The sequence below is a fragment of the Modestobacter sp. Leaf380 genome (assembly GCF_001424485.1).
Taxonomy (GTDB): Bacteria; Actinomycetota; Actinomycetes; order Mycobacteriales; family Geodermatophilaceae; genus Klenkia.
Genome location: NZ_LMQC01000010.1, coordinates 1 through 57,450, shown reverse-complemented (window position 1 = coordinate 57,450; position 57,450 = coordinate 1). Strand labels below are relative to the sequence as shown.

At 74.0% G+C, this 57,450-nt stretch carries 50 protein-coding genes and 2 pseudogenes (1 of these 52 only partly in view); 26 read left to right on the top strand and 26 right to left on the bottom strand.

What is annotated here, in order from left to right; all coding sequences use genetic code 11:
- Nucleotides 1-1,363, bottom strand: partial view of an NAD(P)/FAD-dependent oxidoreductase gene (locus ASG41_RS07665; RefSeq protein WP_082556693.1) — the 5' portion only. The gene continues 92 nt to the left of window position 1, outside the view; only the first 1,363 of its 1,455 coding nucleotides appear in the window; it begins with the start codon at nt 1,361-1,363; the stop codon falls past the left edge of the window.
- Between the two features lie 208 nt (nt 1,364-1,571).
- Between ASG41_RS07665 and ASG41_RS25415 the strand changes: the two are divergent.
- Nucleotides 1,572-2,192, top strand: a pseudogene (locus ASG41_RS25415) (GAF and ANTAR domain-containing protein); the annotation flags it as partial.
- Between the two features lie 156 nt (nt 2,193-2,348).
- Here the strand turns inward: ASG41_RS25415 and ASG41_RS07655 are convergent.
- Together ASG41_RS07655 and ASG41_RS07650 are read right to left on the bottom strand one after the other, a co-directional pair.
- Entirely contained in the window at nt 2,349-2,780 is a 432-nt protein-coding gene (locus ASG41_RS07655; RefSeq protein ID WP_056292228.1) for a hypothetical protein, read from the bottom strand.
- 114 nt (nt 2,781-2,894) lie between these two features.
- On the bottom strand, nt 2,895-4,664 hold the full coding sequence (locus tag ASG41_RS07650; protein WP_235564616.1) for a DEAD/DEAH box helicase: 1,770 nt from the start codon (nt 4,662-4,664) through the stop codon (nt 2,895-2,897).
- A gap of 302 nt (nt 4,665-4,966) precedes the next feature.
- On the opposite strand from ASG41_RS07650, the gene ASG41_RS07645 reads away from it, so the two are divergent.
- Nucleotides 4,967-6,481, top strand: a complete 1,515-nt coding sequence (locus ASG41_RS07645; protein ID WP_235564614.1) for an MFS transporter — start codon at nt 4,967-4,969, stop codon at nt 6,479-6,481.
- 42 nt (nt 6,482-6,523) lie between these two features.
- Here the strand turns inward: ASG41_RS07645 and ASG41_RS07640 are convergent, their stop codons facing one another.
- A complete protein-coding gene (locus ASG41_RS07640; protein WP_056292225.1) occupies nt 6,524-7,492 on the bottom strand; it encodes a GlxA family transcriptional regulator in 969 nt (322 codons plus the stop codon).
- A 72-nt stretch (nt 7,493-7,564) separates the two neighbouring features.
- Here ASG41_RS07640 and ASG41_RS07635 point away from each other — a divergent pair, with 72 nt between their 5' ends.
- On the top strand, nt 7,565-8,893 hold the full coding sequence (locus ASG41_RS07635) for an MFS transporter (protein WP_235564613.1): 1,329 nt from the start codon (nt 7,565-7,567) through the stop codon (nt 8,891-8,893).
- Nucleotides 8,894-8,897: 4 nt separating this feature from the next.
- On the opposite strand, the gene ASG41_RS07630 is transcribed toward ASG41_RS07635, so the two are convergent.
- Nucleotides 8,898-9,386 (bottom strand): DinB family protein, encoded by a 489-nt coding sequence (locus tag ASG41_RS07630; protein WP_056292219.1) that lies wholly within the window; start codon nt 9,384-9,386, stop codon nt 8,898-8,900.
- 52 nt (nt 9,387-9,438) lie between these two features.
- Nucleotides 9,439-10,161 (bottom strand): SDR family oxidoreductase, encoded by a 723-nt coding sequence (locus ASG41_RS07625; RefSeq protein ID WP_056292215.1) that lies wholly within the window; start codon nt 10,159-10,161, stop codon nt 9,439-9,441.
- Between the two features lie 88 nt (nt 10,162-10,249).
- On the opposite strand from ASG41_RS07625, the gene ASG41_RS25210 reads away from it, so the two are divergent.
- On the top strand, nt 10,250-11,086 hold the full coding sequence (locus tag ASG41_RS25210) for a LysR family transcriptional regulator (protein ID WP_056292251.1): 837 nt from the start codon (nt 10,250-10,252) through the stop codon (nt 11,084-11,086).
- A gap of 111 nt (nt 11,087-11,197) precedes the next feature.
- Here the strand turns inward: ASG41_RS25210 and ASG41_RS07615 are convergent, their stop codons facing one another.
- The 3 genes from ASG41_RS07615 to ASG41_RS07605 all read right to left on the bottom strand — a co-directional run bounded on the left by ASG41_RS07615 (nt 11,198) and on the right by ASG41_RS07605 (nt 14,691).
- Nucleotides 11,198-12,817: a GMC family oxidoreductase gene (locus tag ASG41_RS07615; protein ID WP_056292213.1), complete on the bottom strand. Its 1,620-nt coding sequence runs from the start codon at nt 12,815-12,817 to the stop codon at nt 11,198-11,200.
- Nucleotides 12,814-14,319, bottom strand: a complete 1,506-nt coding sequence (locus ASG41_RS07610; protein WP_056292210.1) for an aldehyde dehydrogenase family protein — start codon at nt 14,317-14,319, stop codon at nt 12,814-12,816. Before ASG41_RS07610 ends, ASG41_RS07615 begins: the two co-directional genes overlap by 4 nt.
- 75 nt (nt 14,320-14,394) lie before the next feature.
- Nucleotides 14,395-14,691 carry a hypothetical protein gene (locus ASG41_RS07605; protein WP_056292206.1) on the bottom strand — a complete coding sequence of 99 codons (297 nt, stop codon included), beginning with the start codon at nt 14,689-14,691 and terminating at the stop codon, nt 14,395-14,397.
- A 61-nt stretch (nt 14,692-14,752) separates the two neighbouring features.
- Between ASG41_RS07605 and ASG41_RS07600 the strand changes: the two genes are divergently transcribed.
- The 9 genes from ASG41_RS07600 (at nt 14,753) to ASG41_RS07560 (ending at nt 24,626) form a co-directional block, all read left to right on the top strand.
- The gene (locus tag ASG41_RS07600) at nt 14,753-15,877 is read left to right on the top strand and encodes a 5-methyltetrahydropteroyltriglutamate--homocysteine S-methyltransferase (protein WP_056292203.1); all 1,125 of its coding nucleotides are present in this window, start codon (nt 14,753-14,755) and stop codon (nt 15,875-15,877) included.
- A 160-nt stretch (nt 15,878-16,037) separates the two neighbouring features.
- Nucleotides 16,038-16,412 carry an STAS domain-containing protein gene (locus tag ASG41_RS07595; protein WP_235564611.1) on the top strand — a complete coding sequence of 125 codons (375 nt, stop codon included), beginning with the start codon at nt 16,038-16,040 and terminating at the stop codon, nt 16,410-16,412.
- Between the two features lie 16 nt (nt 16,413-16,428).
- The gene (locus tag ASG41_RS07590; RefSeq protein ID WP_056292194.1) at nt 16,429-17,355 is read left to right on the top strand and encodes an alpha/beta hydrolase; all 927 of its coding nucleotides are present in this window, start codon (nt 16,429-16,431) and stop codon (nt 17,353-17,355) included.
- 207 nt (nt 17,356-17,562) lie between these two features.
- Complete coding sequence (locus ASG41_RS07585) at nt 17,563-18,348, top strand: ABC transporter ATP-binding protein (protein WP_056292190.1); 786 nt, start codon at nt 17,563-17,565, stop codon at nt 18,346-18,348.
- Nucleotides 18,345-19,187, top strand: coding sequence for an ABC transporter ATP-binding protein (locus tag ASG41_RS07580; RefSeq protein ID WP_056292189.1), 843 nt, complete (start codon nt 18,345-18,347; stop codon nt 19,185-19,187). The genes ASG41_RS07585 and ASG41_RS07580 overlap by 4 nt, the downstream gene beginning before the upstream one ends.
- Nucleotides 19,184-21,064, top strand: coding sequence for a long-chain fatty acid--CoA ligase (locus tag ASG41_RS07575; RefSeq protein WP_056292186.1), 1,881 nt, complete (start codon nt 19,184-19,186; stop codon nt 21,062-21,064). Before ASG41_RS07580 ends, ASG41_RS07575 begins: the two co-directional genes overlap by 4 nt.
- Nucleotides 21,061-21,948, top strand: coding sequence for a branched-chain amino acid ABC transporter permease (locus tag ASG41_RS07570; protein WP_056292182.1), 888 nt, complete (start codon nt 21,061-21,063; stop codon nt 21,946-21,948). The genes ASG41_RS07575 and ASG41_RS07570 overlap by 4 nt, the downstream gene beginning before the upstream one ends.
- Before the next feature lie 37 nt (nt 21,949-21,985).
- A complete protein-coding gene (locus ASG41_RS07565) occupies nt 21,986-23,164 on the top strand; it encodes a branched-chain amino acid ABC transporter permease (protein ID WP_200938780.1) in 1,179 nt (392 codons plus the stop codon).
- A 139-nt stretch (nt 23,165-23,303) separates the two neighbouring features.
- Nucleotides 23,304-24,626: an ABC transporter substrate-binding protein gene (locus ASG41_RS07560; protein WP_056292170.1), complete on the top strand. Its 1,323-nt coding sequence runs from the start codon at nt 23,304-23,306 to the stop codon at nt 24,624-24,626.
- Nucleotides 24,627-24,901: 275 nt separating this feature from the next.
- Here the strand turns inward: ASG41_RS07560 and ASG41_RS07555 are convergent, their stop codons facing one another.
- Together ASG41_RS07555 and ASG41_RS07550 are read right to left on the bottom strand one after the other, a co-directional pair.
- On the bottom strand, nt 24,902-25,792 hold the full coding sequence (locus ASG41_RS07555) for a DUF1206 domain-containing protein (protein ID WP_235564608.1): 891 nt from the start codon (nt 25,790-25,792) through the stop codon (nt 24,902-24,904).
- Nucleotides 25,789-26,616 (bottom strand): DUF1206 domain-containing protein, encoded by an 828-nt coding sequence (locus ASG41_RS07550; RefSeq protein ID WP_056292167.1) that lies wholly within the window; start codon nt 26,614-26,616, stop codon nt 25,789-25,791. The genes ASG41_RS07555 and ASG41_RS07550 overlap by 4 nt, the downstream gene beginning before the upstream one ends.
- A gap of 142 nt (nt 26,617-26,758) precedes the next feature.
- Between ASG41_RS07550 and ASG41_RS07545 the strand changes: the two genes are divergently transcribed.
- Entirely contained in the window at nt 26,759-27,118 is a 360-nt protein-coding gene (locus ASG41_RS07545) for a hypothetical protein (RefSeq protein WP_157519173.1), read from the top strand.
- Between the two features lie 24 nt (nt 27,119-27,142).
- On the opposite strand, the gene ASG41_RS25205 is transcribed toward ASG41_RS07545, so the two are convergent.
- Entirely contained in the window at nt 27,143-27,907 is a 765-nt protein-coding gene (locus ASG41_RS25205) for an SseB family protein (protein WP_157519171.1), read from the bottom strand.
- Between the two features lie 53 nt (nt 27,908-27,960).
- Between ASG41_RS25205 and ASG41_RS07535 the strand changes: the two genes are divergently transcribed.
- Nucleotides 27,961-28,614 carry a hypothetical protein gene (locus ASG41_RS07535; protein WP_056292159.1) on the top strand — a complete coding sequence of 218 codons (654 nt, stop codon included), beginning with the start codon at nt 27,961-27,963 and terminating at the stop codon, nt 28,612-28,614.
- A 29-nt stretch (nt 28,615-28,643) separates the two neighbouring features.
- Here ASG41_RS07535 and ASG41_RS07530 read toward each other — a convergent pair whose 3' ends face one another.
- The 4 genes from ASG41_RS07530 to ASG41_RS07515 form a co-directional block, all read right to left on the bottom strand.
- A complete protein-coding gene (locus ASG41_RS07530) occupies nt 28,644-29,831 on the bottom strand; it encodes a hypothetical protein (protein WP_056292157.1) in 1,188 nt (395 codons plus the stop codon).
- A gap of 293 nt (nt 29,832-30,124) precedes the next feature.
- Nucleotides 30,125-30,505, bottom strand: coding sequence for a hypothetical protein (locus ASG41_RS07525; RefSeq protein ID WP_056292154.1), 381 nt, complete (start codon nt 30,503-30,505; stop codon nt 30,125-30,127).
- A complete protein-coding gene (locus ASG41_RS07520; RefSeq protein ID WP_056292150.1) occupies nt 30,502-32,406 on the bottom strand; it encodes a primary-amine oxidase in 1,905 nt (634 codons plus the stop codon). Before ASG41_RS07520 ends, ASG41_RS07525 begins: the two co-directional genes overlap by 4 nt.
- Before the next feature lie 11 nt (nt 32,407-32,417).
- Nucleotides 32,418-33,899, bottom strand: a complete 1,482-nt coding sequence (locus ASG41_RS07515) for an APC family permease (RefSeq protein WP_056292147.1) — start codon at nt 33,897-33,899, stop codon at nt 32,418-32,420.
- A 235-nt stretch (nt 33,900-34,134) separates the two neighbouring features.
- On the opposite strand from ASG41_RS07515, the gene ASG41_RS07510 reads away from it, so the two are divergent.
- Both ASG41_RS07510 and ASG41_RS07505 read left to right on the top strand, forming a co-directional pair.
- Nucleotides 34,135-35,592 carry an APC family permease gene (locus ASG41_RS07510; RefSeq protein WP_056292144.1) on the top strand — a complete coding sequence of 486 codons (1,458 nt, stop codon included), beginning with the start codon at nt 34,135-34,137 and terminating at the stop codon, nt 35,590-35,592.
- Nucleotides 35,589-36,338 carry an IclR family transcriptional regulator gene (locus tag ASG41_RS07505; protein WP_056292141.1) on the top strand — a complete coding sequence of 250 codons (750 nt, stop codon included), beginning with the start codon at nt 35,589-35,591 and terminating at the stop codon, nt 36,336-36,338. Before ASG41_RS07510 ends, ASG41_RS07505 begins: the two co-directional genes overlap by 4 nt.
- A 3-nt stretch (nt 36,339-36,341) precedes the next feature.
- Here the strand turns inward: ASG41_RS07505 and ASG41_RS07500 are convergent, their stop codons facing one another.
- The 5 genes from ASG41_RS07500 to ASG41_RS07480 form a co-directional block, all read right to left on the bottom strand.
- Nucleotides 36,342-37,373 (bottom strand): glutathione S-transferase family protein, encoded by a 1,032-nt coding sequence (locus ASG41_RS07500; protein ID WP_056292138.1) that lies wholly within the window; start codon nt 37,371-37,373, stop codon nt 36,342-36,344.
- 54 nt (nt 37,374-37,427) lie between these two features.
- Entirely contained in the window at nt 37,428-38,387 is a 960-nt protein-coding gene (locus tag ASG41_RS07495; protein WP_056292135.1) for an SDR family NAD(P)-dependent oxidoreductase, read from the bottom strand.
- Nucleotides 38,388-38,391: 4 nt separating this feature from the next.
- Nucleotides 38,392-39,090, bottom strand: a complete 699-nt coding sequence (locus ASG41_RS07490) for a DUF6308 family protein (protein WP_056292131.1) — start codon at nt 39,088-39,090, stop codon at nt 38,392-38,394.
- A gap of 16 nt (nt 39,091-39,106) precedes the next feature.
- Nucleotides 39,107-39,922, bottom strand: a complete 816-nt coding sequence (locus ASG41_RS07485; protein ID WP_056292128.1) for a formate/nitrite transporter family protein — start codon at nt 39,920-39,922, stop codon at nt 39,107-39,109.
- An 81-nt stretch (nt 39,923-40,003) separates the two neighbouring features.
- Nucleotides 40,004-40,318, bottom strand: a complete 315-nt coding sequence (locus ASG41_RS07480) for an EthD family reductase (protein WP_056292125.1) — start codon at nt 40,316-40,318, stop codon at nt 40,004-40,006.
- A gap of 94 nt (nt 40,319-40,412) precedes the next feature.
- Between ASG41_RS07480 and ASG41_RS07475 the strand changes: the two genes are divergently transcribed.
- From ASG41_RS07475 to ASG41_RS07455, 5 genes are all read left to right on the top strand, one after another.
- A complete protein-coding gene (locus ASG41_RS07475) occupies nt 40,413-41,930 on the top strand; it encodes an acetolactate synthase large subunit (protein ID WP_056292121.1) in 1,518 nt (505 codons plus the stop codon).
- A gap of 75 nt (nt 41,931-42,005) precedes the next feature.
- A complete protein-coding gene (locus tag ASG41_RS07470) occupies nt 42,006-43,319 on the top strand; it encodes a cytochrome P450 (RefSeq protein WP_056292114.1) in 1,314 nt (437 codons plus the stop codon).
- Nucleotides 43,320-43,341: 22 nt separating this feature from the next.
- Nucleotides 43,342-44,502, top strand: a complete 1,161-nt coding sequence (locus ASG41_RS07465) for an acyl-CoA dehydrogenase family protein (RefSeq protein WP_056292111.1) — start codon at nt 43,342-43,344, stop codon at nt 44,500-44,502.
- Nucleotides 44,499-45,527, top strand: a complete 1,029-nt coding sequence (locus ASG41_RS07460) for an acyl-CoA dehydrogenase family protein (RefSeq protein WP_056292108.1) — start codon at nt 44,499-44,501, stop codon at nt 45,525-45,527. Before ASG41_RS07465 ends, ASG41_RS07460 begins: the two co-directional genes overlap by 4 nt.
- 97 nt (nt 45,528-45,624) lie before the next feature.
- On the top strand, nt 45,625-46,872 hold the full coding sequence (locus ASG41_RS07455; protein WP_056292105.1) for an alpha-amylase family glycosyl hydrolase: 1,248 nt from the start codon (nt 45,625-45,627) through the stop codon (nt 46,870-46,872).
- Here ASG41_RS07455 and ASG41_RS24205 read toward each other — a convergent pair.
- Nucleotides 46,862-48,163 carry a DUF2185 domain-containing protein gene (locus ASG41_RS24205; protein WP_056292103.1) on the bottom strand — a complete coding sequence of 434 codons (1,302 nt, stop codon included), beginning with the start codon at nt 48,161-48,163 and terminating at the stop codon, nt 46,862-46,864. The two genes, ASG41_RS07455 and ASG41_RS24205, sit on opposite strands and share 11 nt — an antisense overlap.
- Before the next feature lie 105 nt (nt 48,164-48,268).
- Between ASG41_RS24205 and ASG41_RS07445 the strand changes: the two genes are divergently transcribed.
- Nucleotides 48,269-49,795: a class I adenylate-forming enzyme family protein gene (locus tag ASG41_RS07445; RefSeq protein WP_056292100.1), complete on the top strand. Its 1,527-nt coding sequence runs from the start codon at nt 48,269-48,271 to the stop codon at nt 49,793-49,795.
- 57 nt (nt 49,796-49,852) lie between these two features.
- On the opposite strand, the gene ASG41_RS07440 is transcribed toward ASG41_RS07445, so the two are convergent.
- Nucleotides 49,853-50,671 carry a hypothetical protein gene (locus tag ASG41_RS07440; RefSeq protein ID WP_056292096.1) on the bottom strand — a complete coding sequence of 273 codons (819 nt, stop codon included), beginning with the start codon at nt 50,669-50,671 and terminating at the stop codon, nt 49,853-49,855.
- 119 nt (nt 50,672-50,790) lie between these two features.
- Between ASG41_RS07440 and ASG41_RS07435 the strand changes: the two genes are divergently transcribed.
- Complete coding sequence (locus ASG41_RS07435; RefSeq protein ID WP_200938779.1) at nt 50,791-51,183, top strand: VOC family protein; 393 nt, start codon at nt 50,791-50,793, stop codon at nt 51,181-51,183.
- Nucleotides 51,184-51,243: 60 nt separating this feature from the next.
- Here ASG41_RS07435 and ASG41_RS25410 read toward each other — a convergent pair.
- Nucleotides 51,244-51,390: pseudogene (locus tag ASG41_RS25410) on the bottom strand (endonuclease); the annotation flags it as partial.
- A 15-nt stretch (nt 51,391-51,405) separates the two neighbouring features.
- On the opposite strand from ASG41_RS25410, the gene ASG41_RS07430 reads away from it, so the two are divergent.
- Complete coding sequence (locus ASG41_RS07430; RefSeq protein WP_082556694.1) at nt 51,406-52,812, top strand: recombinase family protein; 1,407 nt, start codon at nt 51,406-51,408, stop codon at nt 52,810-52,812.
- Between the two features lie 1,058 nt (nt 52,813-53,870).
- Here ASG41_RS07430 and ASG41_RS23505 read toward each other — a convergent pair.
- Both ASG41_RS23505 and ASG41_RS07420 read right to left on the bottom strand, forming a co-directional pair.
- Nucleotides 53,871-54,962: a hypothetical protein gene (locus tag ASG41_RS23505; RefSeq protein ID WP_157519167.1), complete on the bottom strand. Its 1,092-nt coding sequence runs from the start codon at nt 54,960-54,962 to the stop codon at nt 53,871-53,873.
- A 55-nt stretch (nt 54,963-55,017) separates the two neighbouring features.
- Nucleotides 55,018-56,106 carry a DUF222 domain-containing protein gene (locus ASG41_RS07420; RefSeq protein ID WP_157519165.1) on the bottom strand — a complete coding sequence of 363 codons (1,089 nt, stop codon included), beginning with the start codon at nt 56,104-56,106 and terminating at the stop codon, nt 55,018-55,020.
- Nucleotides 56,107-56,477: 371 nt separating this feature from the next.
- On the opposite strand from ASG41_RS07420, the gene ASG41_RS07415 reads away from it, so the two are divergent.
- Complete coding sequence (locus ASG41_RS07415; RefSeq protein ID WP_056292081.1) at nt 56,478-57,350, top strand: NmrA family NAD(P)-binding protein; 873 nt, start codon at nt 56,478-56,480, stop codon at nt 57,348-57,350.
- The last annotated feature ends 100 nt before the right edge of the window (nt 57,351-57,450 follow it).

The following is a 57,450-nucleotide window of genomic DNA, read 5'->3' as shown; positions in this document are numbered from 1 at the left end:
GGGACACCTCGAAGTCCGGGCCGAGCTTCTCCAGCGCGAGCCGGCCGTAGACCTGCTGCTGGGTGGCCACCCGCTGCGCGCGGCCCTTGCCCAGGAAGGACACGATCCAGCTGAAGGTGGTCACCACGCGGCTCTTGAAGCCCACGATGTAGACCAGGTGGACCAGCAGCCACATCGCCCAGGCCAGGAAGCCGGTGACGTTGAACTTCCCGAGGTCGGCGACCGCGTGGTACCGGCTGATGGTGGCCATCGAGCCCTTGTCGAAGTACTGGAACTTCTCCTTGCCCTTCTTGCCCGAGACCGTGGCGGCGATCCGGTCGGCGGCGAAGCGCCCACCCTGGATGGCGACCTGGGCGACGCCGGGCAGCTTGTCCAGGCTCATCATGTCCCCGACCACGAAGACCTCGGGGTGACCCGGGATGGTCAGGTCGGGCTGGACCTCGACCCGGCCGGCCCGGTCGATCGTGACGTCGGACTGCTGGGCCAGCAGCGCACCCAGCGGCGAGGCCTGCACGCCGGCGGCCCAGATCTTGGTGGCCGCCACGATCCGGCGGGTGGCGCCCGAGGTGGTGTCCTTGACGTCCAGGCCGTTGGCGTCCAGGCCGGTGACCATCGCGCCCAGCTGGACCTCGACGCCGATCTCGTTGAGCTGCCGGTGCGCGTTCTTCTGCAGCTTCTCCTTGAACGGCGGCAGCACGACAGGTGCGGCGTCGAGCAGGATGACCCGGGCGGTCTTCGGGTCGATGTTGCGGAAGTTCTTCTTCAGCGTGCGGCGGGCGAGCTCGGCGATCTGGCCGGCCATCTCCACCCCGGTCGGGCCGGCGCCGACGACGACGAAGGTCAGCAGCCGGTCGATCTCGGCCGGGTCGGTGGCGACCTCGGCCATCTCGAAGGCGCCCAGGATGCGGCCGCGCAGCTCGAGGGCGTCGTCGACGCTCTTCATGCCGGGGGCGTACTGGGAGAACTGGCTGTTGCCGAAGTAGGACTGCCCGGCACCGGCGGCCACGATGAGGTGGTCGTAGGGGTGCTCGGTCTCCCGGCCCAGGAGCCAGGAGGTGATCGTCCTGGCCGACAGGTCGATGTCGACGACCTCGCCGAGGACGACCTTGGCGTTGGCCTGGTTCTTCAGGATGTCCCGGGTGGGCGGGGCGATCTCGCCCTCGGACAGGATCCCGGTGGCCACCTGGTAGAGCAGCGGCTGGAAGAGGTGGTGGCCGGTCTTGGCCACGAGGGTGACGTCGACGTCGGCCTTGCGGAGCCGCTGGGCGGCGAAGAGCCCGCCGAATCCGGAACCGATGATGACGACCCGCGGTCGGTGGCCGGTGGTCTGGTTCGTGGGCACAGCAGCTCCGGATGTCGTCATGATGTCTCCATCGTCCCACGCCGCGCGTGGCGGCACGGGACGTGTGCGACCTGCGCGTCCACCGTGCGTGCGACGTTGCGCACAGCCTGCCCCGCCGCGGTGTGTCGCGCCACCGTCCGCTCTGGTTCCGCCGGTCGTCTAGATTCTCCCCCAGTGACTTCGGGCCACCTCGAGACAGCGGGGCGGGTTCGTGCGTGTGGAGGACTGCATGACCGGCGGGGAGCCCGTCGTCGACGGGTCGGTGGACTTCGGGGACATCCTGGACTCCGCCAGCGACAGCGCGGACTTCCTGCAGCAGCTGCTGCAGAGGGCCGTGGAGACCACGCCCGGGGCCGAGGCCTGCGGGTTGAGCCTGGAGAGAGCCGGCCGGGGCGAGACGATCGCCTACAGCGGTGAACTGGCACGTGTCGGTGACGAGCGGCAGTACGAGCTCGACGCCGGCCCGTGCCTGGAGTCCCTCCGCACGGGGGGCATGGTGAGCGTCGCGGACATGGCGACCGAGACCCGGTGGGCGCCCTACCCGGAGCGGGCGGTGCAGGCCGGCATCCGGTCGACGCTCTCGCTGCCGCTGCAGATCGGCAGCACCGCCCGCGGGGCGCTGAACCTGTACGCGACCCGGCCGCGGGCGTTCACCGAGGCCGACGCCTCGGCCGCCCAGGCCTGGGCAGCGCAGGCCACCGGCGCGTTGTCGGTGGCGCTGCGGATGAGCGACCACGACGCCGAGGTCGACCACCTGCAGAAGGCGCTGGTCAGCCGGCAGGTGATCGGGCAGGCCGTGGGCATGCTGATGGAGCGCGCCCGGTGCAGCTCGGACACCGCCCTGATGGCGCTCAAGCGGCAGAGCCAGGAGAGCAACGAGAAGCTGCGCGACCTGGCCCAGCGGCTGGTCGACGCCCACGAGCGTTCGCTGGCCTCCGCCGAGCGACGCCGGGGGACCTGGACCATCGGCCCCGGGTGCTGCGGTGCTGTGGTGGGTGCTGCGGCGCTACTTCGCGCGGCGGTCCAGCACGGCCTGGGTCAGCAGGCCCAGGCCGATGCCGAACATCCAGACGTCCTTGGAGACCGGCAGCCCGTCCTGGGTGGGGGCGACCGACGTGCCCGGCTTGGTCATCCCCGGGGTGCGCAGGTAGAGCCCGAGCAGGCCGCCGGAGAAGGCGGTCAGCGCGGCGCCGGCGACGGCGGTGGGCACGAACGGGGTGAGCAGCGCGGCGCCGATGGCGATCTCCGCCGTCGACAGGGCCTTGGCGAAGGTGGCCGGGGCGACCTTGGACAGGAACGGGTAGGTGCCCGTCGCGAAGCCGTGCAGGCCGGCCGCGGTGCCCTCGTCGGCGTTCCGCTTCCCGAGACCGGAGTTGAGGATGAACGCCCCGGTCGCGATGCGGGGGGCGATCTCGGCGGGGGTGATGGGCAGGCGCATGGGACCTCGTTCAGCAGTGGTGGATCGTCGGGTCCGAGTCTCCCGCACCCCGCAGCACACCGCCCCACGGACCGGAGCGGTCCGCGGGGCGGTGTGGGTGGTGCGGTGCGTGCGTCAGCGGCTCGCGCGACGCGAGCGCCCGGCGGGCTGCTGCCCGGCGCGGGCGGCGAGCTCGGCGCGGGTCCGGGCCGGACCCGAGGAGCGGCCCTGGCCGCCGCCGGAACCCGAGCCGCCGGAGCGCCCGCCGGAGCGGGCACCGGTCGCGCCGCCACCGGCCGGGCTGCGACGTCGGCCGCCGTTGCCGCCACCGCCGCCGCCCTGGGGCTGCTCGACGACGGGCGCCGGCTCCACGTAGGGCGCAGCCGGGCCGGTCAGCGCGACGATCTCGCGGGCGCCGGGCTTGACCGCGGTCACCTCGGGGGTGATCCCGGCCTGGCGGGCCAGCAGCCGGACCTCGCCGGCCTGGTCGGGCGTGGCGATGGTGACGACGGTGCCGCCGGCGCCGGCCCGGGCGGTGCGCCCGGAGCGGTGCAGGTAGGCCTTGTGCTCGGCCGGCGGGTCGACGTGCACGACGATGGCGACGTCGTCCACGTGGATGCCGCGGGCGGCGATGTCGGTCGCGCACAGCACCCGGGTCGAGCCGTTGGTGAAGGCCTCGAGGTTGCGCTCGCGGGCGTTCTGGCTCAGGTTGCCGTGCAGGTCGACGGCGGGCACACCGCCGGCGGTGAGCTGCTTGGCCAGCTTCTTGGCCTGGTGCTTGGTCCGGGTGAAGAGCACCACCCGGTCCAGCCCGGAGGCCAGCTCCTTGACGACCTGGTTCTTGTCCAGGGTGTCGACCCGGAACACGTGGTGGGTCATGGTGGAGACCGGGGCGACGGCGGGGTCGACCGAGTGCGTCTTCGGGTGGTCCAGGTACCGCTTGACCAGGACGTCGACGCCGTTGTCCAGGGTGGCCGAGAACAGCAGTCGCTGACCGACCTTCGGGGTGCGGTCCATCAGGCGCTTGACGCCGGGCAGGAAGCCCAGGTCGGCCATGTGGTCGGCCTCGTCGAGGATGGTGACCTCGATGGCGGACAGGTCGCAGTGCCCCTGCTTGATGAGGTCCTCGAGCCGGCCGGGGCAGGCGATGAGCACGTCGATGCCGCCCATGAGGGCCTGCACCTGGGGGTTCTGGCCGACGCCGCCGAAGACGGTGGTGGTCTTCATGCCCAGGGCACGGGCCAGCGGGTCGACGACGGCCGAGACCTGGTTGGCCAGCTCGCGGGTCGGCACCAGGATCAGGGCGCGCGGCTTGCGCGGCTGGCGCTTCGCGGTGGAGCCGGCGAGCCGGGCCACCAGCGGGATGGAGAAGGCCAGCGTCTTGCCCGAGCCGGTGCGCCCGCGCCCCAGCACGTCCTTGCCGGCCAGCGTGTCGGGCAGCGTGGCGACCTGGATCGGGAACGGCGAGGCGATCCCGCTGGCGGTCAGCACCTCGACCAGCGGGGCGGGGACGCCGAGGGCGGCGAACGTGGTGTCGGTGGGCAGCACGGTGGCGTCGGCGCCGGCGGGCACCGTCTCCACCCGCGGCTGGACGACCGGCTGCTGGGCGCGCGGGTTGGCCACCGGCGCCTCGGCCGGCGGCGTGGTCGCGGCCTGCGTGCCGGCGCCCTGCTCGGCGGGGGCCGAGCCAGAGGCGTTCCCGCGACCCCGGCCGCCGCGACGGCGACGGCCGGTGCCCGGCTCGCCCTGCACCTCGGGCCGGTGCGGCTCGTGGGTGGTCACCAGCGGCTGCGGCCGGGGGGCCGAGGGGGCGCGGAAGGCGGGGGTGGTGCGGCCGTCGGCGGTGCCGGCGGGGCGGGTGGCGCGGCGGCGGGGGCGCTCGCCTGCGGGCTGTTCTGCGTTCACGTCGGGGGTCCTCACCGTGTGGTGGCCACCGTCCGTCGCCAGGGCGGGGCCCGCGGTGGTCACACCTGGGGCCGCACCGTCCGGTCGGACGTCGGGTCGCCGGCGCGCCTCGGTGGCGCAGCCTGTCGCGCCGACGTCGAGTCCACCTGCTCTCGGATGAGCGGGGGGCAACGCCGGTGATCACCACTCTGCCACGCCCGGGACGCCGGACGGCCCGGTGCGGGGCGAGTCGGTGGTCACACCCGAACCGCCCGAGTCGTCCGCACCGCCGTCGCGGCGTAGAACGGCGGGGTGAGTGCAGCGTGAGCGCGTCCCCCCAGCAGCAGGACCGCCAGGACCCGCCCTACGAACCGGACCCCCGGCGGTGGAAGGCGCTCTCGGTCACCCTGGTCGTCGGGTTCATGACCCTGCTCGACGTCAGCATCGTCTCCGTCGCGCTGCCCTCCATGCAGGACGCCCTGGGGACGACGGCGTCGGGCGTGCAGTGGGTGGTGTCGGGTTACGCGCTGACCTTCGGGTTGGTGCTCGTGCCGGCCGGGCGGCTGGGCGACGCGTTCGGACGACGCCGGATCTTCCTGGTCGCCCTGGTGGTCTTCGTGCTCTCCAGTGCCGCCGCCGGTGCCGCGCCCAGCGTGCTGCTGCTGGTGGTGGCGCGGCTGGTGCAGGGCGTGGCCGCCGGCTTCCTGGCCCCGCAGAACTCGGCGTTCATCCAGCAGCTGTTCCGCGGGCCCGAGCGCGGCAAGGCGTTCGGGCTCTTCGGTGCCACCGTCGGTGTCTCCACGGCGATCGGCCCGGTCGTCGGCGGGCTGCTGATCGGGCTGTTCGGGGAGGACCTGGGCTGGCGGGCGATCTTCTTCGTCAACGTGCCCATCGGCGTCGTCGCGTTCGTGCTGGCCACCCGGCTGCTGCCCAAGGCGGAGCCCGCCGGGACCAGCACCGACATCGACGTCGTCGGGGTGCTGCTGCTCGGTGTCGGCGCGACGTTCGTGCTGCTGCCGCTGGTGCAGGCCGAGTCCGGCGGCATCGCCCGGCTCTGGTGGCTCTTCCTGCTGGGTGCGGTCGCGCTGGCCGCGTTCGCCGTCTGGGAGCGGCGGGTGGTCGCCCGTGGCCGGGAGCCGGTCTTCGACGTCCGGCTGCTGACCGAGACCCGCGGCTACGCCTCCGGGGTCGCCGTCGGCACCGTGTACTTCATCGGGTTCAGCGGGATCTGGCTGGTGTTCGCGCTGTTCTTCCAGACCGGTCTGGGCTGGACGCCCCTGCAGTCCGGGCTGGCGGTGGTGCCCTTCGCGATCGGCGCGGCCGGGTCCGCGGCACTGGCCGGGCGGCTGGTCAGCCGGTTCGGTCGGCTGCTGACCGTCATCGGGCTCAGCGTCGTCTCCACCGGACTGGCCGCCACCGCGGTCGTCGTCTGGCTGGTGCCCACCGAGATCCTGGGCTGGGTCGTGGTGCCCACCCTCTTCCTGGCCGGGCTGGGCGGCGGCTTCGTGATCAGCCCGAACATCACGCTCACCCTGCGCGACGTGCCGGTGCGGATGGCCGGGGCGGCCGGCGGTGGGCTGCAGACCATGCAGCGCTTCGGCGCCGCGCTGGGCTCGGCGGTGCTGCCCGGGCTGTTCTACGTGGTGCTGTCCGGCTCGGGGGAGTACCCGGTCGCGGCCGGCGTCGCCCTGGGGACGGCGGTGCTCGGGGCGCTGGCCGCCCTGGTCATCGCGGTGCTGGACTGGCGCCGGGACCGGCCCTCCCTGCAGCAGCAGGAGCAGCAGGAGCAGGCCGACCGGCGCGAGGACGAGCACGCGCACGGCCACCACGTGCACTGACCACGTCCAGCGACCACGTCCACGGACGACGTGCACCGACCCTCACCTGCCCGTGGCGACGCTCCCGCGGAACGTGCGCCGGTAGGCCAGCGGGGCGACGCCGATCGCGGCGTGCAGGTGCTGGCGCAGCGAGGTGGCGGTGCCGAAGCCGGCCTGCTCGGCGACCCGGTCCACGCTGGCGTCGGTGGTCTCCAGCAGGTGCCGGGCCAGGTCGACCCGCTGCTGGGTCAGCCACCGCGACGGGCTCAGCCCGGTCTCCTCGCGGAAGCGGCGGGTGAAGGTCCGCACGCTCATCGCCGCGTGCCCGGCGAGCTGGTCCAGGGTGAGGGGCTGGTCCAGCCGCCGGGTGGCCCATGCCCGGGTGGTCGCGGTCCCAGGGCCGGTGGGCTCGGGGACCGGCCGGTCGACGAACTGGGACTGCCCGCCGTCCCGCCAGGGGGAGACCACCCGCCGCCTCGCCACCCGGGTGGCCACGGCGCTGCCGTGGTCCCGGCGGACGACGTGCAGCAGCAGGTCGATGCCGGCGGCGTTGCCGGCGCTGGTGAGGACGTCGCCGTCGTCGACGTAGAGCACGTCGGGGTCCAGCCGGACCCGCGGGTACAGCGCGGCGAAGCGCTCGGCGTGCATCCAGTGCGTGGTCGCCGGGCGCCCGTCGAGGCGGCCCGCGGCGGCCAGCACGAAGGCCCCGGTGCAGATCGACACGAGCCGGGCGGGCCCGTGCAGTGCGGCGGTGAGCTCCTCCGGCAGCCCCTCGCCGCGCATCGCCGGCCCGCCGGCCACCCCGGGGACGACGACGGTGTCCGCGCCGCCCAGCAGCGAGAGGTCGCCGTCGGGGAGCACCCGGTACCCCGCGCTCGTGGTGACCGGGCCGCCGTCGACCGTGGCGGTGACGACGTCGTAGAGCGCGGCCTCGTGCTCGTCGCGGGCGCCGGCCAGGAAGGCGTGCGGGAGGCCCAGCTCGAAGGCCACGGTGTTCTCCAGGGCCAGCACGACGACCCGGTGGACGGACATGGCCGGATCCTTGCACGTGTTGGCTGTCCGGCCACTGGTCGTGCGGCGTCCCCGGCCGTCATGCTCTCCGCCGTGACCACGCAGGAGACCGCCCCGCAGCAGCGTGCCCGCCGGGTCCACCCCGCCTGGTGGGTGGCCGCGGTGACCTTCCTGGCCCTGGTGGGCGCCGCCGCGTTCCGGGCCGTGCCCGGCGTGCTGATCGAGCCGCTGCAGGCCGAGTTCGGCTGGTCGACCTCGACCATCTCGGCCGCCGTCGGGCTGAACATGGCCCTCTACGGGCTCACCGCGCCCTTCGCCGCCGCGCTGATGGAGCGCTTCGGCATCCGCCGGGTCGTCGTGGCCGCGCTGCTGGTGGTGGCCATCGGGTCGGGGCTGACGGTCTTCATGACCTCTGCGTGGCAGCTGGTCGTGTGCTGGGGACTGCTGGTGGGGCTGGGCACCGGGTCGATGGCGATGTCGCTGGTGGCCACGGTGACCGGACGCTGGTTCGTGCAGCGGCGCGGCCTGGTCTCCGGCGTCCTGACCGCGGGCGGGGCCGCCGGGCAACTGGTCTTCCTGCCGATCGTGGCGCAGGTCAGCCAGGCGTACGGCTGGCGCCCGGCAGCGCTCGGGACGACGGCCGCCGCCCTCGTCGTCACCCCGTTCGTGGCCTGGCTGCTGCGCGACCGGCCCAGCGACGTCGGCGCCGTGCCCTACGGCGGGACCGCCGCCGACGAGCCGCCCCGGGTCACCGGCAACGCCGCGAGGACGGCGCTGGCCGGGCTGGCGCTGGCCGCACGGACCCGGGTGTTCTGGTTGCTGGCCGCGGGCTTCGCCATCTGCGGGGCCACCACCAACGGCCTGGTCCAGCCGCACTTCATCCCCGCCGCGCACGACCACGGCATGCCGGTGACCACGGCGGCGTCCCTGCTGGCGCTGGTCGGGCTCTTCGACATCGCTGGCACCATCGCCTCGGGCTGGCTCACCGACCGGGTGGACCCCCGGTTGCTGCTGGTCGCCTACTACGGCCTGCGCGGGCTGTCGTTGTCCCTGCTGCCGCCGCTGTTCGGGTCGGACCTGCAGGCCTCGATGATCGCGTTCATCGTCTTCTACGGCCTGGACTGGGTGGCCACCGTGCCGCCGACCCTGGCGCTGTGCCGGCAGCACTTCGGGGCCCGGGCCCCCGTCGTCTTCGGGTGGGTGTTCGCCTCCCACCAGGTCGGCGCGGCGATCGCCGCCTACTCCGCGGGCGTGGTCCGCGACGTCACCGGCACCTACGACGCCGCCTGGTACGGCGCCGCGCTGCTCTGCGTCGTCGCCGCGGGCCTGTCCTTCGCCATCGCGAAGAGCCGGACCCCCGCGCCTGCCCCGGCGCCCGACCCCGAGCTGGCCGCCGCGGAGGACGCCGTCACCCGCGGGTGAGGCCTCAGCCCATCGTCCGCCGACCGTCGATCGACTCGCGCAGCACGTCGGCGTGCCCGGCGTGCTGCGCGGTCTCCCCGACCAGGTGCAGGAGCACCCGCCGCACCGAGCGGCCGGCCCCGGGCGGGAACCACGGCGCCTCGGGCAGGGGGTGCTCGGCGTCCAGGTCCAGCGTCGCGGCGAGGGAGTCGGTGTGCTCGGCCACCTCGGCGTACCGGGCCAGCACGTCGGCCAGGGCCTCGCCGTCGGCGAGGTCCCACTGGTCCTCGCGGTCGTCGGTGGTGTCGGCCATCCCCGCCGCGCCGTCGGTCGTGAAGCGGGCCCAGCCCGCCTCGGTCCAGGACGTGTGCTTGACGATCCCGGCCAGGCAGAGCGCGCTGGCCGTCGGCCGCAGGCTCGCCTGCTCGTCGGTCAGGCCCTCGACGGTGCGCACCAGGAACCAGCGGTGGGTCTGCAGCGACTCGATCAGGTCGGCGCGTTCACGGGTGGTCATCGACGGTCCCTCCCCAGCTCGGTGCCGCGACCGTAGGACACCAGCGGTGTGCTCACCAGGGGATCGGGCCGTCGTCGTCGGAGTACGTGCCGGTCGGTCCGCCGTCGGGGAGGGTGGCCAACCGGATGGGCGTGCGCGCACCCTCCTCGGGGGTCCGGGTGCCGCGGAAGCCGTTGAGGTCGGTGGCCACGAAGCCGGGGCAGCCCGCGTTGACCAGGACGCCGGCGCCGGCCAGCTCCTTGGCGTACTGCACGGTGATCGCGTTCAGGTAGGTCTTGGACGGGGAGTAGGCCGCCGACAGCGGGCCGGTCGTGCCGTCGTCGGCGCTCTGCCGGGTCAGCGACCCGACCCCGCTGGACACGTTCACGATCCGTGGGGACGGCGAGCGGCGCAGCATCGGCAGCACCGCGTTGGTCAGCCGGACGACACCCCAGACGTTGACCTCCACGGCGGCCCGGACGGCGTCCATGTCGACCTCGCTGGGGGTCTGCACCCCGCCGCCGGTGACGCCGGCGTTGTTCACCAGCACGTCCAGCCCGCCCCGCTCGGTCAGCAGCGCGGCCGCGGCCGCGACGCTCGCGTCGTCGGTGACGTCCAGCGGGACGCCGAACGCATCCACCCCGGCCTCCCGCAGCCGTGCCACCGCGGCCTCGCGGCGCTCGTCGTCCCGGGCACCGATGCCGACGGCCCAGCCCAGCCGGCCCAGCCCCGCGGCGATCTCGTAGCCGATGCCCTTGTTCGCGCCGGTGACCAGCGCGGTCGTCTGTGTGCTCACGGGCTCCAGCGTCGTCCCGTCCCGGCCGGGGGGCCAGGACCGGTCCGGTGCCCACCGATGCCCTGTGGGTATCGGTACCGTCGAGGACGTGGAGACCCGGGAGCTGCGGTACTTCGTCGCGGTCGCGGAGGAGCTGCACTTCGGCCGTGCCGCCCAGCGGCTCGGGATGGCGCAGCCGCCGCTGTCCCGGGCGATCGCCCAGCTGGAGCGCAGGCTGGGCGGCGCGCTGCTGGAGCGCACCAGCCGGGTGGTCGCGCTGACCCCGGCGGGCGCGGTGTTGCTGAGGGAGGGCCGAGCCGCCCTGGCCGCCGTCGAGGCCGCCGAGCGTCGCACCCGGCGGGCCGCCCCCGGCCGGGCCGAGGTCGTGCTCGCGGTCAAGGCCGGGGCGTCGGCCGAGCTGCTGGCCGAGCTGCTGGACGCGCACGCCGCCGAACCCGACGCCGTTCCGGTCGAGGTGCTGCTGGTCGGCGTCGGCGAGCAGGGCGCGGTGCTGCGTGACGGTCGGGCCGACGTCGCCCTGCTGCACCGCCCCTACGACGACCTGACCGGCCTCGACGTGGAGGAGCTGGGCACCGAGGGGCAGGTCGCCGTCCTGCCGGCCGGGCACGCGCTGGCCGGGCGCACCGACGTGGTCCTGGCCGACCTCGCGGACCTGCCCGGGCTGCCCGCCCCGCGCTGGTCCGGGCCGGCCGGGCGCCCCGACGGGTCCGGCCCCGAGGTCCGCGACCACGCCCAGCTGCTGCAACTGGTCGCGCTGGGCCGCACCTTCGCGGTGTTCCCGGAGTCGGTGCGCTCGCAGCTGGGGGAGGGCCTGACCACCGTGCCCGTGCTCGACGCCGAGCCGGTGACGACGGTGGTCGCCTGGCCCCCGCACAGCCGGTCGCTCGCCGTCGCCGGGCTGGTGCGCACCGCCCTGCGGCTCTGACCCGTCGGCCGCCCCCTCGGCGGCATAGGAAGCTCCACACCCCCCGCGGGGGCGATGAGGGGGTGTAGAGCTTCCTATGCCCCGGGCAAGGGGCGCAGTGTGCGGCGACCCTCAGCGGGTCGTGGCCGCGCTCCGGGCGCCCAGGGACGCCGCCACCAGGTCCGCGCCGCGCTCGGCGACCATGATCGTCGGGGCGTTGGTGTTGCCGCGGACCAGCGTCGGCATCACCGAGGCGTCGACGACGCGGAGCCCGGCGACGCCGCGCACCCGCAGCTCGGGGTCCACGACGGCGTCCTCGTCGGTGCCCATCCGGGCCGAGCCGACCGGGTGGTACAGCGACTCGAGGGTCTCCCGCACCCTCTGCCGCAGCGCGGCGCGGGTGGAGACGGTGCCGCCCGGTGACCACTCGTCGGCCAGCACCCGCGCCAGGGGTCCGACGGCGGCGATCTCCCGGGCCTTCTCCACCCCGGTGACGAGCGCCTCGAGGTCGCTGTCCTCGGTGAGGTAACCCGCGTCGATGGCCGGTGCCCAGGTCGGGTCGGCCGAGCGCAGGGTCACCGACCCGCGGGAGGCCACCCGGACCAGCACCGCGCAGGCGGTGAAGGCGTCCACGTCGGGGTCGACGAGGGCCTGCTGCCAGTACTTCACGGGCAGGAAGTGGTACTGCAGGTCGGGCTCGGCGAGGCCGTCCTGGGAGCGGGTGAACAGCCCGGCCTCGGCCAGGTTGGAGGTCAGCGGGCCGCGGCGGGCGGCGAACCACTGCGCGTACCCGGCGGGGGACTCGCCGCGGAACAGCGACTTCCCGCTCCGGACGTGCCAGATGGTCGGCACCAGCGGGTGGTCCTGCAGGCCCTGGCCGACCCCGGGCAGGTCGTGCCGCACCTCGACGCCGACGGCGCGCAGGTGCTCGGCGGGCCCGATGCCCGAGAGCATCAGCAGCTGCGGGGAGTTGATCGCGCCGCCGGAGAGCACCACCTCTTCGGCGTGCACCTGGTGCACGGACCCGCCGGAGCGGTACTCGACGCCGGTGGCTCGCAGGTCACCGTCGGCACCCTCCAGCACCACCCGGGTGGCCTGGGCGCCGGTGCGGACGGTGAGGTTCGGCCGGCCCAGCGCGGGGCGCAGGTAGGCGTCGGCTGTCGACCAGCGCCGGCCGCGCTTCTGGGTGAGCTGGTAGAGCCCGGCGCCCTCCTGTGCGGCGCCGTTGAAGTCGGTGTTGCGCGGGTACCCGGCGGCCACCGCGGACTCCACGACGGCGCGGCTCCACGGGTGCGGGCTGCGCGGGTCCTCCACGCGCAGCGGTCCGCCGACGCCGTGGAAGGCGTCGGCGCCGCGGGCGTTGTCCTCCATCCGGCGGAAGACCGGCAGCACCTCGTCGTAGGACCAGCGGGGGTCCCCGGTCAGCTGCGCCCACTCGTCGTAGTCCGCCGCGGCACCGCGGACGTAGATCATCGCGTTGATCGAGCTGGACCCGCCCAGCAGCTTGCCGCGCGGCCAGAACACCGACCGGCCGGCCGCAGCGGGCTGCGGCTCGGTGCTGTAGTTCCAGTCCCGCCGGGTGCGGAAGGTCTTGTAGAGCGCGGCCGGCACCTGCACCTCGAGGACGTCGTCGGACCCGCCGGCCTCCAGCAGCAGCACCTGCAGCGACGGGTCCTCGCTCAGCCGCCCGGCCAGCGCGCAGCCGGCCGAGCCGGCACCCACGACGACGACGTCGAACCGGTCCTCGCTCACCGGTGGCGTCCGTGCACCAGGCCCATGACCCGGGCCAGGGCGTCGGCGGCCGACGCGGGCCGGCCGAAGCTCATCAGCGCCACCGGCAACGGGAAGCGCTGTCGGGTGATCGCCTTGGCCCGGGTGAACTCGCGCAGCCCGTCCTCCCCGTGGATCCGGCCGAAGCCGCTCTCGCCGACGCCGCCGAAGGGCAGCGCGGGCACCGAGGCGAACGTGATCACCGAGTTGACCGACGTCATGCCGCTGCGCATCCGCCGGGCCAGGTCCATCCCGCGCTCCGCGGAGCCGCTGAACACCGAGCCGCCCAGGCCCAGCGAGGTGCCGTTGGCCAGCCGCAGCGCCTCCTCGGCGTCGGCGACCCGGGTGATCGTGATCGTCGGGCCGAAGGTCTCCTCCTGCACCGCGGACGAGGACTCCGGCACGTCCAGCAGCACGGTGGGGGAGACGTAGCCGCCGTCGACGGTGCCGCCGACGACCGCCCGCCCACCGGTGGCCGCGGCCTCGTCCAGGTGGCGCTGTACGACGTCGGTCTGCGCGGGCATCGTCATCGGGCCGTAGGAGGCGCCGTCGTCGGCGCCGGGGCGCAGGCCCTGCACCTGGGTCGTCACGGCGGCGACGAAGGAGTCGTAGACCGCCGACGTCGCGTAGACCCGCTCGATGCCGATGCAGGTCTGCCCGGCGTTGCTCATCGCGCCCCACACGGCCGCGTCGGCCGCAGCGGTCACGTCGGCGTCGTCGTCGACGATCATGGCGTCCTTGCCGCCGCACTCCATGAGCACCGGGGTGAGCGTCTCGGCGCAGGTGGCCATCACCTTCCGGCCGGTCGCCGCGGACCCGGTGAAGGCGATCTTGCCGACCCGGGCGCGGCACAGCGCGGTGCCGGTGGCGCCGAGCCCGGTGACCACCTGGAAGGCGTCCGCGGCATCCGGGACGGCGGCCGACCAGGCCTGCGCGAGCCACGCGCCGATGGCGGGGGTGAACTCGCTGGGCTTGAAGACCACGGCGTTGCCGGCGGCCAGCGCGTAGGCGATCGAGCCCATCGGGGTGAAGACCGGGTAGTTCCACGGCCCGATGACCCCGACGACGCCCAGCGGCTGGTACTCCAACGTCGCCTGGTGGTTGGCCGCGAGCAGGCCGGGGGCGACCGACCGGGGACCCAGGGTCTTCCTCGCGTGCGCCGCGGCCCAGGCCAGGTGGTCGACGGCGAGGGTGATCTCCAGGATCGCGTCGGCGTGCGGCTTGCCGTTCTCCCGGTGCACCAGGTCGGCGAGCTCGTGCATCCGGCGCGCGAGGTAGCCGCGGTAGGCGGCCAGCCGCTGCTTGCGCCCGGCGAAGCCGAGGGCGGCCCACCGCTCGGCAGCCACCCGGGCCCGCGCGACGACGGCGTCGACGTCCTCGGCGGTGTGCACCGGGAACTGCCCGATGCGGGCGCCGGTGGCGGGGGAGGTGGACTCGAAGGTGTCGGTGGCGGCGCTGCCGACCGGCGACTCGACCAGGGTCATGCCGCGGGAGACTACGCCGGTTGTTACCGGCGGGTAACCCGATCTGTCGTCGCAGGCTGCGGTGTCGCAGCTGGGTCAGGCGCCCTTGCGGGCCGCCCGCGCCGCCTTGCGCTCCATCGCCGCCCGGTACCGGGCCCGCTCCTTCTCCCGCTTGCCCGAGTTGGCCTGCCGGGCCTCGGCCCGGCGGCGGGCGCGCACCAGTTCCCGCTCCTCGTAGGAGGAGGCGTCCCCCCAGGTGCTGGCGACGTGGCCGATGGTCACCAGGATGCCGCCGAAGACCAGCACCGCGGCGCCCAGGATCGGGTCCAGCAGGAAGGCCCCGACGGTGAGGACGACCCAGGTGACGGCGCCGGTCAGCACGCGCTTGCTCATGCCCTCGAGTATCCGCGCTCCCCGGCGGGCACGTCGGCGGGGACTGCGTGACGATCAGGACATGACCAGCCCGACCGACGGCCCCCCGTTCCGCGCCGACCACGTCGGCAGCCTGCTGCGCCCGGCCTCGCTGCTCACCGCGCGGGCCCGGTTCGCCGACGGTGAGCTGGACGCCGACGGCCTGCGCGCCGCCGAGGACGAGGCCGTCGACGAGGTGGTGCGCATGCAGGCCGACGTCGGCCTGCAGACCGCCACGGACGGGGAGTTCCGCCGCGCGTCGTGGCACATGGACTTCATCTACCGGATCAGTGGGATCACGAAGGTCACCGAGAACATCACGGTGCACTTCCAGAACGCCGACGGGTCCCTGGACTACACGCCGGCCGGGCTGCGGGTCGAGGGTCCGCTGTCGATCGACGAGCCGGTCTTCGCCGACGACTTCGCCCACCTGCAGGGCGCGGTGCAGCCCGCCCAGACGGCGAAGCTGACGATCCCCTCGCCCTCGATGGTCCACTACCGGGGCGGTGCCGCGGCGATCGACCCGGCCGTCTACCCCGACGAGGACGCCTTCTGGGACGCGCTGTCGGGTGCCTACCGCCAGCAGGTCGCCGGCATCGCCGCGCAGGGCTGCCGGTACCTGCAGCTCGACGACACCTCGCTGGCCTACCTCAACGACCCGGCGCAGCGGGCCGAGCTGGCCGGTCAGGGCCGGGACGCCGAGCACCAGCACGAGCGCTACATCGCCCAGATCAACGCCGCGCTGCGGGACCGGCCCGAGGGGCTGACGGTCACCACCCACATGTGCCGGGGCAACTTCCGGTCCAGCTGGGTCGCCGAGGGCGGCTACGACTTCGTCGCCGAGGCGCTGTTCGGCGGGCTGGAGGTCGACGGCTTCTTCCTGGAGTTCGACGACGCCCGCTCCGGCGGGTTCGAGCCGCTGCGCTTCGTCCCCCCGGGCAAGCGGGTGGTGCTGGGCCTGGTGACCACCAAGCGCCCGGAGCTGGAGCGCAAGGACGACCTCAAGCGGCGCATCGACGAGGCCGCCCGGTACGTCCCGATCGAGCAGCTGGCGCTGTCCCCGCAGTGCGGGTTCTCCTCCACGGTGGAGGGCAACGCGCTGACCCACGACGACCAGCGGGCCAAGCTGGAGCTGGTGGTGGAGACCGCGGCGGAGGTCTGGGGCTGATCTGCCGTCGCCGGGGGTGACGGTGCGCGCACTGCTGGACACCGGGTCGTGAGGGGCCCTACGGTCCTGTCCAACGGTTGAGTCGCCAGCCGTCGTCGGGTAGTCCCCGCGGACCGGGTCGGACGACCCGGGGCTCCGCGTGAGTGGAAGCAGTGACCTCATGACGGCTGTACCTGGCCCCCGGACCGTCCCCGGACCCGTCGTCGGTGCGACGACCGCCATGCGTGTCGACGTCGAGGGTGCCGGCGAGGACCTGGTGGTCGTCGTCTCCGGCGAGGTCGACTCGATGACCGCGCCGGGGCTGCGCGAGAGCCTGGCCGAGGTGCTCGCCCGGCCGGGTGCCGTCCGGGTCGTGGTCGACCTGGCGGCGGTGACGTTCCTGGACTCCGCGGGCCTGTGCGCGCTGGCCGCCGCGCACCGCGACGTCCGGTCGACCGGACGGACCCTGCTGCTGCGCGCGGGGGACAATCGGGCGGTGCTGCGCCCGCTGCAGATCACCGGTCTGTGGGACGTGCTGGGCCACACCGCGGACTGACCGACAGGATGCGGGGGTGACCACCCCGCTGCCCCCGCACCTGCACGCCCTCGCCGACCGGCTCGGCCCGCTGCTGGTCCCCTCGGCACGCGAGGTCGGCCTGGACGCCGCGCGCGCCCGGTTCGCCGAGGTGCTCGCCCTCGGCACGGCCGGCGCCCCCGCGGTGACGACGACGGCGCTGGACCTCGGGGACGGGCCGGCCGCCACGCTGACCCGACCGGCGCAGCGGGACGGCGCGACGGTCGTGTTCTGCCACGGCGGCGGCTGGACGGTGGGCACGGTCGCCGAGTACGCCGGGCTGGTCGCCCGGCTCGCGGTGGGGCTGTCCGCCGACGTGGTGGCCGTGGAGTTCCGGCGGGCCCCGGAGCACCCGTTCCCGGCCGCCGTCGACGACGTCGTGGCTGCTGTCCGGTGGGCCTTGGCGCACGCCGGTGAGCTGGGCGGGGACGCCGGACGGGTCGTGGTGGCCGGTGACAGCGGCGGGGGCAACCTGGCCGCCGTCGCCTGCCAGCTGCTCCGGGACGCCGGGGGACCGCAGCCGGCCGCGCAGCTGCTGCTCTACCCCTCGGTGGGGGCCGGCGCCGACTGGCCCTCGGTCGCCGAGTGGGGCTCCTCGCCGTTCCTGGCACTGGCCGACATGGGCTTCTACAGCCGTTCCTACGTGCCGCGCGGCACCGCGCTCACCGACCCGCGGATCAGCCCGCTGGAGGGCGACCTGGCCGGGCTGCCCCCGGCGCTGGTGGTGACCGCCGCCGTCGACGCGCTGCGCGACTCCGGGCGCGCCTACGCCGAGGGGCTCGCGGCCGCGGGGGGCGCGGTCACCGCACTGGAGCTGCCCGGCGTCCCGCACGGGTTCGCGCACCTGACGGCGCTGGACCCGGCCTGCGCCGCCGCCCTGGAGACGGCGCTGGCGGCCGCACGCGAGCTGCCCGGGGTCCGCTGAGCGACTGCACGTGCTCCACCCGAGACGGCCCCGTGCCGTCACTCCGTCGTGGATAACGGGCGCATAACGAAACACCCCTCCGGATGCCGAACGGCGCGTCGGGTCTTCCGCTCTGTCACAGGTGGCACTTAGTGTCCTGCCTCACGCCGGCCCCGTGAGTCACCTCACAGCGTCGGTGCGTGCACCTCCATCGACGAAGGGCGGCACGTGCTCGCAGTCAGCAACCTCGAGGTCGTCTACGACGACGTCGTGCTGGTGCTCCGGGGGGTGAGCCTCGAGGTCCCGGAGGGACAGGTCGTGGGCCTCCTGGGCGCCAACGGCGCCGGTAAGACGACCCTGCTCCGGGCCCTGTCCGGCCTCCTGGACATCCACCACGGCTCCGTCACCCGCGGGCAGGTGACCCTGGACGGCGAGCGGATCGACCACCTCGACCCCCAGCAGGTCGTCGCCCGCGGGGTCAGCCAGGTGCTCGAGGGCCGCCGGGTCTTCGGGGAGTTCTCCGTCGAGGAGAACCTCCGGGTCGGCGCCCACACCAAGCCCAAGGACCGCGCGGCCAACCTGGAGCGCGTCTACACGCTCTTCCCCCGACTGCTCGAGCGCCGCACCCAGGCTGCCGGCTACCTCTCCGGCGGTGAGCAGCAGATGCTCGCCATGGGCCGCGCGCTGATGAGCAACCCGCGCTACCTGCTGCTGGACGAGCCCAGCCTGGGCCTCGCGCCGCAGCTGGTGGCCAACATCCGCGACTTGATCACCACGATCAACGAGCAGGGCACCACGGTGCTGCTGGTCGAGCAGAACGCCTCGATGGCGCTGTCGATCTCCGAGCACGGCTACGTGCTGGAGAACGGCCGCGTGGTGATGGACAAGCCGGCCGCCGAGCTGCTCGACGACGACGACATCAAGGAGTTCTACCTCGGCCTGGGTGCCGAGGGCGCAGAACGCAGCTTCCGCGACGTGAAGCACTACCGGCGCCGGAAGCGGTGGCTCTCATGACGCACGCGACCACCGAGAACGTGCTGGAGGTCTCCGACGTCACCCTGCGGTTCAAGGGCGTCACGGCGATCAACGGGGTCTCCTTCACCGTCGGCCAGCAGGAGCTCTTCGCCGTCATCGGTCCCAACGGCGCCGGCAAGACCTCGATCTTCAACGTGCTCTCGGGCGTCTACCGCCCGCAGGAGGGCAGCGTGCGCTTCCGCGGCGAGGACGTGCTGGGGCAGCGCCCGCACGTGCTGGCCGGCAAGGGCCTGGCGCGCACGTTCCAGAACATCGAGCTCTTCGAGAACCTGACCGTCGTCGACAACCTCATGCTCGGCCGGGCCCACCAGGTCTCCTACGGCGTCTTCAGCGCCGCGGCCTGGTTCGGCAAGGCCCGCCGCAGCGAGCTGCGCGACCGGGCCGCCGTCGAGGACATCGTCGACTTCCTGGAGCTCGCGCCCTACCGGCGGATGCCCGTGGGCCTGCTGCCCTACGGCGTGCAGAAGCGGGTGGAGCTGGGCCGCGCGCTGGCCATGGAGCCCACCCTGCTGCTGCTCGACGAGCCGGTGGCCGGGATGAACCTGGAGGAGACCGAGGACATGGCCCGGTTCATCCTCGACATCCGCGACGAGCTGGCCATCTCGATGGTCATGGTCGAGCACGACATGGGCCTGGTCATGGACCTGGCCGACCGGATCATGGTCGTCGACTTCGGCGTCCCGATCACCACCGGCGTCCCCGCCGAGGTCCAGCGCAACCCCGACGTGGTCAAGGCCTACCTGGGCGAGGACCACGACACCGGCGGCCGGCGCAAGAAGAACGCCGCCGAGCCCGTCCCGACCGGAGGCGACCAGTGACGGCCACCCTCGACACCACGACGCAGGGCACCACCTCCATCGTCACCCGGGTCCGCGACCGGGCCCGGCAGACGCCGACCGGCGTGGCCATGCGCAGCAAGCAGCTGGGCCTGTGGCGGGAGACCTCCTGGGCGCAGTACTGGGACGACGTGCAGGACGTCGCCCACGCGCTGATGGCCCTGGGCGTCGACCGCGGGGACCGGGTGGCCATCCAGTCGGAGAACCGCCGGGAGTGGCTGGCCGCCGACCTCGGCACCGTCGCCGCCGGTGCGGTGACCGTCGGGCTCTACCCGACCAACCCCGCGGCCGAGGTCGTGCACGTGCTCGCCGACTCCGGCGCGGTCGTGCTGGTCGCCGAGGACCAGGAGCAGCTGGACAAGGCCCTGGAGGTCGCCGACCGCACCCCGGCTCTGCGCCACCTGGTCTACCTGGAGCACCGCGGCATCCGCGGCCGCTACACCGACCCGCGGCTGCTGCACTGGGACGACTTCCTGGCCCTGGGCCGGGAGCACCGCGCCGCCCACCCCGACGCCGTCGACCGCTCGCTGGCCGCCACCGCGCCCGGGGACCTGATGACCCTGATCTACACCTCGGGGACGACGGGGCTGCCCAAGGGAGCGATGCTCTCGGTGGCCAACGCCGAGGCCACCATCGCCTCCTTCACCGGGGACGGCGGCCTGCTCGACCCGCCGGCCGGCCCCAAGGACCTCACGCTGTCCTACCTGCCGCTGTGCCACGTGGCGGAGCGGATCTTCACCACCTGGAACAACGCCGCCACCGGCATCCAGGTGAACTTCGCCGAGTCCATCGACACCGTCCCGGAGAACCTGCGGGAGATCCAGCCGACCTTCTTCTTCGCCGTCCCGCGGATCTGGGAGAAGCTGCTGGCCACCGTGCAGGTGCGGCAGGCCTCGGCCAGCCCGCTCAAGCGCAACGTCGGCAACGCCGGCCTCGCGCTGGCCCGACGGGTGGGGGAGACCCTGGTCCGCACCGGCGGCACGCACACCCTGGGCAGCCGGGTGCAGCACGCGCTGGCCTGGGTGCTCGTCGTCCGGGCGCTGCGCGACCGCCTCGGCCTGCGCCGGGTGCGCTGGGCCGGCTGCGGTGCCGCCCCCGTCGCCACCGACGTCCTGCAGTTCTTCATGGGCCTGGGCGTCCCGGTGCACGAGGTGTACGGGATGACGGAGAACACCGCGTCGGCGACTGCCAACCGGCCCGGCCGGATCCGGCTGGGCACCGTGGGGGAGCCGCACGACTCGGTCGAGCTGCGGATCGCCGAGGGCACCGGTGAGGTGCTGACCCGCGGGCCGGCCACCTTCCTGGGCTACTGGCAGCGCCCCGACGCCACCGCCGAGGCCGTCGACGCCGAGGGCTGGCTGCACACCGGGGACGTCGGCGTCCTGGAGGACGGTCGGCTGCGGATCACCGACCGGATGAAGGACATCCTGATCACCGCCGGTGGCAAGAACATCGCCCCCTCGGAGATCGAGAACGCGGTCAAGGTGAGCCCGTTGATCAAGGAGGCCGTCGTCATCGGCGACCGGCGTCCCTACCTGGTGGCGTTGATCGGCATCGAGCCCGACACCGTCTCCGACTGGGCCCAGCGGCACAAGATCTCCTTCACCACCTACCGCGACCTGACCGAGAAGCCCGAGGTCGTCGCGCTGGTCCAGGAGCAGGTGGACAAGGTCAACGCGACCCTGGCCAGCGTCGAGCAGATCAAGGCGTTCCGGCTGCTGCCCAAGCTCCTCGACCACGAGGACGGCGAGCTCACCGCCACCCAGAAGGTCCGTCGTTCCGCACTCGCCGAGCGCTTCGGTCCCCTCGTCGAGGGGATGTACGTCGGTGCTGCAGCCACGAGAGGTGCCGCCCGATGAGGGACGTCCTGCTGACCACCATCCGCGGGCTGGGCTTCGGCTCGGTCTACGCGATGCTCGCGGTCAGCTTCGTGATCATCTACAAGTCCTCCAAGGTGATCAGCTTCGCCCAGCCGGCGCTCATGCTGGCCGGTGCGGTGCTCGTCTCCTACCTGGCCGGACCGGTCGGCTTCTACCTCGCCGTGCCGCTGGCCGCGCTGGGCATCGCCGCCCTGGGACTGGGCCTGGAGCGCACCACCATCCGGCCGATGATCGGCCGGCCGGTGTTCGTCGTCGCGATCATCACCCTGGGCCTGGACATCGCGATCCGGGTCGTGGTGAACGTCTTCATCGGCACCGACGTCCGCAACGTCGGTGACCCGTGGGGGCTGGACACGGTGAGCGTGGCCGGGCTCCCGATCCAGGAGCGCTACATCGCGATGGTCGTCGTGCTGGTCGTGGTCGTCGGCGCGCTGTTCGCCTTCTTCCGCTACAGCCGCTACGGCCTGGCCATGCGTGCCGCCTCGCTGGACCAGGAGACGGCGCTGGTGCAGGGGGTCTCGGTCGGTGCCATGACCGCCCTGTCCTGGGCGATGGCCGGCGGTCTCGCCGCGGTCGCCGGGGCCTTCGTCGGTGCCGGTGGTGGCGTGGACCAGTCCACCTGGGTCATCGCGCTCAAGGCGCTGCCGGCGATCATCATCGGCGGCCTGGACTCCATCGAGGGCGCCGTCGTGGGCGGTCTGCTGGTCGGCGTCGTGGAGTCCTTCTTCGCCACCTACCAGGGCGAGTACCTGCCCTGGCTGGGCCAGAACTTCTCCCTCGTCTCGCCCTACGTGCTGCTGCTGGTCGTGCTGCTGGTGAAGCCCTACGGCCTCTTCGGCACCCGAGAAGTGGAACGCGTGTGACCGCCCACCTGACCCTGACGCTCCCCGGGGGGACCGCGTGACCACCACCGACGACCGGCCGACGACGACGTCGCCGTCGCGCTCCGCCGCACCGGGTGCCAAGGGCCGCCGGCCCTGGGGCCGCCCGGCGCTCTACACCGGCTACGGCCAGGACATGGCGCTGCTCAACACCGGTGCCAAGAAGGCCGCCCTCGGCGTGCTGATGGTGCTGGCGCTGCTGCTGCCCTTCGTCCTGGAGGACGACCTGCTGCGGCTGCTGGCCACCGGCGCCGTGCTGGCCATCGGCGCGATCGGGCTGAACCTGGTCACCGGGTACGCCGGGCAGGTCAGCCTGGGCCACGCCTTCTTCCTGGGCATCGGGGCCTACACCGCGGCCGTGGTCAGCGGCGAGACCGGCGACGAGGACCTCTACGGGTTCGGCATCACGTTCCTGCCGGTGTGGCTGCTGGCCGGTGGCGCCATGGCAGCACTGGTCGGGCTGGTCGTCTCCCCGCTGGCCTCCCGGCTGCGCGGGCTGTACCTCGCCATCGTCACCCTGGGCCTGGTCTTCCTCGGCGAGCACGTCTTCCGCGAGTGGGACGCCGTCACCGGCGGCGTCGGCGTGGGCCGCCCGGCCGCGGACCCGGTGCTGTTCGGGGTGGACCTGTCCCGCAGCACGGCGTCCTTCTCCGCCGACCAGCAGCTGTACCTGCTGATGACCGGGCTGCTGGTGCTCTTCGCGCTGCTGGGGCGCAACATCGCCCGCTCGGCCATCGGCCGCAGCTTCGCCGCCGTCCGCGACCGGGACATCGCCGCGGAGGTCACCGGCGTCGACGTCCGCAAGGCCAAGCGGCTGGCGTTCGTCATCTCCGGCTTCTACGCCGGTTGCGCCGGGGCGCTGCTGTACTCGATCTCGGGCTACCTGGACCCCAGCTCGTTCGGGCTGCTGGTCAGCGTGCAGTTCGTCGCGATGGTGCTCATCGGCGGGGTCGCCACGATCTCCGGCTCGATCATGGGCGCCTACTTCATCGCGATCCTGCCGCGGCTGACCCGCGAGCTGCCGGAGTACCTGCCCTTCCTCTCCTCCTCGGCCACCGAGTTCCCCAACGTCTTCCAGGTGGAGACGCTGCTCTACGGGTTGCTCATCGTGGCCTTCCTGATCTTCGAACCCCGCGGCCTGTTCGGCGTGTGGGTCCGAGCCCGGAACTACTGGAAGTCCTGGCCCTTCTCCTACTAGAAGGACCCCCTCGCCCCCCGCGACGTGCTCCGCACGCCGCGGGACCCTGCGACGGGGCCGCCCCTGAACTCCCTCTCGGCGACGACGCCGGGAGGGTCACCCGACCGGCACCGACGCCGGCACGAAGGGAGCACGACAGATGAGCAGCACCACGACACGCCGGCGGGTGGCGGCGGCCTCCCTGGCCGGTCTCGCCGTCTTCGCCGCGGGCTGCCGCGGCGGCAGCGAGGACCCGGGTGACGGCGGCGGCGAGGGCGGCATCGCCACCGACGTCGGCGTCACCAGCGAGGCCTGCCCCGAGGCGGTGAACCCGGACAACGGGTGCATCTACCTGGGCACCCTGTCCGACCTCACCGTCGGCCCCTTCGCCGCGGCCGGCCCGACGATCGTCGCGGGCCAGGAGGCGTTCTGGGCCCGGGTCAACGAGGCCGGCGGCATCGGTGGCTACGACGTGGACGTCAGCGAGTACGTGCGGGACAACCAGTACAACCCGCAGGTCACCAACCAGGTGTACCAGGAGATCAAGCCCGACATCCTGGGCCTGGCGCAGACCCTCGGCTCGCCCCCCACCGCCTCCATCGTGGAGGACCTGGCCGCCGAGGACATCGTCGCCGCACCCGCCGGCTGGACGTCGCTGTACCTCTTCCAGGACGTCATCCTGGAGTCCGGCCCGACCTACTGCGCCGAGGCCATGAACGGCGTCGATTACGCGGCCGAGACCTACTCCGCGGAGTCGGTGATGGCCGTGCACTACGCCGGTGACTACGGCGGGGACGCCGCCGCCGGTGCCTCGGTCGCGGCCGAGGCCAACGGCCTGGAGTTCGCCAACGTCGAGACGACCGCCGGCACCGACAACCAGTCGGCCGCCGTCGCCGCCATCGTCGACCAGGCCCCCGACGTCGTCGTCGTCTCGACCGGCCCGGCCGACATGGCCACGATCGTCGGCCAGTCCGTCGCCGCCGGCTTCCAGGGCCGCTTCCTGGGCTCCTCGCCCACCTGGAACGTCGCCCTGCTGCAGAGCCCGGCCGCCCCGGCGCTGACCGCGGCCTACCAGCTGCTCGGGCCGTGGGGTCCCTGGGACACCGAGACCCCGGGCCACGAGGCCATGCGTGAGGCCGCCGGCGACACCACGCCCAACGAGTTCTTCCTGTCGGGCTGGGTCTGGTCCTACCCGATGAAGGCCGCGCTCGAGGCGGCCGCGGAGAACGGCGACCTCACCCGCGCCGGTCTGGCCGAGGCCTCGGCCGCGCTGGAGTCCGTGGACTACGAGGGCATCCTGCCCGAGGGCTCGGGCAACTACGCCAACGGCGGGGACGCCGCTGCGGTCCGCACCACCCAGCTCTCCGACGTCAGCGCGGACGCCTCCACCGGCGTCACCGTGGCCGAGGCCGACCTGGAGGGCTCGACCGCCGAGGGCTACGAGTTCACCGGCCCCTGCTACGAGGAGGTCGACCTGGGCTGACGCCCCGGTCCGCACCACCACGACGGCCGGTCTCCCCTCGGGGAGGCCGGCCGCTGTGCTGTGCGGCGGCGGCGGCGCGCCGGGGTGGTGTGGCTGCGTGCCCAGGCCGGGGGAGCGGACCGTCGGCGCGCGCAGGCGCGCACTCCCGCCGCGGGTGCGCGCCCGGGCGGGTGACGGGAGGTCGAGGGCCGTGTCGGCGCGCGCAGGTGGCACGGGTGCGCGCTGCTGCCGCCGGGGACGGGCGGGGGTAGCAGCGGACCGCCTGCGCCGCAGCCTCAGCTGCTGGGGTCGCGGTCGGGGTAGCGGGCGCGGGCCAGGGCGTAGACGCCGAACGCGGCGAAGCCCAGGGCGACCGCGGTCAGCAGCCACTGCCCGGTGGGGACGGCGCCGATGGCGTTGACCGCCCCGTCCAGGCCGGTCGCCGTCGCCACGTCGGAGGTGACGGCGGCGAAGACCAGCAGGCCGCCGGCGACGGCGAAGGCGGCGCCCTTGGCGAGGTAGCCGACCCGGCCCAGGCCCTCGATGGTCGGCTCGTACCGGTCCGGGGCGGCGTGCAGGTCGACGTCCTTCATGAAGCCGCCGGTGACCCCGCGGACCACCAGGTAGCCGCCGACACCGATGACGACGAGGCCAGCGGCGCCGACCAGCCAGTTGCCCAGCGGGACGCCGAGGACGTCGTCGGTGAGCTCCTGGGTGTTCTCCGCGGCGTCGTACTCGGCGCCGACGGCGAACACCAGCGCGAGCAGCCCGAACGCCCCGTAGACGGTGGCCTTGGCCAGGCACTTGATGCAGACGAACGCAGCGCGGAGGCGGTGGTCGGGGTCCAGCAGCCCGGTCCACCAGCGGAGCACCTCACCGGCCTGCCAGACGGCCAGGCTCAGCAGCCCCAGGCCCAGCACCCACAGCAGCAGCAGCCCGCCCGGGCTGGAGCCCAGGGTGCTCAGGGCGCCGGCCTGGTCGGCGTCGGCCGCGTCGGGGTCGATCCGCCAGGCGACGGTGAACGCCAGCCAGGCGATGGTGAAGTGCATGACCGCGTAGGCGACCAGCCCGACGCGGGCCAGCCGCTCCAGCCAGGGGTGGTCGGTGACCTCGCGGGCGTGCGCGACGGCGGTGCGCACCCGGTCCAGGACCCGGGGGAGCACCCCGGGGTGGAGCCGGGGGCTCACGTGCGCTGGGGCCAGCGGGCGCGGGCGAAGCAGAAGACGCCGAACGCGGCGATGCCCAGCGCGACCAGGGTGAGCAGCCACGTGCCGAAGGGGGCGTCGAGGATGGTGCGCATGGCGCCGTCCAGCCCGGTGGACTCCGAGGCGTCGAACGTGATCGCGGCGTAGGCCAGCAGGCCACCGACGACGACGAAGGCGATGCCCTTGGCGACGTACCCGACCTGGCCCAGCCGCCGGACGACCCGGACCTGCGAGCCGGAGGCCTCGGAGGTGTCGATCTCCTTCATGAAGGAGGCCTGCACGCCCTTGACCACCTGGTAGACGCCGACGCCGATGACGACCAGGGCGGCGATGCCCACCAGGTAGCGGCCGCCGGGCAGGGCGAAGACCCCGGACGTCGTCTGCTGCTGCTGGTCGGAGCTGGAGGAGCCGCTGCCGGTGGCGAACCGGAGCGCGGTGAAGGCCAGGAAGCCGTAGACGACGACCTTGGCGACGCACTTGACGATGCCGGTGACGGCCTTCTTCTTCGCGTCACCGCCGCCGCCGAGCCGGCCGACGAAGGCCAGCACCGACCCGGCCTGCCACAGCGCGAGGGCGATGAGGCCCAGCCCGAGGACCCACAGCAGCGGCGTGCCGTAGGGCTCCTGGGCGAGGGTCTGCATGGCGCCGGACTGCGAGGCCTCGCCACCGCCGCCGCCCCAGGCCAGCTGGAGGGCGAGCCAGGCGATGAGCAGGTGGACGACGCCGTAGGCGATCAGGCCGACCCGCGCCAGGCGCTCCAGGGTGTTCGACGACGCGGCGCGCTGGGCCGACTGCTGGGCACTCATCTGTGGTCCTCCTCGAACGGCCCCGTGCCGTGGGCGAGCGTGGCACAGCGGGCACCCAGCCGCCCGGCGACGGGCGGGCCGGGGTGGGACAGTGGACACGTCGCCCGGTCGGGTGGCACCGCCCCCCAGTCCCGAGGACCCCGTGCGATCCACGCGCTTCGTGTTCACCTGTCACCGCGATGGCGAGGGGCGGGTCACCGACCTGTGCGGTGGAGCCCACCAGGACTGGTCGCCGCGCCCGGTCGCCGGGGTCATCGACGACATCGGTGCCGGGCTGTCCTACGCGGTGCCGTGGTCCCAGGGCCCCATCGCGGTCACCGTGCGCGGGGACGAGGCGACCGGTCGGTGGTTGCACAGCAGCGGCCGCCGGGACGACGCCAACGAGCTCGACGCGCTCGCTGCCTGCACCCGGCACGCGGCGACCGAACGCACCCCGCAGTCCACCGTCGACGTCCGTTCACCGGCCGACCGCCGCCTGGACGAGCAGCGCCGCCGGGGCTGAGGTCCGGGTGGGTCCGGGTGGCCCTCAGGCCCCCAGGACCCGGCGCAGCTCGTCCGGGGTCACCGTCACCGACGGCCCGGCCGGGTCCAGGACGAGCCCCGGCCGCCCGACGGCCAGCAGGTGCTCCAGGTACGCCCGCAGCGGCCGGACGGCGGAGGCCGACCCCGGCAGCACGGCCTCGACCTCCAGTGCGGAGCTGAACGCCAGGGCCGCGGCCCGCCCGTCGGGCAGGTGCGTGGTCACCACCGGGGCGCTGGGGGTGGGCGCGGTCACCGCCTCCAGCAGGACCGCGTCGCCGGCCAGCTGGGCCGCCAGCACCCGCAGCAGCAGGTCGCGGTCGCCCAGGACGAGGGCCTCCTTGACCGGGCCGTTCCGGTGGCTGCGCAGCACCGCGGCGAGCTCGGCCGGGTCGACCACCAGGCCGGCGCCGGCCGGGTCGACGGCGAGACCGGTGCCGGGACCGGCGGCGGCCGCCAGCTGCAAGGCCCCCACCGCGGTGACCGGGGCGACGTCGGGCCGGGCCACCCCGGTGTGCGCCACGACGGCGGACAGGTCGGTGTAGGCGAACACCACGGGCACCCCGCCGGTGGTCCGGCCGCCGCTGACCGAGGCCGGGGTGCCGTCCTCGGGGTCGCGCACGGCCTGGGTCACGTCGGTGAGCAACCGGCCCTGCAGCAGGGTGCGGACGGCGAGCACCCAGTGCTGCCGGTCGCGGTGGGCGGCGAAGGCGGCCAGGGCCTGCTGGGCCGGCACGTTGCGCACCGCGTCTGCGTCGTCGGGGGTTCGCATCGTCACCCAGTCTGCCCCGCCGGGAGCGACCTGCCATGGGGGACACTGGCCGGGTGAGTACGTCTGCCTCGAGTACGTCTGCCTCCGCGCGCGCGACCGCAGCCACCGCGCCGGTCACCCCCGAGCAGGCCGGCCGGGCCTGGCCCTGGCTCGCGGTCCAGGGCGCGTTCCTGGTGCTGCTGGCCGTCGTCGCGGTGGTGTGGGCCGACGGCGGTCCGCGGGTGCTGCTGGCCGGGCTCGGCCTGGTCGGCGTGGCCCGTGGGGCGGCCGCGCTGCGGGGCGCGCGGGCCGGTCGCGTCGACCGGCAGGGCGCGGTCGTGGGCGCCGGCGCGCTGTGGCTGGGCCTGGTCGGCCTGGGCCTCTCGCTGTTGGGTGCTGCCGTCGCCGGCTGGACGTTCGTGGTGCTCGCCGCCCTCGCGCTGGGTGCGATGGTCGCGCGCGCCGGTGCCCGCCGGGTGCGGGTCGGGGTCCTCGTCGCGGTGGTCGCGGCCGCGGTGGTCGCCGGTGCCGTGCTCGCCGGTCCGGGCTGGCTGCCCCAGGTCGCGACCGTCGCGGTGGCCGTCGCCGTCCTGGTGCTGGGTGTCGCGACCGGCGTGGCCGCGGTCAGCACCCTGCGGCTCTCCCGTCGTCCCGCCCCGGCCGCCCCCGCCGGGTGCGGCGGCTGTGCGTGCGGTGCCGGCGGCTGCGGCGGCCTGCAGCGCATCTGACCCCTCGGTACGACCCAGGGTGAGGCGGCTCAGCCCAGCGTCCAGAGCACCGTCGCCCCGTCGCAGGTCCCGAGGACGACGAACCCGTCCCCGGTCGTACTGACGGACAGCGCGTCCCCGGCGTCGGCGCACAGCTGCAGGGTGGTGGCCGGCGACCCGTCGGAGGGCACCACGGCGACCGTGGGCTGCTCCTGGTCCAGCAGCGCGACCACCGCCCGGTCGGCGTCCGCGGCCAGCGAGCCTGCGCGGGTGGCCACGTCCGCCCCGGCGACCTGCTCGTCGGTGGTGGTGCCGGCGTCCAGGTCGGGGTCGACGAGCCGCAGGCCCGACCGGGCGTCGGAGACCACGGCCAGCGGGCCGCCGCCGGCGTCGGCGGTCACCGCGAGGACCTCGGCGCGCTCGGCGCCCTCCTGGGTGTCGACCGGGACGCCGCTGGGCCGCAGGTCGGCGTCCAGGCGCAGCAGCGGCGCGGCCGTGCCGCCGCCGGCCAGCGGGTCGTCGCTGTCCAGGCTCAGCCCGACGACGAGGTCGCCGTCCCCGGTCACGGCCAGGCCGCCCAGGGCCAGTGCGGTGACGTCGGTGAAGCCGGTGTCCACCTCGGCGGAGTCCTGCAGGGCACCGGTGGTCGGGTCGACGGCGTAGACGGTGGCGCCGACGGCGTCGGTGGACTCGGCCAGCACGTAGAGCACGTCGCCGCCCGGGGACAGGGCCGCGAAGACGGGGAGCCCGCGGGGGGCGGTCTGCTCGGGGGACAGCGGGACCGGGGCGGCGGTGACGCCGTCGCCGTTGGGTGCCTCGGCAGCGGCGAGCGGCAGCACGCCGAGCACCGGGTCGGTGGGTGCGGCCTCCGCGGTGAGGGTGACCGCGACGGTGCCCCGGGCGGTGGCGACGAGGTCGGCCAGCACGGTGCCCTCCACCAGCGTGGTGGTGCCCCCGGTGCGGACGGCGGAGGTCGAGGCACTGACGACGAGCGTGGTGGGCGTGCCGTCCGGGGACACGACGACCCGCGCGGCCGTCACGCCGGTGGCGGCCGTGCCCAGGTCGGTCTCGTCGAGGACCTCGAGGTCGCCCGCGGGCGTCGTGGGGGTCGTGGGGGTCGCGGTCGTCGTCGCCGACGAGCCGGACGGGGTGCTCGCGGCGGGGCTCGAGGCGGCGAAGGAGGTGCAGGCGGTCAGCGGCAGCACGCCGGCCAGGAGCAGGAGCGGGGGTCGGCGCATGGGCCCATCCTCGCTGGCCCGGGGGCGACCCGCGGGGCGGACGGCGCCGGATCGCAACCGTGGGTTCACCGATTCGTCATGACGAGTGCCTACCGTCGTGCACGTCACACCCGACGTCGACCCCCAGGGGGACCCCGTGGCCGTACGCACGCTCGAGCGCGGCGCCTGGACCTGCGCCAACTGCCCCACCACCAACGAGGTGCACCGCAAGCGCTGCACCGAGTGCGGCACCACCCGGCACTGACGCCGCGGGAGGTGGACCCGCACCGCGGCGGGCCCACCTCCACACCACCTCAGCGGCGCAGCAGCGCCGTCCCGGCCAGCAGCAGCTGACCGCCGACCAGCACCAGGCCGCCCACGACCAGGGCCGAGGGCCCGGAGGCCGCCGTGTGTGCCCCGTGCATCCCGGCGTGGCCCGTCCCGACCACCATCGGCAGGTGCACGGCCAGCATCCCGAGGTCGACCAGTGCGGTGAGCCCCCAGACCGAGGCCGTCGGCGCCCGCCACAGGTGCAGCGAGCACGGCAGGCAGACCAGCGCCATCAGCGCCATCGCCAGCGCCGACAGATCGCCGGACCCCGCGAGGGCCAGGTGCACCCCCGCCGAGCCGACCGCCAGGACGGCGGCGGCCTGGCCCAGCGGCAGGACGCGGGGGGCGACCCCGAGGGCGCTCACCCCTGGCCCGCGCAGTGCGAGGACGTCGAGGCGGGCACCCCCAGCGCCGGGTTCTGGTCGAAGAAGCCGACCGGCTTGAGCACGAAGCCGGCGTAGTCGGTGGGCATGACCGGCCAGTCCTCCGGGCGTGGGAAGTGGGTGAGCCCGAAGGTGTGCCAGAGGACGACGTCGGTGTCCTCCAGCGGGGCGTCGCCCTCGATGAACGCCGGGATCCCGGCGGCACCGGGGTGCTGGTTCACGAAGTCACCGGCCGGGTAGCGCTCGGCCGGGTCGTACCCGGTGACCCACAGCGACCTCGTGGAGAACGTCGCGCGCTGGTGGATGGAGCTCCCCTCGTCGGCGAGCAGCACCGGCGCGTTCTCCGGGTGCAGCGCGTAGCCCACCGGCTGGCCGAGCCGGTTGGTCTTGCCCGGGTTGACCACGTGCCAGGTCCGGCCCTTGGTGGCGTCGGTGAGCCGGCCGCCCTCGGACTCCCGGGTGATCGGGGTCAGCGAGCGGGTGAAGGCGTTGCCGTGGGGGTTGGTGTCGCTGATCGGCACCCGGACGGCGTCCACCTCGTGCACGGTGTTGCCCGAGCCGTCGGCGGCGTCCACGGCCATGTCCAGCCGGGCGGAGAACAGGTGCTGGTGGAACGGGGCACCCAGGCCCGGGGCGATCTCGGTGGCGTAGGGGTGCTCCTCGCCGCGGTAGGCCGAGGTGAACACCACGCCGGTCGCCTTGGACTCCAGCTGGATGGTGCCGTCGGTGTAGAGGTACCAGTAGAAGCCGTAGTCGTAGTTGCCGATCGTGGTGAAGAAGCTGATCACCAGCCGCCGCGAGCGCCGGGTCTCGGCCATCCCGGTGAACAGGTCGGTGTGCTTCCAGCCCACGCCGAAGTCCTCCTCGTGCAGGCAGATCGCGTTGCGCATCACCCGCGGGGCGCCGGTCTCGTCGGCGATGGTGGCGTCGAAGTACTGGATGTCGCCCAGACAGTCGCAGCCCAGCTCCAGGCTGTTGGTGTAGCGGGCGAAGAGGTACTCGCCGGTGTCGAAGTAGTTCTGCCAGAACCGGACCGGTGACGGGTCGGCGTAGGGCACGACCATCTCGGCGATCGAGGCGCGGTGCACCACCGACCGGCCGTCGATGGAGAGCTGGTTGATCGTCAGCCCCTCGCGGACGTCGAAGCCCACGCGGAACTCCCAGCCGGCCCAGCGGACGACGTCGTCCTCGACGGTGAACGAGCGGCCCTGCGGCTGGGTGATCTCGATCGGCTTGAGGTCGCGCGGGGTGCCCTCCAGGGACACCCGCTCGGCGGGGACCGGCAGGTCGAAGTGGTCGTGCACCGCCGTCGTCACGCCGCGGGTGATGTCGACGTAGGCCACGACGCCGTCCACGGGGTGCGCCCAGGGCAGGTCGTCGGGGTCGGCCTGGTGGAAGCCGAGCACCCGGACGACGCGGTGCCCGTGCTCCTCCGGGTAGTACGAGCCGGCGGACAGCGGGACGGCCCGGACGTCGGCGACGTCCAGCCCGCGCTTGGCCATCGCGGCGACCCAGCCCGCATCGGCGGCCAGGATCGGCTCGATGGCCTCGAACTCGGTGTCGGTGATCGGCAGCTGCCCGTCGGCCACCCCGTCGATCTCGGTGTCGAGGACGACGGTGCCGCCGGTGACGGACACCAGCACGTCGCGGCCGTCCCCGGTGGCCCGGTCCAGCAGCAGCAGGCGCAGCCGGCGCTCGACCGGGCTGCCGGGGGTGAACTCCTGCACGTCGCGCCGGTGCGGCTCGGCCAGGCCGACGTAGACGAACACGGTGCTGGGCTGCACCAAGCCGGCCTCGGTGACCAGCGCGCGGGCGATCTCGATCTCCTCGGCGGTCATCCGGGACAGGGGGTGGGTGGCGGTGCGGTTCTCGGTGGTGGTCATCGCTGGTCTCCTCAGATCTGCGGGGCGGCGTCCGCGCGGGTGGCGCGGACGAGGTCACGGGCGGCGGACGGGCGGGCCTTCGCCAGGACGAACCCGGCGGCGAGGGCGACGAGCAGCAGGACGCCGGCGCTGATGCCCAGGGCGGTCGAGCCGCCCATCAGCAGCGGCAGGTTCTCCACCAGCAGCACGAGGATCGCGGTCAGCCCGACGACCCCCAGGACGGGCGCGACCAGGGTCTGCCACGGCCGGCGGTCCACCCCGGTGCGCCGGAAGAAGACCAGGACCGCGACGCAGGCCAGCAGCATCAGCGCGACGATCCCGACGCTGGCGATCCCGGCGAGCCAGGTGAAGACCTCCAGCACCGGGTCCAGCCCGGCGATCGCGCTGACCGCCATCACGGCGGCGCCGACGACGCTGGTGACCAGCGAGGCGACGTGCGGCGAGGAGTGCCGGGGGTGGCTGCGGCCGAAGGAGGCCGGCACCACGCCGGTGTTGCCCAGGGAGAAGAAGTACCGGCTGAGCACGTTGTGGAAGCTGAGCACCGCGGCGAACAGGCTGGTGATGAACAGGACCTGCAGCACGTCGCCGGCGGCGGTGCCCAGGTACTCCTGGGCGGTGACGACGAGCATGTTGCCGGGGTCGGCCGCGGCGACGGCGACCACCTGGCTGTCGCCCCAGGCGCTCACCACTGCCCACGCGCTGACGGTGTAGAAGACGCCGATGATGGCCAGTGCCGCGTAGGTGGCCCGCGGGATGGTCCGGTCGGGGTCGCGGGCCTCGTCGCGGAAGATCGCGGTGGCCTCGAAGCCGATGAACCCGGCGATGGCGAACATCAGGCCCAGGCCGGGTGCGCCGGACAGCACCTCCGAGGGCGTCAGGAACGCCGTCGACAGGCCCTCCTCGGTGCCCCCCTTCCCGACGACCACGGCGTCGAGGACCAGCACGATGGCGACCTCGGCGACCAGCAGGACCCCGAGGACCTTGGAGGACAGCTCGATGTGCCGGAAGCCGAGCAGCCCGGTGACGGCGAGGACGACGAAGGTCCACAGCCACCAGGGCAGCGACGGCCCGCCGTAGGACTCGACCAGCCCACCCAGGGCGAAGCCGAGGTAGCCGTAGACGGCGCCCTGCACGGTCACGTAGCTGACCAGGGCCACGAGGGCGCTGCCCAGGCCCCAGCCGCGGCCCAGGCCGACGCCGACGTAGGAGTAGAAGGCGCCGGCGTTCGGCACGTGCCGGGTCATCGCGGTGAAGCCGACGGCGAAGAACCCGAGCACGATCGCCGACACCAGGTAGCTGGCCGGGAAGCCGGGTCCGTTGCCGGCGGCGATGCCGATGGGCACGGTGCCGGCGACGACGGTCAGCGGCGCGGCCGCGGCGACCACCATGAAGACGATGGCGCCGACGCCCAGCTTCCCGGTGAGCCGGTGGCCCCCGGGGCCGTCACCGGAGGACGTCGTCGGTGGGGGAGCGGGGTCGGAGACGGTGGACACGGGGCTCCTCGGGGACGGCGGGTGGTGGCTGCCGAGACTGGCCCTCCCAGGCGTGACCCCGGTTACACGCCCGTCATCTGTGCGCAACATCCCCGTGACACCGAACGGGACGGCGGGGCCCGGTGATTCTCATTCGGGGACACGCTGGGGGACACCTGTCCGCGCCCCGGGCTGGCTACGCTGCGCCTCCACCCGGCTGCCCCCGGGTCGTCGCCGTGCCGCCCGGAGGAGGACCGTGACCCAGCGTGCTCCGCTCGGTGAGCTCCCCGTCCGCTCGCCCGTAGCGGGTCTGCGCCGGCGCGGGCTGAGCGTCGCGGAGGTGCTCGCCCAGTCGGTGAGCGCGCTGGCCCCCTCGGCCGCCGTGGTCGCGGTGCCCTCCATCGTCATGGTGCAGGCCGGCGCGGCCACGCTGCCGGTCATGCTGGCCGGGACGGCGCTGGTGGTGCTGGTCGGCTGGTGCCTGACCCACTTCGCCCGCCGGATGGCCGCCGTCGGCGGGGTCTACAGCTACACGGCCAAGGGCCTGGGCCCCGGTGGTGCGCTGCTGGCCGGGTGGGCTCTGGTCGTGGGCTACGCGGCGGTGGCGGTGTCCGCCCTGGTCGGCTCGGTCGCCTACCTGACCTCGGCCACCGGCCTGCCGCCGACGGGCTGGTCGCCGGCCCTGCTCGCGCTGGGCATCGGGGCGCTGGCCACGCTGACCACGGTGCGCGGCATCCGGCTGTCCGCGCGCGTCGCGCTGGCCCTGGAGGTCGTCTCGGTCGCGGTGGTCGTCGTCGTCCTCGGGGTGCTGCTGGTGGCCCACGACGGCGGCACCGGCACCGGTGCCGCCGTCGTGGAGGGCCCGGTGACCGCCGGTGGGGTGGCGACCGGGGTGGTGCTGGCGGTGGCCGCCTTCATGGGCTTCGAGAGCGCGGCCACCCTGGGCGTGGAGGCCCGCCGGCCGCTGGTCGTCGTCCCCCGGGCGGTGTTGTGGACGCCGGTCGCCGCGGGCGTGCTGTTCCTGGCGGCCGGGCTGGCCCAGGTCGTCCTGCTGAGCGCGGCCCCGGTGGAGGTGCTCACCAGCGACGTGCCGGTCGCCCGGCTCGCCGACGCCGAGGGTCTCGGCGCGCTGTCCCGGCTGCTGGACGCCGGCATCGCGGCCTCGTTCTTCGCCTGCGTCACCGGCTCCACCAACGCGCTGTCCCGGGTGCTGTTCTCGATGTCGCGGGAGGGCGTGCTGCCCCGGGCGCTGGGGCGCACGCACCGCCGCTTCAGCACCCCGGCGGTCGCGCTGGCGGTCGTGCTGCCCGTGCTGGTCGGGGTGCCCGCGGTCGCGCTGGGCAGCGGTGCCCGGGCCCGGGACGTGCTGGCGGCCTCGTTGACCGTCTCGGCGCTGGGCTACGTGCTGGCCTACGCCCTGGCCGCCGCCGCGATGCCGCTGTTCCTGCACCGGATCGGCGAGCTCACCCGGCCGGCGCTCGCGGGCGGGGTGACGGCCGCCGCGCTGGCCAGCGGGGTGCTGGTGGTCGCGCTGGCAGGGGCGTCGTGGGCCGGCAGCGGCGCGATGGTCGTGGTCTTCGCCGTGGCCTGGCTGCCCGGACCGGTGCTGTGGGCGGTGCTGGCGCGGCGGGCGCCCGAGCGGCTGGCCCGGGTCGGCGTCTACGACCAGGCGACGGCGTCCTCGCTGCTGCCCGGGCAGGGGGTGCGGCGGTGACCGACGTCGACCGCGGTGTCACCGGCCGCCAGCCCCAGGCGGTGCGCTCGGCGCTGGCCGTGCTGGAGGAGGTGGCCCGGGCCGGTGCCGGGGTCAACGCCAAGGAGGTCGCCGAGGCCCTCGGCATGCCCCCGGCCACCACGTACCGGCTGCTGAACCTGCTGGTCGGCGAGGAGTACCTGGTCCGGCTCCCCGACCTGCACGGCTTCGCGCTCGGCGCCAAGGTCGCCGGGCTGGCCGGCGCCATCGCCCCCGCCCGGGTCCCGACGGCGGCCCGCGACGTCCTCGGCGGCCTGCGCGGGCAGGTCCGGGCCGGCGTCCACCTGGTGCTGGTCGCCGGGGCCACGCTGCGCTGCGCGGACGTCGACCCCGACCTGCCGCTGGCCTCGGTGGGCCTCGTCGAGGGCCACCTGCACGCCACCGCCGTCGGCCACCTGGTGCTGGCCGAGGAGGACGACTGGCGGGACGCGGTGCACCACCCGGGCCGGCTGGTCGCGCTCACCGCTGCCACCCCGACCCGCCCCGCCGACGTCGAGGCCTGCCTGGGTCAGGTGCGGGCGCACGGCTGGGCCGGGCAGAGCGGTCAGCTGCACGAGGGGGTCGCGTGCCTCGCGGTGCCCGTGCGCGGGGCCACCGGCCTGCTGGTCGCCGCGGTCGCGGTCAGCTCGGCCCGCGGCGTCGTGCCGGTGGAGTACCTGGCGGCGGCGCAGGAGTGCGCCGCCGCCCTGGCCCCGCTGCTGGACTGAGCCTCAGTACGAGGTGGAGCCCCCGGCGCCCTCGGACTCCGGGACCTCCTCGCCCGCGGCCACCGGCCCGGGCGGGGTGCCGTCGCCGAACGGCGAGCCGCCCAGCTCCGCGCGCCCGTGCGGGGTCAGCCACACCGAGGTGTCCGGCCCGACCGGGACGATCTGCGTCGGGTTGATGTCGGCGTGCACCACGTAGTAGTGCCGCTTGATCTGCGGGAAGTCGGTGGTGTCGCCGAACCCCGGGGTCTGGAACAGGTCCCGGGCGTAGCCCCACAGCACCGGCATCTCGGTCAGCTTGGTCCGGTTGCACTTGAAGTGGCCGTGGTAGACGGCGTCGAAGCGGGCCAGCGTGGTGAACAGCCGGACGTCGGCCTCGGTGATCGTGTCGCCCATCAGGTAGCGGCGGGTCTCCAGCCGCTCGCTGACCCAGTCCAGCGCGGTGAACAGCCGGTCGTAGGCGCTGGCGTAGGACTCCTGGGAGCCGGCGAACCCGCAGCGGTAGACACCGTTGTTGATCTCGGTGAACACCCGCTTCATGACGTCGTCCATCTCGTCCCGCAGGTGCTCGGGGTAGAGGTCGGGGGCGCCGTCGCGGTGGAACGCCGTCCACTCGGTGGAGAAGTCCAACGTCATCTGCGCGAAGTCGTTGGTGACCACCGCCCCGGTCGGCAGGTCGACCATCGCCGGCACGGTGATGCCGCGCGGGTACTCCGGGTCACGGGCGAAGAAGGCCTCCTGCAGCCGCTCGTAGCCCAGCACCGGGTCCCGGCCGCCGGGGTCCAGGTCGAAGGTCCAGGACCGCTGGTCGTGCGTGGGCCCGCAGATCCCCATCGAGAACGCGGACTCCAGGCCCAGCAGCCGGCGCACGATGGTCGCCCGGTTCGCCCACGGGCAGGCCCGGGCGACGACGAGGCGGTACCGGTCGGCCGCCACGGGCCAGCCCTGCGACCCATCGGCCAGGATCCGGTCGGGGATGTAGTTGGTGTCGCGCTCGAAGGACTTCCCGGGCTCGACGTAGCCCTTCTCGTTGCTCACCGGCCCAGCCTGCGCGATGACGCGCGGACCTGCAGGTCGAGTCCGGGAACGGGCTCAGTCGGCGTCGGGGCGCTGGGCGAGGTGCTCCTCGCTGACCTCCCACAGCCGCTGCGCGTTCCCGGGGTCCAGGGCGTACTCGCGGACCCCGGCCCGCACGCCGGTGGCGTCGTCGGCGACCGTCGGGGCCTCGACGCAGTCCTCCAGGTAGTGCCCGCCGGTGGCGAACTCCGGGGCGACGGCGGCGACCAGCGTCGTCGCGGCGCCCTGGGCGGGGGTCTTCAGGGTGATCGTGCCCTCGCGGTCGGCCTTCTCCCAGCCCTCGACGACCTCTGCGGAGACGTGGCGCTGCAGGTTGGTCATGATCCCGCCGGGCATCAGCGCGTTGGCCACGATGCCGTCGTCGGCCCAGCGGCGGGTGGCCTCCACGGCCATCAGCACGTTGGCCGTCTTGGACTGGCCGTAGGCCGCCCAGGCGTCGTACTCGCGCCGGGCGAAGTGGAGGTCGTCGAAGTGCACGGGGGAGCGCAGGTGGCCCGCGGAGGACACCGACACGACGCGGGCGCCGTCGGCGGCGGCCAGCGCGCCGTGCAGGCCGGTGGTGAGCGCGAAGTGGCCCAGGTGGTTGGTGGCGAACTGGGTCTCCCAGCCGCGGTCGGTGAGGGTCAGGGCGGGCAGCGCCATGACGCCGGCGTTGTCGACCAGCAGGTCCAGCGGGCCGTCCCAGTCGGCGACGAACGCCGCGACCGAGTCCAGGTCCAGCAGGTCCAGCCGGGCGACCCGCAGCGTGGTGTTGCCCGTCGTGCCCACGACGTCCTGCGCGGCGGCCGCCCCCTGCTCGGGGTCGCGGACGGCGATGGTGACCTCGGCGCCCGCGGCGGCCAGGGCGCGCACGGTCTCCACGCCGATCCCGGACCCACCGCCGGTGACGACCGCGCGGCGGCCGGTGAGGTCGTGCCCGGCGACGACGTCGAGGGCGGTGCTGGTGGCGTCGAACTGCGTGCTGATCAGGGGCATGGGCTCAACTGTCCCCCGGGCCCCCGCCGAGCGCGACGGCGTGGGTCAGCCGCAGGCTGCCGGCCAGCCAGACCAGCACGTCGTGCAGCCGCAGCGGGGTCAGCCCGGTGTCGCCGGACAGCTCGGCGAAGGCCGCGGCGTTGGCCTGCAGCTCCCGGTGGACGACGGCGTGCAGGTCGCTGTCGCCCTCCTCCACGTGCGGCAGCAGCTGCAGCCGGGTCACCCGGTCCACATGCGGCAGGAGACCCGGGTGCCGGTGGTGCAGGGCGGCGCTGACGTGGGGGTACAGCGGCTCGCGCTGCACCCCGCGCAACGCGGCGCCGACCGTGCCGGGCTCGCCGAGGACCGAGAGCTCGTCGGGCGGGAGCTGCTCGAAGGACCGTCCCGCGGCCCGGTCGACGGCTGCGTCCACCCGGGGTCGCAGCCCGGTGAGCGCGTCGGTCGCGGCGGCCCAGCCCGCCGGGTCCAGCCGGCCGTGCAGGCCCTCGGCGGCCAGCAGGTCGGCGTCGTCCGTGCCGGTCGGGGCCTGGTCGAAGCGGGCCCAGCCGAACGCGGGCAGCTGCACCCAACGGCCCTCCCGGGTGCCCGGTGGGCGGAACCACAGCGGGCGCCGTCCCTGCTGGTAGCCGCGCACCGCGGCGCGGGCGACCGCGGCCGGGAGCGGGTCGGGCCCGGCGCTGGGCAGGACGAGGTCGGCGGCCACCCCCTGATCGTCCTCCTCAGCGGCCGGCGTCGACCTCGGCCCGCTCCTGCTGCAGCAGGTCCTTGCTGCGCACCAGCCGCAGCAGCGTGACCACGAGCAGCCCGCCCGCGGTGTTGCCCAGGGCGGTGTACCAGAACCAGGCCAGCCAGTCTCCGTAGCCGAACGGGGCGCCGGCGATGAGCGCGGCGAAGACCAGCAGGCTGTCCAGCACCGAGTGGAACAGCTGCAGCCCGGCCAGCACGAACGCCCCGGCGACCGCCGCGACGATCTTGGCGCCGTCGGAGGTGGTGCCGTGCTGCATCCGGGTCATCAGCGTGAGGGTGCTGCCGGCCAGCACCGCCAGGCACACCGACCGCAGGTCCAGCGGGGCGTCCACGACGTGCACCGCGGACTCCACCGCGGTGGCGTGCAGGTCCGGGAAGGCCTGCACGACCAGCCACATGACCAGCCAGCCGCCGGCGAGGTTGGCGACCAGCGTGCCGCTCCACAGCTCGGCCAGCTGCGCCCCGCTCGCCCGCTTGGCGGCGACCGCGGTGACCGGGACCAGGAAGCCCTCGGTGAACAGCTCGCTGCGGGCCAGCAGCAGGGCGATGAAGCCGATGCTGAACGCCAGTCCGGCCAGCAGGTGGCTGTCGGTCTCGGCCAGCACGGCCAGCAGCGCCAGGACGCCGGTGCCCACCTCGAGGCCGCCGGCCAGGCCGGTGGTGAGCACCTCGCGCCAGGTCCGGTGCAGGCGCTGGGCGCCCTCGCTGACGATCGCGTCGAACGCGTCGCCCAGTTCGTCCTCGACCGGGTCGTCGGTGCTGCCGAGCTCGCGACGGGTGTCGCTCATGGGGCCTCCAGGGTCGGCCGGGCCCCTACCCGGTGCGCTCCGGGGCACGCCCGCCCCGGCGTTGCCGGGGCGGGCGGCAGCTCAGACCGCGACCTCGGCGACGTCGAAGTGCACCATCGTCGCCCCGCCGGAGGCGAAGGTGGCGACGTCGGCACCGGCCGCCCGCCCGGCCTCCGAGCCCATCCCGGACGCCATCGCCTCGGCGGACTCGAAGTCCAGCTCGGCGACCAGGTAGGCCGGGGACGGCGAGCCGTCCATCGTCTCGGCGTGCCCGGTGCTGAACCGGACGAGGCCCGGGATCGCCTGGGCCAGGCCGGCGTGCACGTCCCGGTAGTGCGTGTCGAAGGCGGCCGGGTCGGTGGGCTGGCCGTAGGTCACGAGCAGGCGGTGGGTCACGGGTACCTCCGGTCTCCGGGCCGGCGTCGGTGCCGGCCCCTGCGCTGATCAGACCACCGCGCGGGCGGCCCGGCCAGGTGCCAGGGTGCGAGGCGTGAACGGTGCCCAGGCAGTCATCCGCACGCTCGTCGACGCCGGGGTCGACGTGTGCTTCGCCAACCCGGGCACCTCGGAGATGCACTTCGTGGCGGCGCTCGACGACGTCCCGGAGATGCGGGCGGTGCTGACGCTCTTCGAGGGCGTGGCCACCGGGGCCGCCGACGGGTACGCGCGGATGGCCGGGCGGCCGGCGGCCACCCTGCTGCACCTGGGCCCGGGGTTCGCCAACGGCTGGGCCAACCTGCACAACGCCCGCCGCGGCGGGGCCCCGGTGGTGGTCGTCGTCGGTGACCACGCGCTGGCCCACAAGCGGCTGGACGCCCCGCTGGAGTCCGACCTCGACGCGCTGGCCGGCGCGGTCGGCTGGCTCCGCCGCTCGCTGACCCCCGGCACGGTCGGGGACGACGTCGCCGACGCGGTCACCGCCGCCGGCCGTGGCCAGGTGGCCACCCTGGTGCTGCCCGCCGACGTCTCCTGGTCCCGCGGCGCCTCGCCCGGCGTGGCGCTCCGGCGGCGGGCCCGCCCGCAGGTGCCCGACCCGACCGCGCTGGCGGGCACGCTGGACCGGGACACGGTGCTCTTCCTGGGCGGGGACGCGCTCACCGCCGAGTCCCTGCACGCGGCCGCCCGGGTCGCCGCCGGCACCGGGGCGCGGCTGATGGCCCAGACGTTCCCGGCCCGGATGGCGCGCGGCGCCGGGCTGCCCGACGTCCCCAAGCTGCCCTACCCGCCGGGGCCGGCGCTGGCCGCGCTGGACGGCGTCCGGCAGCTGGTGCTGGTCGGCGCCCCCGCCCCGGTGGCCTTCTTCGCCTACCCCGACGTGCCCGGGTCCTTCGTGCCCGAGGGCTGCCGGGTGGACGTGCTCACCGAGCCGGGGGAGTCGGCGCTGGCCGCGCTCACCGCGCTGGCCGACGAGGTGGGCGGGGACCCGGTGCTGGCCCAGCCCGCCGTCCCCGAGGTGCCGGACCGGGCGCTGGACCCGGAGGTGCTGGCCGCCGTCGTCGCCGCCGTGCTGCCCGCGGACGCGGTGCTCGTCGACGAGTCGCTGACCAGTGGTCCCGCGCTGTTCCCGGCCACGGCGGGGGCGGCCCGGCACGACGTGCTGTCGTTGACCGGTGGGGCGATCGGCGACGGCCTGCCGATGGCGGTCGGTGCGGCGGTGGCCTGCCCGGACCGGCCGGTGCTCGCGGTGCAGGCCGACGGCTCGGCCATGTACACCGTGCAGGCGTTGTGGACGATGGCCCGCGAGCAGCTCGACGTCACCGTGCTGGTCTGCGACAACGGGGCCTACGCGATCCTGGCCGGTGAGCTGGAGAACGTGGGGGCCACCGCGGGTGGCGAGCGTGCCGGCCGGCTGCTGGACCTGGGGTCGCCGTCGCTGGACTTCGTCGCGCTCGCCGCCGGGATGGGCGTGCCGGGTGAGCGGGTGACGACCGGCCCGGAGCTCGCCGACGCGCTGCGCCGGGCGTTCGCCGAGCCGGGCCCGCACCTGGTCGACGCCGTCCTGAGGTGATGCTGGTCTCAGCGTCCGCGCGGCCCTAGGGTCGGTGCGGGCCGCAACGGTGCGGCCCGGTGGAGGTGCTGGCCCGTGGCCGCTGACCCGCTCGCGCACGTCCCCGGTGACCGGGGGTGGCCCGTCGTGGGCCACACGCTGATGTTCGTCCGGGACGCCGCGGGGTTGATCGACCGCCGCCGCCAGCAGCACGGCGACGTCTTCCGGATGCGGGTGCTGGGCCGGGAGGGCATCACCTTCCTGACCCCGCAGGCCACCCGCGAGGTGTTCCTGGACCCGGGCAAGGTGCTCTCCAGCGAGCAGGGCTGGTCGAACACGATCGGCGAGCTGTTCCGCAACGGGCTGATGCTGCGCGACTTCGACGACCACCACCGGCACCGCCGGGTCATGCAGCAGGCGTTCAGCCGGGCGGCGCTCACCGGGTACGTCGACGCCATCCACGACGTCACCGACCGGCACCTGCGCGCACTGCCCGACGGGGACGTCGACGTCTACCTGCTGATGAAGCGGCTGACCCTGGACATCGCCGCGGAGGTCTTCGTCGGCGTCTCGCTGGGGGAGGAGTCCGAGCGGGTCAACCGGGCCTTCGCCGACGCCGTCGCCGCCTCGATCACCCCGCTGCGGGTCGCCCTGCCGGGCACGCCGTACCGCCGGGGGCTGCGCGGCCGGGCCGAGCTGACCCGGGTCTTCGGGGACCTGGTGGCCGCCCGCCGCCGGGAGGAGCCGCGCACCGACCTGCTGTCCCGGCTCTCGCACGCCACCACCGACGACGGTGAGCTGCTGCCGGTCGGCGACGTCGTGGACCACATGGTCTTCCTGATGCTGGCCGCGCACGACACCACGACGTCGACCCTGGCGGTGCTGCTCTGGCAGCTCGCACTGCACCCGGCCGAGCAGGACCGGGTCGCCGAGGAGGTGCGCGCGCTGGACGGTGCCCCGGTCACCCCGGCCGACCACGGCGGGCTGGTGCACACCTCGCGGGCGATGTCGGAGGCGCTGCGGTTGAGCCCGCCGGTGCCGTTCTCCCCGCGGCGGGCGCTGGCCGACGTGGAGATCGCCGGGGTGCACGTGCCGGCCGGCACCGGCGTCAGCGTGTCCAGCCTGGCCCTGCACCGGCACCCGGACTGGTGGACCCGCCCGGCGGCCTTCGACCCCGACCGCTTCGCCCCCGGCCGGGACGAGCACAAGCAGCACAGCCACCTCTTCGTCCCCTTCGGTGGCGGCGCGCACCTGTGCATCGGCAACCACGTGGCCGAGGTGATGGTGAAGGCGATCGTCGCCCGGCTGCTGGCCACCCGGCGGGTGACCGCGGACCCGGCGGCCGGCGTCGTCATCTCCCCGATCCCGATCCCCAAGCCGAAGGGGCCGATGCTGCTCACGGTGCGGTGAGCGTCGTGGTTCCATCGGCGGCATGCCGTCGACGCTGACGCTCGCCCCCGCCCCACCCTCCGAGGCCGCCGAGGCGGTGCGCCTGAAGGTCCGTGAGTTCCTGGCCGCCGAGCTCGCCGCGGGCTCGTTCAGCACGCACGTGGACACCTGGCTGTCCGGTGTGGACCCGGAGTTCAGCGCCAAGCTGGGCGCGCGGGGCTGGCTGGGGATGACCTGGCCCAAGGAGTACGGCGGCCACGAGCGCACCGCGATGGAGCGCTACGCCGTCACCGAGGAGCTGCTGGCCGCCGGCGCCCCGGTCGCCGCGCACTGGATCGCCGACCGGCAGTCCGGGCCCAACCTGCTGCGCTACGGCACCGAGGCCCAGCGCAGGGAGATCCTGCCCAAGATCGCCGCGGGCGAGTGCTTCTTCGTGATCGGCATGAGCGAGCCCGACAGCGGCTCGGACCTCGCCTCCATCCGCACGAAGGCCGTGCGCAACGGCGACGGCGACTGGGTCGTCAACGGCGCCAAGGTGTGGACGTCGAACGCCCACCACAGCCACTACGCCATCACCCTGGTGCGCACCGCGCCCGCGGACCCGACCAACCGGCACGCCGGGATGAGCCAGCTGCTCGTCGACCTGTCGACACCGGGCATCACGATCAACCCGATCCGCATCCTGGACGGCGGCCACCACTTCAACGAGGTCGTCTTCGACGACGTCGTGATCCCCGGGGACATGCTGCTGGGCGAGGAGGGCGCGGGCTGGCACCAGGTGACCGCCGAGCTGGCCTTCGAGCGCAGCGGCCCGGAGCGCTTCCTGTCCACCTTCCCGTTGCTGGCCGAGTTCGCCCGCCGGGCCGCCGCCACGCAGGACCCGGCCCAGCTGGCCACCCTGGGCCGGCTGTCCGCGCGGCTGCTGGCGCTGCGTCAGCTCTCGCTGCGGATCGCCGCCGCGCTGGACCGCGGCGAGCTGCCCGACATCCCGGCCGCGCTGGTCAAGGACGTGGGGACGACGTTCGAGGCCGACGTCGCCGAGGAGGTGCGGAAGGTGGTCGACGTGCCCGCGTCGCTGGACTCACCGGACCCGCTGGGCAGGGCGTTGGCCGAGGCGGTGCTCCACGCGCCGGGCTACACGCTGCGCGGGGGCACCAACGAGATCCTCCGCGGGATCGTGGCGCGCGGGCTGGGTCTCCGATGAGCGACGACGTCTACGACACCGACCTGGTGGTCTCCACCGTGCGCGAGATCCTCACCGGGCACGAGCCGACCCAGCTGACCCCCGAGCGCCGCTGGGACGCCGCCCTGTGGACCGAGCTGGCCGAGGCCGGGCTGACCGGCGTCGGGCTGCCCGAGGAGGCCGGCGGCTCCGGCGGCGAGCTGGCCGACGCGGTCGCCGTCGTCGCCACGCTGGCCTCGGGCGCCGGTGCGGTCCCGGCCGCCGAGCAGCTGCTGGTCGCCGGCCCCGCCGTGCTGGCCGCCGGACTGCCGCTGCCCGACCCGTCGCAGCCGCTGTCCGTCGCGGTGTCCGGCGCGCTGACCGTGGACGACGGGGGCCGGCTGACCGGCACCGCCACCGACGTGGCCTGGGCCGGGGTCGTGCACTGGCTGGCCGTCGTCGCGCAGGGCCGGGACGGCGAGGTGCTCGCGCTGGTCGACGTCTCCGGGCTGGAGGCGACGCACGCCGCCAACCTGGCCGGTGAGCCGCGCGGCTCCTACGTCTTCGACGGGGTGCCGGCCCAGGTCGGACCGCTGCCGGCCGACCTGCGGGCCCGGTACGCGCTGGCCCGGGCGGTGCAGCTGTCCGCGGCCGCGGAGACCGTGCTGGCCTGGACCGTGCAGTACGCGGGGGAGCGGCAGCAGTTCGGCCGCCCGCTGGCCAGGTTCCAGGGCATCCAGATGCAGCTGGCGCAGATGGCCGGCGAGGTCACCGCCGTCGCCGCCCTGGTCGACGCCGCCGTGCAGCGCCTGGACCGCGGCGAACCCCTCGAGCTGGCCGCGGCCGCCGCCAAGGTGCGCGCCGGTGCCGCGGTCGAGGTCGTCGCCCGCCAGGCGCACCAGGTGCACGGCGCGATCGGCTTCACCCAGGAGCACCGGCTGCACCACCTCACCAAGCGGATGTGGTCCTGGCGCGACGAGGCCGGCAACGAGCTGACCTGGGCCCGCGTGCTGGGCGCCGCCGTAGCCACCGACGCCCCCTGGGCGGTCCTGACCACCCTCGTCTGATGCGAGCGCGTCCCCCGGTGATCATGGGGTTCTCGCCGGGGACGCGCCGTCGGCCGGCGCGTCGACCGGCACAACCCCATGATCACGGAGGAGACACGTGCCCGACTGGGTGCAGGACGCGATCTGGTGGCAGGTCCACCCGCTGGGGTTCGTGGGGGCGGAGCGGGACGCCGTCCCCACGGTCAGCCACCGGCTGCCGCGGATCACCGGGTGGCTGGACCACCTGCTGGCGCTGGGCTGCAACGGGCTCGCGCTCGGGCCGGTGTTCGCCAGTCAGACGCACGGTTACGACACCGTCGACCACCTGCGCATCGACCCGCGGCTGGGTGACGAGCAGGACGTCCGCGACCTGGTGACGGCGGCGCACGACAGGGGCGTCCGGGTGCTGCTGGACGGCGTGTTCAACCACGTCGGCCGCGCGCACCCCGCGTTCACCGACCCCGCCCGCCGGCACTGGTTCCGCTGGGAGGGTGACCGGCCCGCCGTCTTCGAGGGCCACGACGCCCTGGTCGCGCTGGACCACAGCCAGCCCGACGTCGTCGCGTACGTGGTGGAGGTGATGTGCCACTGGCTGGAGCGCGGCGTCGACGGCTGGCGGCTGGACGCCGCCTACGCGGTGCCGCCGGCGTTCTGGGCGCAGGTGCTGCCCGCGGTCCGGGAGCGGTTCCCCGACGTCTACGTGGTCGGCGAGGTCATCCACGGCGACTACGCCGGCATCGTCGGCGCCTCGACGGTGGACGCCGTCACCCAGTACGAGCTGTGGCAGGGCCTGTGGCACGGCATCGCCGAGGCCAACCTGTTCGAGACCGCGCACGCGCTGCAGCGCCACGACGGGTTCCTCGACGCCTTCGCGCCGTGGACGTTCGTCGGCAACCACGACGTCACCCGGATCGTGGACCAGGTCGGTCGCCCCGAACACTTGCCGCACGCGCTGGTCGTCTGGGCGACCGTCGGCGGCACGCCCGCGGTCTGGTCGGGTGACGAGTTCGGCTGGCACGGGATCAAGGAGCACCGCGCCGGTGGCGACGACGCGATCCGCCCCGAGTTCCCGGCCGACCCGCTCTCCGTCGCGGGCGGTGAGGTCCTGGCCCTGCACCAGGAGCTGATCGGGCTGCGCCGCCGGCACCGCTGGCTGCACCGCGCCCGGACGACGCAGCTGCACCTGACCAACACCGCGCTGGTCTACCGGACCGCGGCCGACGGCGAGGCGCTGGTCGTGGCGTTGAACCTGGCCGACGCGCCCGCCGTCGTGCCGGCGTCCGGGACGGTCCTGGCCGGGCAGGCGACCCCGCGCGGCCGCGGGCTGGAGCTGCCCGCGCACGGCTGGGCCGTGCTCAGCCCCTGACGTCGACCGGCCGGCCGGTGCGGTTGTCGTACCAGTGGGCCCGCCCGGCCAGCTGCACGAGCTGGACGTCGGCGCCCACCGGCAGCGGGTAGACCGCCAGCACCGCCGGGCTGAGGTGCACGACCGTGTTGACGTCCACGACGACGGCGTCCTCGGCACCGAGCTCGCCGGTGTCGGCGGCGGAGAAGAACCGCCACCCGCAGTCCTCCGGGGCGACCGAGGGCTCGCGCTGGGCCCACAGCACCGGGACACCCGCCAGGACCGACGGGGTGGCGACGCAGCCACCGGGGCTGCTCAGGTACCGACCGGCCGAACCGGTCCGGGCCGGCCGCCCGGCGAAGCCGACCTCGGTGAGTAACCGGGCCTGCACCTCGGCCAGCCAGGCCGACCTGGCCACCGTCCGGGCGGTGTTCGACCGCTCCTCGGTGCGGAGCAGCTCGAAGGAGCCACCCTCCTCGCGCAGGGTCCAGCTCGGGCCTCTGCTGCCGTTGCCGCCCAGCTGCGCGGACCGGCCGTCGCCGTACCGGCCCGCGGGCGACCCGGTGCACTCCTCGACCACCCGCACCAGGTCCGGGGTCAGCAGGTGCAGTGCGATGCCCTCGGCCAGCACGTCGAGGACCCCGTCGCCGCGCTCGGACAGCAGGGCCGTGGCCAGCACGTCCAGGGGCACCCCGGACACCCGGGCCAGCTGCTGCTCGCGGCTGAGCCCCTCGGGCAGACCGAGCCGGGGTGCCCCGAACCAGCGGTGCCGGTCGCCGGACGCCAGCTCCAGGAGCAGCAGCCGGTGGGCGTCCGCCACGCTCGGGACGGGGACCCGCACCGCCGTCGCCACCTCGGGCCGGGAGTTGCGGGCCCGCAGCTCGACCGCACCCCCGACCTCGGCGACCCACCACGACTCGTCGCGCCGGGTGGCCAGGAACGGGTTGCCGAACAGCGGGGGGCGCGGCGGCGCTCCGCAGATGTCGGCGAACCGGGTCAGCAGGTCCGGCGGCGGACCGACGAGCCGGTGGGTGCCGGGCGGGGACTCCCGGGTGACGAGCTCCCACAGCAGTGCGCAGCCCTCGGCCTCGTCGGCCACCTCGACCGGCTCGGGTCCGGTCGTGTCCGGCGGGTACTGCGGTGGTCGACCCAGCTCGCGCACCGTCACGAGGAGCCGGCCCTGGTGCTCCAGCAGGTTCCAGGCACCCCGGCAGTGCCGGGTCGCCGGCAGCCCGTCGTGTCGCGGGGACCAGGCCAGGTGCGGGTCCGAGCCGACCGCACGCAGCCGGTCCTGCAGCTCCAGGAAGTCCACGTGCCGCCCCTCGCGTCGTCACCAGGTCGGTCCGGACGCTACCCACCCAGGGAGCAGGTGCAGGATGCAACGAGGTGGCGACGGTGCTGCCGGGACGGGGACCACGTGGACGACGACGCAGGCTCTGACGGCACTGGCTCCGACGGCAGCGGTTTCGACACCAGCGGCATCCAGCGCGGGGAGGACGGGGTCGCCCGCTACGTCGGTCTGCCGCGCAACGCCGTCGCCTTGCTGCTGGACGCTGCGGTCGGGCACCCGGAGCGGACCGCGGTCGTCGAGCTCGGCGGGGAGTCCGTCACCTACGCGCAGCTGCTGGCCCGGGCACAGCGGGTGGCCGGTGGTCTGCGGGCGGCGGGGGTGCAGCCCGGGGACCGGGTCGCGGTGGGCCTGCCGAACGGGCTGGCCTGGATGCTCGCCTTCTGGGGCGCCCAGCTGGTTGGGGCCGTCGTCGTGCCGCTGAACACCCGGCTGTCCCCGGCGGAGTCGGCGTTCGTCGTGGCTGACAGCGGCGCCCGGCTGACCCTGGGCGAGCTGCCCGACGGCGACCCGGTCGAGCCCGCCGACCCCGCACCCACCGACCTGGCCGCGCTGTTCTACACCTCGGGCACCACCGGCCGACCCAAGGGCGCGATGCTCACCCACGAGGCGCTGGTCAGCTCGACGGAGAACGTCCTGCGCTGCCGCGGTCTGGACCCCTCGGCGCGGAACACCACCCTGGTCTCGGTGCCGCTGTTCCACGTCACCGGCTGTTGCTCGCAGATGGTCACCCAGGTCCGGATCGGCGGGACCAGCGTGCTGATGGCGCGCTTCCGGCCCGAGGCGTTCCTGGCGGCCGTCGCCGAGCACCGGGTCACCCTGCTGACCAGCGTGCCGACGATCTACGAGCTGGTGCTGCGGCACCCCGACGTCGCGACCACCGACCTGTCCAGCGTGCAGGTGCTCAGCTACGGCGGTGCCCCGATCGCCCCCGAGCTGGTGCACCGGCTGCGGGCGGCGTTCCCCGGTGCCCGGCTGGGCAACGGGTTCGGGCTGAGCGAGACCAGCGCGCTGGCGACCTTCCTGCCCGACGCCTGGACCGACGCGCACGCCGACTCGGTGGGCTTCCCCGCGCCGGTGGTCGACGTCGCGCTGGACCGCCCGGACCCCGACACCGGGGTGGGTGAGCTGCTGGTCCGCGGACCGAACGTGGCGGTCGGCTACTGGGGTGACGCCGCCCGGACGGCGGAGACGTTCCGGGACGGCTGGCTGCACACCGGGGACCTGGCCACGCTGACCGGAGGTCTGGTCCGCATCGTCGACCGGGCCAAGGACATGATCAACCGGGGCGGGGAGAACGTGTACTCCGTCGAGGTGGAGAACGTGCTGGCCGAGCACCCCGACGTGCTGGAGGTCGCCGTCGTCGGCGTGCCGGACCCGGTGATGGGGGAGAAGGTCGGGGCCGTGGTGCTGCCCCGACCGGGAGCCACCGCCTTGGTGCCCGAGCTGGTCGCGTTCGCCCGGGAGCGGCTGGCGGACTTCAAGGTGCCCCAGTTCATCCGGGTGCTGGACGGTCCCCTGCCCCGCAACGCCGGCGGCAAGGTGCTCAAGGGCCCGCTGCGGACGGCGACCGACTGGGAGCCCGTCCCGCGCTGAGCGCAGAGGCGGGCCCGCCCGGACCGCTGAGCTGCGTGCGGTCCGGGCGGTCGGGCGTCAGCTGGCGGGGCGGCCCTTGGCCCAGCGGAGGAACGCGGCGGTGTCCGCGGTGCTCTCCAGGCCGACCAGCGAGCGGAGCAGGTCGTTGCTCCAGACGGCGACGCGGCCCACGGTGAACGCGGACTTGTCGACCGGCGGCAGGTCGAGGCCGAAGACCTCCTTGGTCAACTCCTTCTTGCCGTCGGCGGCCGCGGAGTAGCGCAGCAGCGGAAGGAACCGGTCGGGCTGGACCACGGTGAGGACCTTGGCCAGCATCGGCTCCTTGAAGGAGGCGAAGCCGATGCCCTTCTTGCCCTCGACGAGCTGGGTGAAGCGGTCCTCGAGGGTCAGGCTCTCGGTGCCGTAGAGCAGGTGGTTGATCGAGGCGCGCACGCCCTGGGCCGCGGTGTGGTCGCCGGCGGTCTTCCAGGCGCGGGTGAACCCGGAGGTGTTGCCGCAGTTGGCGACGGTCGGCGAGGTGACGAAGTGCAGCAGCACCTCGGGGGAGGCGTCGCGCAGGTTCTCGGCGGCGAACTGCTCCCGGTAGCGGGTGGCGAATCCCTCGGCGTCGGGGTCGGGCTCGCGCTCGACGGTGAGGAACTCGGCCTCGAGGGCGGCGATGCGCTCCCGGACGTCGGGGCGCACGTCGGCGGCCTGCGGGAACTCCGCGGCCAGCGTCTCGGCGGTGCGGGCGTGCGGGCGGGCCGGGTCGCGACGGGCCTCGCCACGCAGCCACTCGTGACCACAGGCGGCGCAGTGGATGAGGAGGCGGCTGTCTGGCTGCGGGGTGCCGGTGATGTCCTCGGAGGAGCATTCCGGGCAGGTGATCAGGGCCAAGGAGGAGCCTTCACGGTCGTTCGAACACGGGCTGGCTCGATGTACACCCCAGGTTAGTCCGATGACTCTGCGCAGTCGGCAAGGTCTGGTGTGCAGGAACCCGAATGGGAGGTGCAGTCGTGCAGCTGGGCGAGGTGCGGGCGGTCACGGTGTTCGTGGAGGACCTGGGTGCGGCGCGGGAGTTCTACGCCTCGGTGTTCGGTGGCCGGGTGGTCGCCGAGGACGAGGTGTCGACGGCGTTCGAGGCCGGCCCGGGGGTGGTGGTGAACCTGCTGCAGGTCGACCAGGCGGCGGAACTGGTGACGCCGGGGGAGGTGGCGGCACCCGGTGGGAGCCGGGTGCTGCTCACGGTGGCGGTCGCCGACGTCGACGCCGAGTGTGCGCGGCTGGCCGAGCTCGGGGTGCCGTTGCGCAACGGCCCGCAGGACCGCCCGTGGGGCGTCCGGACCGCTGCCTTCGCCGACCCGGCCGGTCACGTCTGGGAGCTGGCGGGCCCGCTGCGGACCGGGTGAGGCAGGGCACCCACCAGGTGCGCGCTGGTCGCCGTCGGACGTCACACGGCGGGCGTGACCTCAGACCAGCAGGGGTGCGGTGTGGATCTCGCTGCCGTCGGGGCGGTGGGTGCGCCACCGTCGTCCCGGTGGCGCGCTGTCGTCGCGGGTGACCCGGTAGCCGTGGTGGACCTCGGTGTGGTGCCGTTCGCAGAGCAGGGCGGAGTTTACGACCCTTCGCTAATGTGCCCCCTTGTGTCAGGGGTGAGAGCAGCGGCGATCTACGCGCGGATCAGCAGCGACACCGAGGGCAAGGCCCTTGGGGTCGCGCGTCAGCTGGAGGACTGTCGCCGCCTGGCCGAGCGGGTGGGGTGGACCATCGGGCAGGAGTACGTCGACAACGACCTGTCGGCGTACTCGGGCAAGCGGCGTCACGCCTACGAGCAGATGCTCGCTGACCTGGCAGAAGGTCGCCGGGATGCCGTGGTCTGCTATCACGTGGATCGGCTCACCCGCCGACCGGTGGAGCTGGAGCAGTTCGTGGCCACGGTCGATGCTGCCGGGGTCCGCCAGGTCCGCTTCGTCTCCGGCAACATGGACTTGGGCACCGGGGACGGTCTGCTGATCGGAAGGATCATGGCGGCGGTGGCAGCGAACGAGTCGGCGGCCAAGAGCCGCCGCATGCGCCGGAAGTGGGACCAGAACGCCGCCCAAGGGCTCCCGCACGGCGGCAGCACTCGACCATTCGGCTTCGACGCCGACCGGATCACGGTTCGACCCGATGAGGCGGACGTGGTCCGGCAGGTGGTCGCCCGGTACTTGGCCGGTGAGAGCCTGCGCTCGCTGTGCACATGGCTAGGTGAGGAGAACGTCCCGACCGTGACCGGGGGACAGTGGCGCTCACCAACCCTGCGGGGGTTGCTGCGGTCGGGCCGGATCGCCGGGCTGCGCGAGCACCGCGGCGAGGTCGTGGGACCGGCGCAGTGGCAGGCCATCATCAGCCCGGCCGATCGGGACCGGGTGTTGGCCCGCATGACCGAGCGAGCAACCAGCGGCCGACGCACCCCCCGGCGCTACGTGCTGTCCGGGTTGCTGCGCTGCGGCCGCTGCGGCGGCAAGCTCTTTGCCTCCCCGCGTGAGGCGAGTCGGCGCTACGTCTGCCTACCGGGGCCCGACCATCGCGGCTGCGGACGACTGACCGTGGTCGCCGAACCGCTCGAGGACTTCCTCGTGGAGGCGGTACTGCAACGGCTGGACGGTCCCGAGCTGGCCGACGTCATGGCCGGCCAGCGCGGAGACGCCGGCGCAGGCGAACTCAGCGACGGCCTGGCCGGCGATGAAGCCCAGCTGCAGGAGTTGGCCGAGATGTTCGGCAAGCAGGAGATCAGCGCGAAGGAGTGGCGCGCAGCGCGGGAGCCGATCGAGCGGCGCATGAAGGATCGGCGACGACAGCTCGCCGTCCTCACCCGCACCGACGCCCTCGCAGACCTACCCGGCGGAGGGCAGCTCCGCGCGCAGTGGGGTGGTCTCAGCCTCTCCCGACAGGCGGCCATCGTCGCCGCCGTCATCGACCACGCGGTGATCGGCCCGGGTCAGCGTGGCGCCCGCTCGCTGGACCCATCCCGGGTCGAGGCGATCTGGCGGGTCTGAGGCCGACCGGCGCCGCGCCCGCTCGCGCTCCGCGCTTGCGCGGGCGTGCCATCCGGCGGCAGCAGATCCACCACCTGCGCCAGCACACGCCGATCACTCACCCGGACAGGAACGCCTTGCGCGGCGCAGGAGGCGGCCAGCCACTCGCGGACCTGCGCCGGGGTCACCTTGCCCACAACGCCCCCGAAGTGGGCACCGGGCAGACGATGCGGTGGTGCATGACGAGCTCCAAGGCGTCGATCCAGTCAGGGATCGACCCCGGCGCCTACGCCCTCGGCTCTGTGTCCTGCTTCGGCCTCAGCAGGGTGCCGCCCACTCGACATAAGAAGTCGCAGGCACGGGGATTGGGGTCCTACCCGCCGTCGGATCCGAGTGGGTGAGCCGACGACTGCTCCGTGCCTGCGTTGACGATAGCTCTCGTCAGCCGAACCGCTTAGCCGCACCTTGTCGTGACATGCCTAGCGCGACCCCGATGTCCTCCCAGCTGGCACCGTGGTCGCGGGCGGACTCCACGGACCTGGTGAGCTTCCGCTCTGCCACCGCTACCTCGTGACGTGCGTCGATCACGTCGCGAAGCAGGTACGGCACCCGCCCCAGCCGCAGAGTCGCTGTCCGCACGTACCCCCGGCCCGACGCACCCGGCTGCACCTCTGACGCAGCGTCGTCGACGTCGTCATCGTGCTCTGATACGTCATCTGGCTCGTACGGGGAGGTAGCAGGTTGGGGTAACGACGTGCGCGCTGCGCGCGCCGCCGGTGGCACCGGCCGCCGCTTTGGTTGCTTGCGCGGACGAGCCGCTGACTTGGGCATACGCGACTTTAGCGCAACTAGAGTTGCGCAGGCGGAAGACTTGTTCGCATGGTTACCAAGGCTCGCCTTCGGCACGTCACGCGTCCCCGACCTTGTTGCGCGACCGTCAAGGGCGCTGCGCGTCGCTGCGCGATGCCTGCGGCACCCTTGACCGCCGCTCCTCGGTGTCAGTGGGCGAAGCGGTACGACCGCACCCGGCAGACGGGGGCCCGGGGGAAGAACGCCCCCGAACCCCCACCGCCAAGCGGTCAGCTTGCGGGTGCAGCAGTCGCGCCGGTTGCGTCAGCGTCGGCTGGGAGGTTCGCGAATGTCTGGTCACCTGGCGCCCACCAGGTCGGTGGCCACCCAGGCGTCGGTGGTGCGCCTCCAACGTGATTGGCGACTAGCCAACGGCCTTCAACCCTATGCATGAGGATTGGTAGTGCGTTAGGTACGGCTGTTGCCGTCGTAACGAAGTATCCACCGGTCGATCCCAGTGGTGCTAGCACCACCAAATCGTAGTCGCGGGCAACTCGTCGGCGGCGGCTCGCAGCACCTAATGACGAGAACTGCGACCAAGCCTCCGCAAACTGTTCTGCTTCGGCCTCTACGTAGCCGCGCCAGAAATCCTCTGGCTTGCGCTCGGCCAGCAGGCTCGACGCTAAGTCTTCAAGCCCATTTCTCGGTAGATTGCCAACCTGATGCATGTTCCAAAGCCGAGCCTGTATGCGACAAAGATTCCAGTTGGTGTCGGCCAGATCGAGCGCCAGCTCGTACTGGCCCTTCCGCATTAATTCAACGAATCTCAACGCGACGCCGGCTTGCCCGTCGTCATCGAACATCGACTGGTCGGCTCCTGACGCCGCCAGCTGCACAGAGCTAGCGATCCTCTCCTGGGCGGAGCTGGACTGGACTGGAGTGGCCCCGTCGGGCAGGTCAGGATCGTCTGGGATTTGACGGTTCGTGAACATGCCCAAGATCGATATTGCGAATAGGGCTGCACCCGTACCTGGAAATACCGAATACCAAACGAACCCATCTCGCGTTAAGACGTACGTCCAGTAGCCCAGCCCCACTGTCAACAGAGCCGCAAATATAACGGCGCCACGCGGAACGGGCTTCTTTCGAGCTCCAAGCGGCTGCCCAGATAGCCGTGCAACGTCTAGTGCAATCTTTCCCGCTATCCAGCCGATGGCCGGCGTGTGGGTTGAAAGAATCTCGTCCTTCTTTAATTCTTCAAGCAGACTCAAGTTGTCGCGCACTTCCGCGCGAAGTCGGCGACGACGACCACCGATACCCACCACTGCAGCCAACGGGGTCGCAATCGAGATCACGGCCTTCGCTACGGCTTCGAAATCCACGTTTCGTCGTCACCCGCTTCAAGACACCGTCGGACAGTAACTGGTGAAGGATGCCTTACGGACGGGCGAAGTTCTCCAGTGAGGTGTCGCCCTGGTCGAGGGCCCACTCGAGCAGGTGGTGGACGTCGCACCAGTGGGTGGGGGCGTCGCAGCCGGCGAACACGCAGTGCCCGTCGCGCTGTTCGACGGCGCGGCGGATGTGTGGGGGTACGACCCGGTGACTGCGGCCGACGTCGAGGGGGACGCCGTCGGGGCCCATCACGATGCGGGGGACGGCGGAGACGCAGGCGATCCACCGTGCCCGGGCGGCGGACACGGTGGCCCCGAACCCGGTGGTGGCGGTGGCGGGACCGGTGGCCGGGTCGAGGAGGTCCTCGATGTCGACGGTGACCACGACGTGCGGCTCGACGGTGCGCAGGAAGGGCAGGTCGCCCTGGGCCAGCTGGTTGTCGCACAGTTGCACGAGCGCGTCGGCCTGCTGCTGCCCGCGGGTGCGCAGGTCGCCTTGGGGGCGGGAGGCCTGGACGAGGGACTCCAGTGCCGCCTGCACCTTCTCCCCGCCGACCGCGTCGAGGTCGAAGCGGCCGGTGATCGATCCGTCGGTGTGCCGGCTGATCGACAGCCGCCGGGTCTCGGTCGGGTCCGGTTCGGGCCCGTCGGGGTCCAGTGCGGCGGCGAACGCGCCGACGGCGGTGGCCAGCTGCGCGTGCGGCAGCGTCGCGGCGACCTCGGTCCACGCCTGGTCGAAGGGGTCGAGGTCGACGTCCTGCTCCAGCGCGCGGGCGACGTCGGTGGGCCCGAGGGCGTTGGCGACGACCCCGACCTGCGCTGCGGTGACCGCGCCGTCGGCGAACGCCGTCTCCAGGTGGGGGAGGTGTTCCAGTGCGCGTCCGACGCGGACGACGCCGGCGGCTGCTGCGGCGGACCAGTGGGCGTGCCCGCGCAGCCAGGAGGCCATGGTCGTCAGCCCGTCGTGCTCGGCCGACCCGACCACGTCGGCGTGCCGCACGGTGCGGGTCAGCTCGGCCTGCAACCGGTTGATCGAGACCACCAGCTCACGGCAACGGTCCAGCACCGCGCCGTCGGTGAGGGCGTGCAGGTCATCACCGGCGAGGGCGTCGAGCGCCGATCGGATCTCGCTCACCACACCCCCCAGGTCGTTCGATCACGTGTTCGAAGTCTACCGCACCTCGAGCCCTGGTCGGAGGTGAATCCACAGGTCAGCGACCCCTTCTCGGACGGAAGTGTCACCTCGACCGGGTCGCCGCACGGCCCGGACCCATCCACAGACGGCGGGACCCCCACCCAGGGGAGTCGGTGTGATGACAACGCACTCCCGGCCAGGAATGCGTCCTCAGCACACGTGATCATCACCGTCCCTGACGAGTCAGGGGGACGGATCACCCTGCGAGGGGGAGGGCGAGGGCCCAACGGCCCGACGCCTCCCGGCTGCCGTGCCTCGACCACCAGCTCCCTCGGCAGGCCGCCCACCGCCCCGGCTCCTACGGTCGACCCGTGACGACGACGATCCTGCTGGCCGGCGCGAGCGGTGACCTGGGGCAGCGCGTGGCCCGGGAGCTGCTGGCGCGCGGCGCCGAGGTCCGGGCGCTGACCCGTACCGACTCCACCTCCACCCCGCCGCCCGGGACGACGGTGGTGCGGGCCGACTACGCCCACGCTGCGGCGTTGCAGGAGGCGTGCACGGGCGTCGACGTCGTGGTGTCCACGCTGGCGGGGCTCCGCGACGTGGTCGTGGACGCGCAGACCCAGCTGCTGGACGCGGCCGTCGCTGCCGGCGTCCCCCGGTTCGTGCCGAGCGACTACGCGGCGGACTTCCGTCGGCTGCCGGCCGGCACCAACCGCAACCTGGAGCTGCGGCGGGAGTTCGCGGCGCGGGTGGACGCGGCGCCGGTGCGGGCGACGTCGGTGCTCAACGGCGCGTTCGCCGACATGCTCACCGGTCAGGCGCCGCTGGTGCTCTTCGACCGCGGCCGGGTGCTGTTCTGGGGCAGCGCGGACCAGCCGCTGGACTTCACCACCAAGGACGACGTCGCCGCGTTCACCGCCGACGCCGCCCTGGACGACGACGCCCCGCGCTGGCTGCAGGTCGCCGGGGAGACCGTCACCGCCCGGTCGTTGGCCGAGACGATGACCGGGTTGACCGGCCGCACCTTCAGGCCGACCTTCGCCGGTCCCGTGCCGCTGCTGCGCCTGATGGCCCGGGTCGGGCGCACCTTCGGCGACGAGGACGCGCTGTACCCGGCGTGGCAGGGGATGCAGTACTTCGACTCGATGTTCAGCGGCGACGGCACCCTGCTGGGCGACGACCGGGACCGCTACGGACGCCGGCCGTGGACCGGCGTCCGGGAGGTGCTGGCGGCGCGCTAGATGTGATGTCCAGGGACGTTGTCCCGAGCTGAGGTGATCGGGGCCTGTCGTTGAGACGGGGAGGGCCTCCGGTGTGAAGTGGAGCTGTCTAGGAACCGCT

What these genes read in the sequence shown, in the direction of transcription:
- ASG41_RS07655 (WP_056292228.1), bottom strand. Translation starts at nt 2,780, where the DNA reads ATGCGCCTGCCCATCACCCCCGCCGAGATCGCCCCCCGCATCGCGACC.
- ASG41_RS07640 (WP_056292225.1), bottom strand. Translation starts at nt 7,492, where the DNA reads ATGTCCGTCCACCGGGTCGTCGTGCTGGCCCTGGAGAACACCGTGGCC.
- ASG41_RS07630 (WP_056292219.1), bottom strand. Translation starts at nt 9,386, where the DNA reads ATGACCACCCGTGAACGCGCCGACCTGATCGAGTCGCTGCAGACCCAC.
- ASG41_RS07610 (WP_056292210.1), bottom strand. Translation starts at nt 14,319, where the DNA reads ATGACCCTGGTCGAGTCGCCGGTCGGCAGCGCCGCCACCGACACCTTC.
- ASG41_RS07605 (WP_056292206.1), bottom strand. Translation starts at nt 14,691, where the DNA reads ATGAGCAAGCGCGTGCTGACCGGCGCCGTCACCTGGGTCGTCCTCACC.
- ASG41_RS07600 (WP_056292203.1), top strand. Translation starts at nt 14,753, where the DNA reads ATGACCAGCCCGACCGACGGCCCCCCGTTCCGCGCCGACCACGTCGGC.
- ASG41_RS07595 (WP_235564611.1), top strand. Translation starts at nt 16,038, where the DNA reads ATGACGGCTGTACCTGGCCCCCGGACCGTCCCCGGACCCGTCGTCGGT.
- ASG41_RS07580 (WP_056292189.1), top strand. Translation starts at nt 18,345, where the DNA reads ATGACGCACGCGACCACCGAGAACGTGCTGGAGGTCTCCGACGTCACC.
- ASG41_RS07570 (WP_056292182.1), top strand. Translation starts at nt 21,061, where the DNA reads ATGAGGGACGTCCTGCTGACCACCATCCGCGGGCTGGGCTTCGGCTCG.
- ASG41_RS07560 (WP_056292170.1), top strand. Translation starts at nt 23,304, where the DNA reads ATGAGCAGCACCACGACACGCCGGCGGGTGGCGGCGGCCTCCCTGGCC.
- ASG41_RS07550 (WP_056292167.1), bottom strand. Translation starts at nt 26,616, where the DNA reads ATGAGTGCCCAGCAGTCGGCCCAGCGCGCCGCGTCGTCGAACACCCTG.
- ASG41_RS25205 (WP_157519171.1), bottom strand. Translation starts at nt 27,907, where the DNA reads ATGCGAACCCCCGACGACGCAGACGCGGTGCGCAACGTGCCGGCCCAG.
- ASG41_RS07530 (WP_056292157.1), bottom strand. Translation starts at nt 29,831, where the DNA reads ATGCGCCGACCCCCGCTCCTGCTCCTGGCCGGCGTGCTGCCGCTGACC.
- ASG41_RS07520 (WP_056292150.1), bottom strand. Translation starts at nt 32,406, where the DNA reads ATGACCACCACCGAGAACCGCACCGCCACCCACCCCCTGTCCCGGATG.
- ASG41_RS07495 (WP_056292135.1), bottom strand. Translation starts at nt 38,387, where the DNA reads ATGCCCCTGATCAGCACGCAGTTCGACGCCACCAGCACCGCCCTCGAC.
- ASG41_RS07485 (WP_056292128.1), bottom strand. Translation starts at nt 39,922, where the DNA reads ATGAGCGACACCCGTCGCGAGCTCGGCAGCACCGACGACCCGGTCGAG.
- ASG41_RS07465 (WP_056292111.1), top strand. Translation starts at nt 43,342, where the DNA reads ATGCCGTCGACGCTGACGCTCGCCCCCGCCCCACCCTCCGAGGCCGCC.
- ASG41_RS07460 (WP_056292108.1), top strand. Translation starts at nt 44,499, where the DNA reads ATGAGCGACGACGTCTACGACACCGACCTGGTGGTCTCCACCGTGCGC.
- ASG41_RS07430 (WP_082556694.1), top strand. Translation starts at nt 51,406, where the DNA reads ATGTGCCCCCTTGTGTCAGGGGTGAGAGCAGCGGCGATCTACGCGCGG.